We start from the raw sequence: 57,671 nt of genomic DNA on the forward strand, positions 1-57,671 counted from the left end.
AGTTTAAAAGTCCCAACTAATGATAGAAAATACTAAATTATAGAAATAAATAGTTGTCATCGCGAGCCACAAAGTGGCGCATAGGCGTCAACTTAAGAGCGTAATGATTGAGCATGTATAAGCAAATCAAACCTAAACGTCATTGCGAGAAGCCGCTGCAAGCGGCGACGCGGCAATCTAAGATACGCGAAGCGTTACTCTAAAAAACAGCTTCGCTGTTTATCTGGATCGCCACGGCATCTAACGAGCCTTGCTATGACGGCTGTGTTTAATTTGTTTATACCTGTTCAATCATTACGCTCTTAAGTTGACGCCTATGTGTCTACACGGGGCTTTTGTGGATAATTCCCAGTCTTTTTCTCCAATTTTTCAAAATGAAATAGTCCGAATGCAAAACCTATGCAAATTGGAAGCAATATAATCATTATCCCCCAATGATGCCAATATTCAGTTAAGTAAATAATTGAAAAAGAGGGAACTACATACATTAAAGCACGAGATATGGCAAAGGTAAGACTAGCACAACTAAAACGTTTAAAGACAGGAAAATGTTTATAAAAGATTGACAATCCTATGTCAGGACCGGTAGGCACAAATAACACAATAAATAATTGCATTAAGAATACATCAAATAGGCTATTAATGTTATTTAATAAATAAGGGCAAGCTAAAATAAATACACCAAATATCAATAACAAGGTTTTTACAATTTTTAACGGATATATTTTATAACTTAAATATGTTAATACCAAAGTGCTTAAGAAGGAAAATATTGAGATAATAAAATTTTGATGAATGACTTGTTCAGCACTATAGCCAAAAGAAGTTTTTAAAATATTTCCGCAATAAATATAAGCAAAATAAAAACACACGGGACACATACATTCTATTAAGAACAAGGCTATTACTGTTACTTTATTAGCTTTTTCCTTCCATATCGGGTTGTTTTCCAGTTTTTTGAGATCTATGCCGGCAACATTTGAAGCCTGCTGAAGAGTTTTTTTTAGTTGACGTTTGGTATTAGCAAATTCCGGCGTTTCTCTAAGACTCCTTCTAGCTACTGTACCAGCCAGTGCTACACTCGCTCCCATCCAAAATGCTATACGCCAATTAAATCCATAGGAGGTCACTAAAGATGCTATTCCTAAAGCAACAACTCCTCCTAAAGTAGCAAAAATCGCAACTGATGAAACAGCTGGGTACTGGATTGGTGGATTTATAAGTTCAGTTAAATAAAGTTTTGCTCCTATTGTTTCCCCCATAGAGGACATTCCTTGTATTATACGGCATATGGTGAGCAACCAAGGAGCTGTAATACCTATTTGGGCATAGGTAGGTAGATTAGCTATTATAAGACATGATAAAGCCATTATAAAAGTCGTGATGATAACGGTATTCTTACGCCCTATATTATCACCTATCCAACCAAAAATTAATGCACCAACCGGTCGAAAAACAAAGCTAGAACAGAAAGCTGTAGCATAGTAAATTGCTGTATTATGTGGATCATATTTTGGGAAAAATAGCTCATTAAGAAATACTGCCATATGAACATATAACATCAGGTCAAAATACTCTAGGAATGTCCCGACTGAAAGCAATCCGACAGCTTCTTTTTGTTTCCTTGTTAAACCTTTTTGTTCTTTATAGCTCCCTATCATTTATTCACCTTATAATTTTAATAGTACTATAAATATTGATGATTTGGTTAATTAATAGCAAGAAAAAATGATATAGTAACCTGACTTCGATGTAACTTGTTACATCGAAGTCAGTATTATATTATAGAAACAATCAGGCTTGAAGCGGCTGCCCACCTGATTGTTAAAATATAATACTCCATTCAATATGTGATTTTAATAATTAAAATCACATATTGAATGATGAAAAAAGTTAAAATGCACCCGCGTCAGCCGCTTCAAGAGTGCATTTTTCCTTATAACAAAGCCAGTTCTATATAAGAATTATTAATTCTTATATAGAACTGAGGTTATAGTAGGCTAAAATAATTAAACTATTAGTGTAACAATATACTAGTACTTAATACAACCTAAAAGTTCGAGTGGAGATTTCTTTGACATAATTCAACTGAATTCACTATAAGTGCATATTTGAAGTAATTAGTATTTTAAATTATAGATTCTATATTTGCTATCTTACAGCTATTAGCCAAATTATTATCTAGAGTAGCAATGCTTGCTTCAAGGCGTAGGGATAATTCAAGGTAAGAAGCATCATAAGACGTTAGATCATATTTAGTTGCAATCCTTGCTATTATATGTAGAGATTCAGGGCTAGAGCAAAATTTATCAATATTAATAGGAAGAGTATTTAAGAGGTGTAAATACTCTTCATAATTACTTTTAGTAATACGTTGTTTTTTTAAGGATGATATAAGCACATTGTTACATTCTAAAAAAAAGACAGCAGGGACAAATATATTATATTCTTTGTTAGAAATTTGATGGTAAATGTTATCGACCTTAAGCTGCTGCTCATCCGGTAAAATCGATGACATGATGAATGAACAATCTACTACTAAATTCATTTTCTACCAAGATTTTTCATTTTAATAACATCATCTATAGAGCCAAGAGGACTACGTTTTTTAAGTTCAGCAAGCTTTTTAAATAGATCATCAAATCTTTGGGAATAATATTTAGCTACAGATATAACAAAAGCTACCTCTTTCCCTCTGTTTGTTATGCATAATTCTTCACCTGCTTCTACTTCTTTTATTAGCTCCGTTAAGTGAGTTTTTGTTTTAAACATACCAACTATTCTCATGAATCCTCTTTAATAAACCAGTTAACTTAACTAGTTTATCATATTTTAATAAGCAATGCAATACACTAATAACAGCGATGAATCTATTTCATTTTACTTAAATAATCTTAATAATTTGCTTGCAAAAATTTTAAAATCAATTTATTAAGTTCTGAGTTTTTGGGTTCAAGAAGAATAAAAAATAAATATAAGAGAACAACAGATGTTAAAAATAAAACAGGCAAGATTAAGCCTTCTCCCTTTAAATTTTAGCATAGCAGAAGATAAACAGGTAATGAATACTCCGGATGCTGAACAACTAGAAGTTAAGCAGCAAGAGGATTTTTTGGAGAAAAAAACTCAATCTAATAAGATGTTATTATGTATTGATTGGGATGGAACAATAGTAAAAGGCTCTCTACACAATACTCTTTATTTTACTTTTCTCAATCATAAGGATTGTGTAGATCAATTTCTAGCAGATGAAACAAAAAATTGGAAAAACAAAGAGCTATTAGTAGAATTTTTACAAAAAACATTAACTATAGGATGTCATATAGCTATTGTATCTTTTGGCTCATATCCTGATTGGATCAAATACGCTCTTGAACAACTTTTAGGATCGACTCTATCGAAAGAAATTTTTGTAGTGTCGTATCTTCCTAAAAATGGCTATGAAGGTAAACAGGAGCATATAGAAAAAGCCAAGAAGCATTTTGGTGTTTATAAGAATGAGCAAGTTGTTTTAATGGATAATGAGTTAAATTATGTGGCTATCTCAAAGGAAAATGGTATGCATGGAATACATGTTACCGAAGAGGGTAGTGAGTATTTAAATGAAGCTTCTGAGATAGTTACAGCACAAGAACAAAAAGAAAATCAAATACAGACTAACTTTGATCAGTTAACAGAGAGTACATTAGAACTGTTGGGTGAAGAACCTTCCCTAATAAACTTTTATGACATATTATAGGGATTATACTATTTTGCTTTGAAGAAAAGACAATAGCAAAACTTCTAGGACTCCTAGTATAATTTTCATCAAAACTAAGGATTATTTCTCCCATTTTTTTTAAAGCTTTGTTATAATCATTCCAGTTACGAACCTTTTTTATAGATGGTATACTACTCGTAGGATCATTTGAGTATACCGCTAGAGTCTTGGATAATGACGACGCAATTTTTGGTTTTCTATTCTAGAGTATATAAGTATACTTTTGATGAGTTTTTTATCATTCTATTCAATTTCTAGGTTCATAACAACCTATTTTGACTATCCACGTTAGTAATACCTCCTCACGAAAGCAGGAACGTCCATATATGGCATCCTAGGCTATTAAACCGATGTCTTACATCAAACTAAGGTTATATACCTACTTAAACTTGTACATTTGGTTAATTTATGAAGTCGTATACTTTTAAAGAGCATTTTTTAGAGCTAAAGGCTAGGTTCTTACGAGTATTTGCTGCATTCATTATTGGTTTTATTATTTGTTATTGTTTTAGTAGCGATATATATAACATTTTATTAGAGCCACTTGCAGAATTAGATCATGCTGATATAAGGAAAGTGATCTATACTGGTCTTACTGAAGCATTCTTTACTTATATAAAACTTGCAGCTTTTGTTTCTTTTGTCATGATTATGCCAATTATCGCTATAGAATGTTTTTTATTTATAAGACCTGGGTTATACTCAGGTGAGAAGAAATATGCTGCTTTTATTCTTTTTATGTCGCCTGTTTTGTTTTGGTGTGGGAGCATCTTTGTATTTTATTTTGTTATGCCGCGTGCATGGCAATTTTTTCTAAGCTTTGAAGATAATAACGCTATTATTCCACTAATTCTAGAAGCTAGAATTAGTGAATATTTAAACTTAGTAATTCAGTTAATTATTGCGTTTGGTATAGCTTTCCAATTACCAATTATTATGTTAATATTAAATTTATTAAAAATATTAACAGCAAAAGACTTAGTGGACAAAAGAAGATCGTCTATAGTAATTATTTTTATTATTGCTGGTATTTTAACTCCACCGGATGTGCTTAGCCAATTTGCCCTTGCAATACCAATGCTTTTATTATATGAAACTTCAATTATTATGTGTAAATTTGTAGAAAATCGAGGAAGTTAAATGTTAGATATAAAGTGGATTAGGGAGAACAAGCAGGAATTTGATGATCTACTTATCAAAAGGGGGATTTCCCCAATGTCCGATAAAATTACTAAACTAGATGAAAGCAAGCGCCAGCTAACTAATCTTATTCAGCAATTTCAGCATGCAAGAAGGAAAAAATCTAGGGATCTAGGCAACATGCCTAACAAATTTAGTAAAGAATTTGAAGAAATAAAGCGTGATGTGGATCACATAAATGAGAAACTGGAAGAACTGAATTTAAAATTAAATAGTAATCACCAGTTAAACGATATGTTGGAGGTATTGCCAAACCTTCCTGATCCTGATGTACCATATGGCACTGATGGCAGTATGAATAAACTGCTTAAAACAGTAGGAGACATTACAACAAAACCATCTCCTCCATTACCTAAGCAGCATTTTGAACTTGGTGAAAGTTTAGGTATGATGGATTTTGTCCGTACTGCTAAAATGTCTGGTAGTAGGTTTGTGACTCTAAAGGGAGATTTAGCAAAGCTAGAACGTGCATTGATTAATTTTATGATTGATACACATACTCAAGAATTTGATTTTACTGAACTATCTCCTCCATCTTTGGTGCGACCAGCTGCTATGTATAATAGTGGTCAATTGCCAAAATTTGCAGAAGAGTCGTTTGAAACGGTGAATAATTACAGGTTAATTCCAACAGGCGAAGTACCTCTCGTTAATATGGTAGCCGATACCATAATAGCTAGGGAAGAATTGCCTATACGTTATGTTGCTTACACACCCTGTTACAGATCAGAATCTGGAAGTAGTGGTAGAGATACTAGAGGTATGATACGTATGCACCAGTTTGGTAAAGTTGAGTTGGTTACAATAACTACTGCAGAAGAATCTCAGCGTGAACATGAATATATAACTAATGCAGCTGAAACCATTCTAAAAAAACTTGATCTACCATATAGAGTTATGTTGCTTTGTACTGGAGATATGGGATTTACTGCCAAGAAAACCTATGATTTGGAAGTATGGTTGCCTGGTCAAAATCTATACCGTGAGATTTCAAGTTGTTCTAATTGTGGAGATTTTCAGGCTAGAAGGATGAAAGCTAGATATAAAGAATTTGGTAGCAACGAAACCACTTTTGTCCATACTTTGAATGGTTCTGGTTTACCAATTGGTAGGACAATAATCGCAATTCTAGAAAATTATCAAAATGCAGATGGTTCAATAACAGTTCCAGATATTTTGGTGAGTTACATGGGTGGGTTGGAGCGAATTCATACCACTAAAGAGTATAAATAACATGTATTTGATGATAGGTATTATTGGTGTTCAAAATAGCTAACAACTCAAGAAAAGTTGATAAGGATTTATATAATAATTCTGCAGAGGATTTCATTCCAATTGCTTGTCATTATAATGAGAATACTTTGTTAACTAAGAATGGTGAACTACTCCAAACTATCCAAATAAATGGTATCAATGCAGAAAATATTAGCACTAAGTTATTCAATTTACGAGAAGTAGTGCGTAATGCGATTAAGAAAAATGTTCGTAATAAAAATTTTGCATTTTGGATACATACTGTACGACGTAAGACAAACTTAGATGACCCAACTCCTTACAATAAATTGTTACCAGCTAATATTCACAATTTATGGCAAAAAAAGAATTACTGGGATGATAAATTTGTTAACACCTTATATATCTCAATAATTTATGATTCTGCTGAAATTAAAGTTAAAAATCTCAACTCTTTAATAACATCTTTGTTTTTTGATAAAGTTGTCAGTCTCCAAAATAAGTACTTAAGTAGTGTTTTTGAAATACTAAATAGCACTGTTGATACAATACTTTTGGATTTACAAGATTTCGGTGCAGTAAAGTTAGGAATAAGATTTGAAGGGGAAGAATCTTACTCTGATCTGATGTTTTTATATCGTAGAATAATCCATCTCAACGAAGAATATTGCCTAGTACCGATTGCAAATCTATCTAATGTTTTAGCCTCTAATCAATATGCAGTTGGTAACGATAAGATTGAAGTAATAAGTAGGCATGATAAAAAGTTTGCATCCATTATTTCAATAAAGGAATATCAAGAAGTATCATCAGCTGCACTTGATGGATTCCTACAATTACCTGTAGAATTAATAGCAACAGAAATATTTTACTTCGTTGATAAAAAAGAAGTATCTAAAACATTTGAACAACAGGCATATATTTTACAAGTTAGTAAGGATACTAAACTTGCTGAAATTACAGGAATAGATAAGATAATGAACCTTGATGCTTCAATCCCGAACCAATTTTGTAAACAACAAATTTCTATTGCTATTATAGGGTCAGACTTGGAAAAATTGGATCAATCAATTGCCCAAGCATCTAAGGAACTTGCTAAAATTGGCATTGTCCATGTGCGAGAAGATATAAACTTAGAGCAGACATTTTGGGCACAACTCCCAGGGAACTTTTCCTATGTTAGGAGGCTCGCTCCCACAATTATAGAAAATACCGCCGCTTTGGCCTCATTACATAATTTCCCGACCGGAAGCCAAAATAACATATGGGGTAAAGCGGTGACTTTGCTTAGAACAGAAAAAGGAACTCCTTACTTTATGAATTTTCATGCTAAAAGTAATAATAGAGGGAATACTTGTATTTTTGGCACAGCTAATACTGGTAAGACTGTACTAACAAATTTTTTAATTTCTGAAGCCACTAAATACAAGCCAACAATATTATATCTTTCCAATAATAATAATTCAAAGATTTTTGTTGAATCAATTGAAGGGCAGTGGTTTGAAAAGGAGAAGAACCTAATAAATCCATTTCTACTAGATGATACTCTAGAGTCAAGGCATTTCGTTACCGAATTTCTTAAGATAATTTGTAATCATTCTTTTTACCCTCTAACCAAAGCAGAATTAGCTTTTCTAGAAAACTTCGCTGATAAAATTTGGACTTTAGATAATAAAGATCGTAATTTTTCCTCCATTTTAAAAACAATGGACTTTTCTATAGAAGGTGGAGATTTAATTAAACTAAGGTTGACTGATTATACAAAAGGAGGATTATATGATGGTATATTTGATAGTGATAAATTCCCTTTATCTGAAGGTGGCATACTCGGATTTAATTTGTACCCTTTCTCTGAGAAGTCTTTTACAGAACGTTTTTATCCAACAGATAGAAAACTTCTAGAAGATTTTTCAATGAATTTGACTAAGCATAATAGTTTATGTGTAGGATTAATATATGCTTTTAATTATCACTTAACTATTATAGGGAAGAGTCCAAAAATATTAGTAATAGATAATCTAGATTCCTTGTATAGACCGGAAAATTTTGATAACATATCACAAATGATTTCTGATAGATTGCTGAGTAATAATGGAATAATGGTTAGTAATTTTAATTTTAGTTATCTACAGTCGATAAAAACAAAGGTGCTACAGAATTGGTTGGATTTAACAGACACTAAAATAATTTTACCATCAGAAATAAAATTACAGTATTTAGAACAAATTTTAGGATTAAATGAATCAGAAATAAATAAATTATCGAAATTTACAATTGCTTCTAGAATGTTCTTAATAAATCAAAATAATCAATCTATTGCTTTGGAGTTAAGTATAGGAAGTTTAATTGGCATTATCAAGATTCTATCCTGTAGAACCGAGGAATTGAAAATATATCAAGAAATATTACAACAATATCCAGGACATCCTGATAATTGGATTAATCCTTTGTATATAGCATTAAATCATATTTAGTTGTAAGAGGAGTTTGGTGCTAAAAAAATATTATCTAGCATTTTTTTTGTTGATTTACTCTAGCAAGAGTTATGCATCATTTTGGGATGGAGTTGCACAATGTCTCAGTAACCCTTGCAATTGTGGTTATGACACGATAGATGAAATATGGAACGGAATTAGAGTAAGAAAAGGAATAGAGCCAAATCCTATGTGCCCACCATGGAATAAGCGGGATGGACGCGATACAGATAATTGCTTGATTCAATTTAACCCTCCTGAGAATTTTATTGGATTTTATCTTCATCACTGTGCAGAACATACCACAGAAAGTTCCTATTTTGCACCAAAGATTCGTATAAGAACTCAAAGTTGTAATGCATTTGCATGCTGGAATCAATCCACTACTTTGAATTGGGATGGTGAATGTGTAATATGGCCTGGGGCTTATGCCCTACCCTTACTCAGAATTTGTGCTAGGGTTGCTGTTCCTGCAGTTGCACCAACAGCCTTGAATAGTAAAGGAACGCCAGCAGACCCTGGTTATACACCTGGAAAACATTTGAATGATGTTGGCTCTACAGAAGATGATAAACCGATTATTGGAGATGATGGAAAACCGATTGTTGGAGATGACGGAAAACCGTTTAATAGACCAAAGCTATGCGCATATAGTGATCCTGGCTTGGTAAATCTTGTTTCAGCTACCGGAGTTCACTTAGATCCGATGGACTGGAATCCAATAAGACAACCTCTTCATAAAACAGATGAGTTACACCCTTTTGCAAAAATTCTAAAGTTTTTAATAGACATTAAGTCTAGTATGAGTATATCAGTACTATTAGGTAAGTTATTAGACATGATTGCTTCTGACAATACACCAGGTCTTGATGTTATAAAAGAAATAGTTAAATGGATAGGATATATTTTTGAACAACAATGGATGTATGAGGTGGCAAAAAAAATAGTAGAAGCACTTGGTGCACTAAATCGTTCTGTTGATGACTACCAATTTGGTTGCGTTGAATTACCATTTGGTCCTTTTCCACCACCATATTGCCCTAAATTAGAACAATTCATTATTACTCCCACTACAAAGCTTGTATGCAGTAAAAAGAAAAATGGTTTATTTGTTCAATCTTCAGATGCACCATGCGTAGTATCTAAATTAAGAAATAATCTTATTCATAATGTCGTACGTGTTAGTTTAGACAATCTTGTGCCTCTTTGTAAAAATGAAGATCCTCAAAAAACCGATAAATGTGTAAGAATAAACAATCTTGATCCATTTTCTTCAGCTAAAGGAATTCATATTGCTACCGCTCAACGCGATGCAATAAAAAAATGCTCAGCTGGTGATACAAAACTTTGCGTTAACACGAAAATTGACTTTAAATGTAGTATTACTGAGAATGGTTGCGAAGATGGATTTAGGATAGTCTACGCACAAAAAGTAGGTGATATCTCTACACCAAGTAGTTACTATGTTGATGATTTACCTGATTGTGATAGCGAAGGAGCAAATGGTAAGATTACTTGTCAAGAAATATGGGGCATAAATATTGGCGAGTTTATTGATGTTAATCTTGCATTTCCTAGTATACAAGGTCAAGATGGTACAAGTTTACTACCGCTCAAGAAAACCTTTAAGCTCAGAGATAATGTTGATGACAGGTCTTTTGTTGCTTCAATTACTAGAAATACTACCTTAAACCCTCATCTTAGTCGTGATCCAAAATCTATTTGTGTAGCAGAAGGAGATAGCTTGGTTGGTTGTGAAGACAGGGTAACAGATGGTTACCAAATCCTAACCTACCAGTGTGAAGGATTTCCTGGAATTACTTGCCATAATAATAGCTATTATAACCCTCAATTTATTGCGTCAATACGAGTGTCAGACGATAAAGGGAATATTGTTGATTCAACTAGTACTGTTATTACACCGTTATCTGCTAGTAATCCAATACCAATAGCCAATAAGACAGAAGAAATAATAAATTTAGCAGGATTTAATTTTACTTCCTTCATGGCATATATTTCTAATACCCCCCCAACTATATATACTGCTATGCCATTTTCTGGCAAAAAATCTATGAATCCTTTAACTATATATGGTAACTATAAAGACGACAAGACCCCTTATGATGTTAAAGGAATTCCTACTACAGGTGTGGTATATTTAAAGGGTCTTGAATATATAAATGGTAAATATATTCAAGGTGCAACGCATGGTTGTTTACAATTAAAAGATATAGACAAATGTATTCCTGGAGTAAATAATACTAACTGTGTACTAGCAAAACTACTTGAATCAGATACAGTTGATTGCTCAAAATTTAAGACAAAAAGTATGCAATACCTAGGCCTGCAAATCTGTCAGGATACTCATACTGGTTGTAACTCTGCGGAGACTATAGATGATCTTAAGACAAAGGGTATTACGATTTATAAATGTGCTAACTCTGCGTATTGTTATAAAAATAATCGTAAGCCAGATGTTGAAGTATGTAAAGTTTCTTTAGATACCAATAATAGAATTGATCCCTCCCCGTCACTAGGCCCTACAATAAACACTGATGGAAAGTATTACACTGCTACTTTTAATAAGGATGGTGTTCTTATTGATAAGAATGGTGCTTTTGTCGATAAAGATGGGATCCCTGTAGATAAGGATGATGTTATTGTCAATGAAAATGGTATTTTTGTCAATAAGAAGAATGGTACTCTTGTTTATCAGGATGGTACTTCTATTGAAAAGACTGCTGCAATCCGAGATAAAACCCCACAAGAATTAGGTTTTTGTACTTCAGTTCCTGCCCCTAAATGTCAAGCAATTACTACCCCGACTAATGACAGTGGTAACGCAACATGGGCTAGCACAGAAATAGGTGATCCTGACACAAAAATAGGTGATTTGGCACTAGGTACTTGTAAACCTGGTTGGGTAGTAATTGATCCGAATAAACCACTACAACGTTATTGTCTATCAAATATCGATACTAAAACAGTGACCTTTGAAGGCTTACCGGATGGTGTAGGATGTAAAGAGAATACTGGTCTTAATTTCAAATATACAAGCGACTTCAAAGGCGATTTTCCTGTTAAAAATAGTTATGATGATGCCACTAAGGTTGGAACCTTTATATTTGGTGCTCCATACGATTCTGCAGGTCATTCTCCAGCTCATCTAATAGATACATTACATTGTGCAAATTATGAGTTTGATATACCGAATACTAATAAGCTAGACTATTTTACAGTAGGTGGTACTGGTTCGTATTATGATGATTACATAGTGATCAAAGTTAATAATCAACTTGTTCATGCTGGGCCTACTACTTCTGAGTTTAATTCTATGCAATGTAGGGATTTTAATGGTGATAACTGTGTTGTTTACATTTATAAAACTTACCAAGGAAAATTTGTGAAAGCACGCGACATATATAGATCTACTAACCTACCACAGCTTGATTTGATGCCACGTTTACGAAATGGTAAGAATAATCTTAATATTTGTGTTGGGGTTGTTGGGGGAGGAGTTTTGAATTTGACTATTAAATATCAACTGAAATAACCTGAGTTTGATAAAGACATCAGGCTATCACCATTACTATTAGTCAATTTAGGAGGATTGGTTTAGTTGCAACGCAACTAGCTGTGAGTAATTTAATTTGTGCTAGACATGTTGCTACGGCCGTTTCAGTTCGGAGGATATTTGACCCTAGACTTATTGATAAAGTATTGGGTCTTAATGAAAGCATTTGAAGTTCATTTTGTGAAAAACCACCTTCTGGACCAACAACAACTGAAAGATTTGCCGAAATATCTGATGAGTATATAGGCATGATTTTTAATAAAGTATTATTTTCATCTTCATTTTCATTGGCATATATTATAGAACTACCTAGAGTTTGTTCTAGGAAAAGACTAAGTGATACTACTGGCATAAGAATGCAGGCTATTAAACGCTCGGACTGCTCTGTAGATTCGATAATACATTTCATCAATCTTTGAGTATTAACAGTGCGAAATTGAGATCTTTCGGCGATTAGTGGAATAATTTTTGTTACCCCAAGCTGTACAGCCATATCTATGGCATCCAACATTCTATCACTTTTAATAATGGATATTCCTAAAGTAAGTTCAGGTTCAACTGTTGCTTTTCTTAAAATATTAGTAAGTCCAACATGTAAATTATTTTTTGTCATACCAGTAATTTGTGCTATAAACTCACCATCTGTGCCGTTAAAAATTCTAAAATGATCGCCAACCTTTAGTCGTAATACTGTTTTAAGGTAGTGACTATGATCTTCTGCAAGATTTAACGAATAGTTTTCAATTAGTTTGATATTGGTATATATTCTGTGAAGACGAGAAGTTTTCATAATTTTAACTCTAATGGTTAACACCTAGGCATTTTGATTTTTTCATTTACTTCAAAATATTATTTTAATAATTAAAATTATGTTTTGAGTAACAATATATTATTAAGGAAAAAACAACAATGAAAAAAAACTAACTCAAACAGAAGGAGATAATGTAGTATGAAAAGAAAATTCACAGAAATAGAAGATAACTTGTTTAAAACACTTCATAAAAAGGGTAATCCTTTAGTATTGTATAATATTTGGGATGTTGGTTCAGCACAGATTGTAGAGAAGTCCGGGGCGAAAGCATTAGCTACAAGTAGCTGGGCAGTAGCAAAATCTTATGGTTATGAAGATGGTGAGAAATTCCCACTTAAATTAGCCTTACAAAATTTAAAGAATATTATTGAAAAAGTCAAAGTACCTGTGAGTTTTGATTTTGAATCAGGATTTGCATCGAAGTTAAGTGATTTAATAGAGAATGTTGAACACGTAATTAAAACAGGGGCAATTGGTATAAATTTTGAAGATCAAATTATTGGAAAAGAAAAGGCAAGATACTCTATAGAAGAACAATGTAAACGAATTAAAGCAATTAAAGAAGCTATAAAGGAGTTATTGCCTAATATGTTCATTAATGCTAGAACGGATATCTTTCTTCAAAAAGATACATCTGAGCATAATGAACAAGACTTAAAAGAAGCTATAGAACGAAGCAAAGCTTATGCAGAAGTTGGAGCTGATGGGTTTTTTGCACCAGGCTTAGCAAATCATAATTTTATAAAACAATTATGTGAATTTTCACCTATTCCTGTCAATATAATGGTGCAAGATATAACGACAGTAAAAAACCTTGTTGATTTAGGTGTATCTAGAATTAGTTACGGTCCTTTCCCATATATTGCAGTGATGCAAGAATTGGATAAATCTGCAACTAAAGTGTTAACATATATAGATACAAATAAAAAGACGTAATAGGAGAGGACTAGTACATATTATGGATAAAAAAAAAGATACTACCATAAAAGATAAAAAAGAAAAGCCAAAGGAAATAGGTGGTTTCAAGGGTCAAGAACCCACTATCCACGGAGATTGGCAGCATAAAGGTAGGGTAACTGATTTTTAAAAAATTTATGCCAAGTTTTCATCAAATCAAAGTTCTACCATATAATGCACAAGAATTATATTACTTAGTTCTTGATGTAAAGTCATATCCTGAATTTTTGCCATGGTGTAAGGCTGCTAGAATTATCTCAGAGAGCGAGAATCAAATTATAGCTGAATTAGTAATTCAGTTGAAAGGTTTCACAGACAAATATCAATCAAAAATTATATACTCAAATGATTTAACGAAACAAAGCTATTCTATTGAAGTAGAAGCAGTTTCTGGACCATTCAAATATTTAAAAAACTTATGGCAATTTTCCAAAGAAGATACTGGTAGTAAGATAGAGTTCTTTATTGATTTTAAGATGAAATTTGCAATAGTTGACAAGTTAGTTAATATATTTTTTACTGATGCTACTGAAAAAATGGTTGATGCATTTGAAAAAAGGGCAGATACTATGTTAACTAAAATAAACTTAGCAAACTACTCTTGAAATAGGGATCAAAATAGCCTAAAAGGTTATTAAATACTATAGATTTCTGCCTTCGCGGGAATGACATCATGCGAATTCGGGATAAGAATTGACAAATTCTTATCCCGAATTGGGGTACATCGAGAGTGTATTTAGGGTTTACATAGAAAATTTATAAAACCAAGAGTTTAATTTATGTCCTCTTTGCAATATAAACGAGTCCTATTAAAAGTTTCTGGCGAAGCCTTAATGGGCAACAAACAATTTGGTCATGAATACTCTATAATCCTAGGAATTGCTGAAGATATAAAGGAAGCAATTGATCTTGGAATAGAAGTATGTGTGGTCGTTGGCGGTGGCAATATTTATCGTGGCACTGATGTCTTATTTGGCATGGAAAGAGCTGCTGGTGATTATATTGGCATGCTTGGCACGGTAATAAACGCACTTACTCTACAAAATATTATGGAAAGTTTGGGTGTTCATACTAGAGTCCTTTCTGCAATCCCTATGATGAGCGTTTGTGAGCCTTATATACGTCGTAAAGCAAAAAAACATATAGAAAAAGGTAGAGTAGTAATTTTTGCCGGCGGTACTGGTAATCCATTTTGTACTACTGATAGTGCAGCTGTTTTAAGAGCAATTGAAATGAGCTGTGATTTATTACTAAAAGGTACTAAGGTTAATGGTGTATATAATGCAGATCCGACAAAGAACCTTAATGCAGTGAAATATTCTACTATAAGTTATACTAATCTTTTAAAAGATAATTTACAAGTTATGGATATTGCTGCTATTGCTGTGGCTAGAGAAAACAACTTGCCAATTAAGGTATTTTCTATTAAAGAGAAAGGTAATTTTGCAAAAGTACTGCAAGGAAAAGGTGAATATACAAAAATTCAAGAAGGTGAGTAAAGTATGGATAAAGCAACTATACGTAAAGAATTACAATCAAAAATGGATAGTTCGATAAGGGTATTAGATCACGAACTTAAGGGACTCAGGACTAGTCGAGCTTCAGTTAACTTACTTGACCCTGTATTGGTTGAAGCATATGGAGATAAAGTACCATTGTCGCAAGTAGCAAGTCTCTCAACTCCAGATGCACGGACTATTACTGTACAGGTGTGGGATAAATCTATAGTAAAATTTGTAGAAAAAGCTATTATGGATACAAATTTGGGTCTAAACCCATCATCAGATGGACAGCTAATAAGAATCACAATACCGCTACTTACTGAAGAACGCCGCAAAGAGCTTGTTAAGTTTGCTCACAAATATGGAGAGAATACTAAAATTGCCTTGCGTAATATAAGAAGGGATGGTAATGAAGATTTAAAAAAGTTAGAAAAAAACAGTATCATAACTGAAGATGAACAACATAACCTATCAGAAGAAATCCAAAAATTAACTGATGAGTATAGTAATAAAGTAGACTTGCATGTTAAACAAAAAGAACAAGAAATACTGACTATTTAAGTCTAAAAATAGGTGTCATTCCTCAAAGAGATGCCACCTAAATGACTTAGGTATATTTTTTCATAAAATAACCATAAACTATTAGTGCAGACATATTTCATGCTATAATGACTATAATATTTAAGGTATATAATGATTACAAATGAAGAAGTACAAAAAATAGCAAAACTTGCTAGGTTTAATTTTACCCAAAAAGAGATAAGCAGTTTTGCCCATCAATTAACTGAGATGATGAATATGATCAACATTTTAAACGATGTAGACTGTAGTAACGTTGAACCACTTACTTCTGTTTGTGATATGCACCAAAGAATGCGAAAAGACCAAGTATTGTATGGTGACATTTCTGATGAATTATTTGCTAATGTGCCTAATGATAAGGCAGAACTTGCCAAAGAAGTAAAATGTTTTGTTGTCCCAAAAGTAGTAGAGTAAAATATGTCAGAAATTATAAAATTAACCATCACACAAGCCCTTAAAGCCTTAAAAAATAAAGAATTTTCGTGTGTTGAGCTGACTAAAGCACATATTAAAGAAATGGACAAACATAAAGAGTTAAATGCTTATATTACTGAAACTACAGATATTGCTTTAGAGCAAGCTAAAATTGCTGATCAAAATTATCATAATGGAATAGCAAGACCCTTAGAAGGAATTCCTATTGCTGTAAAAGATCTCTTTTGTACAAAAGGAGTACTAACTACTGCCGCCTCAAAAATACTCAGCAACTTTGTACCAACATACGAATCTACTGTAAGTAAAAATGTTCGAGATCATGGCACAATAATGCTTGGTAAGGCTAATATGGATGAGTTTGCCATGGGATCGGCTAATATTACTAGCTATTTTGGTAACGTTATTAGTCCTTGGAAAGCGGTAGATGCACCTACAACTCCGGTAGTCCCTGGTGGATCTTCTGGAGGCTCGTCAGCTGCTGTCAGTAGCTTTTTAGCTATGGCAGCTCTTGGAAGTGATACAGGAGGTTCTGTTCGCCAGCCCGCTAGTTATACTGGGCTTGTTGGCTTCAAACCAACATATGGTCGCTGTTCTAGATATGGTATGATTGCTTTTGCCAGTTCGCTTGACCAAGCTGGAGTACTTACAAGAACTGTTGAAGATACTGCTTTAATGCTACAAGCCATGATTGGTTTTGATGAAAAGGATTCTACTTCTATAAACTCTGAGGTACTGGAGCTAAGATCAGCATGTAATAGTAGTACAAAAAACATGAAAATAGGTGTACCATTTGATATTATGAAACAAGATGGTATACAACCGGATATTATTAAGATGTGGCAGCATACTATTGATATTCTAAAAAACGATGGGGCAGAAATTATTGATATTTCATTACCCTATTCTAAATATGCTCTAGCTGCATATTACGTTATAGCACCTGCTGAAACCTCATCTAATTTATCTAGATATGATGGTATAAGATATGGAATTAGGGTAGGAAATGAGGGAATATCTATTGAGGAAATGTATGAAAAAACAAGGACTGCTGGCTTTGGTGCTGAAGTTAAAAGACGTATTATGATTGGTACTTATTTACTTTCATCTGCTTTTATGGATGCTTATTACTTAAAAGCCCAAAAAATAAGACGCTTGATTTCAGATGATTTCAAGAAAGCTTTTGCACAAGTTGAAGCAATAATTTTGCCATCTGCACCATCCGAAGCTTTTAACTTAGGTGAGAAACAAGATAATCCTGTGACAATGTATTTAAACGATTTATTTACTATTCCAGCTAGTCTTGCCGGTCTTCCTTGTTGCTCTGTACCTGCTGCATTATCTTCTAGGGGGTTGCCTCTTGGCATGCAAGTAATAGGAAAAGCCCTTGATGAATATAATACTCTAAAGGTAGCAGCAGCAATTGAGCGTGGTTCAAGAGATATTAGTTTTGTATATTCTAATAAACGCTAAAGTTATCGGAGTTAATTTACCCCAATTAGGGATAAGAATTAGTTAATTTTTATCCCTAATTGGCTTTAATATAAGGAAAAATGCATTCTTAAAGCGGCTAACGCGAATGCATTTTAAACCTTTCTAAAGCTAAAAACATGATTTTAATCTTTTAAAATCATGTTTTTAGCAAAATATTAATTTAACAATCAGATGCAGAGCCGTCTCAAATCTGATTGTTTCGATAATTTCACCGAATTTGGGATAAGAATTGACAAATTTTTATCCCGAATTCGCGTAATTTGATTATTAGAGCTTAAAATGTCCGGGTTACCGATCTTATCAATAAGTATTTTTTTGCCTTTAGTAAGTGCATTATATATTCTGCTATTTATCAACCAAAGTAGGTCAGTAAATAAGCAAGCCCAAAATAAACAAGTTTATGCGATGTATGTCGCAGTTTTAAGCTCTATCCTAACCCTAATATCTACTATTTATTTATTAGTTCAATTTGATAATACATCAAAACTTTATCAATTTGTAGAATGTTATAGTTGGATTCAATCTATAGGTCTTGAATTCCACATTGGAGTTGACGGAATTTCAATATTTTTTGTTGTTCTGACAAGCTTTTTAACCCTTATCTGTATTATAGCTAGCTTATTTACCGTCAAAAAATATATCAAAGAATTCTTATTTTGTTTTTTATTAATTGAGTCTTTTTGCATTGGGGCTTTCTGCTCAATGAATTTACTATTATTTTACTTATTTTTTGAAGTAATATTGATCCCTATGTATATAATTATAGGAATTTGGGGAGGGGAAAATAAAGTTTATGCTGCCGTAAAATTCTTCCTCTATACTTTTTTGGGGTCGGTATTTTTCTTATTGTCACTCATATATATTTATAGCCAAGTTCATAGTTTTAATATGCTTGATCTAAACGAATTAGTACCTTCATTAACATTACCGGTGCAGAGGGTTTTATGGTGGGCAATCTTTATAGCCTTCGCAGTGAAAGTTCCTATGCTGCCGTTCCATACGTGGCTTCCTGATGCACACGTACAAGCACCAACTGCTGGATCTGTCATTTTGGCTGGTATATTGTTAAAACTTGGAGCATATGGGTTTTTACGTGTATCATTACCAATGTTTCCAAATATATCAAAAGAATTTGCATTTTATGTATTAGTGCTGAGTATTTTTGCTGTAATATATGGTTCACTAGTAGCACTGACTCAAAGAGACATGAAAAAGATGATAGCTTATTCATCGATAGCTCATATGGGCTATGTGACTGGAGGAATTTTTAGCTTAACAGAAGCTGGGATTAAGGGAGCCATATATCAAATGATTAGTCATGGCACTGTGGCATCTGCTTTGTTTTTGATAATTGGTACTTTGTATGATAGATTGCATACTAAGGAGATAGACAAATATTGTGGAGTGGCAAATAAAATGCCAATACTCGCCACCTTTTTCATGATTGCCATGCTTGGCTCTATAGGTTTACCAGGCACTAGCGGTTTTATAGGAGAATTTTTAAGTTTGGTAGGTATTTATCAAGCTAATGTAGTAGCAGCTATTATAAGTAGTGTTGGCATTATTCTTGGAGCTGTTTATATGCTAAAACTTTATAAGGAAGTAATGCTAGGACAAATTACTAATAATCAGGTTATAAGTTTTAAAGATCTATATCTTTATGAGATACTTGCAATTATGCCGCTTTGTGTAGCAATAATTTATTTAGGTTTGTTACCAAATACAATTATGAACATACTGGATTTATCAACTCATAAAATTTTATCACAAATACCTTGTGTTGTAAAATAATTACTTAAATTAACTTAATTATTATTATTTTAATGATTTAACGATTTTTTTAGATATTTATAAATTAATTTTATATTATTACTTGTAAGACTCAAACAACTATGCTAGGGTTTATTAAAATCTTTCTTAACTATAGAATTAATAGGTTATACAAATGTTAAAAGACAATTTAAATTCAGAAATTATTACTAACGAATTAAATGTTGAAACAGAAAAGATTGAAGAAACAGAAAAGATTGAAGAAACAGAAGAAGAAAGAGAAAGCCGCTTGGATCGTGAAGAATCGGCTAGAAAATTAAAGGCAATTATATTTGTCGTTATCCCGCTTTTGGTCGGGTTTCTAACGTTTACTTATTTCTTTCTTAACTCAATAGAGGAGAAAAGTAAGCTTTTGAAACAAGAACAGTCAAATCAACAGCTAGATCGACAGACTGATCAAAATACCCCAACAAAAACCAAGTAAACCCTAAGTTCACATGCTTTGCTTAGTATAGGAGTATTATATCCTAGTTCAACATTCCATGTGGTGTAGGGGCTGCCTCATAGTACCCTACATTTTTCTATAATCGTCATAGCAAGGCTCTTTAGATGCCGTAGCGATCCAGGTAAACAGCGAAGCTGTTTTTTCTAGGCGTATCCTGGATTGCCGCGTTGCCTCTTTCAGCGTCTCCTCGCTAATAGACGATCAGTAGCCATTTTAATAGTGGTTATATAAAAAATGTATGGTACTATGGGGCTGCCTTTGCAATCAAGGTTTTATTACGTGTATACTCGAATGATTTGGAGAATTGGATTTATCTCAATGCGATATAAAAATTAACAATTCTTATATCGAATTGACTATACCCCGCAAGTATTTGCAAAAACCAATTCTTCAAAGCAGAAGAGTATGTTCCCCATGGAAGCTATTTTTTCTATATTTACATTGACAAGTTCTTCATTATTTCTCAACTTAACTTGACTATGCCTGCTGACCTAATAACGGTGATTCAAATGGTATCTCATAGTATGTATGCTCTCCTAATAATGGCTCTGCTGAATTCTCAGTACCAAATATATTAATAAGAGTTATTGTTGGCGAGAGTGTCGTCGTATTTAGATTAGGTGATTTAATATCTTGCTTTGTTATTATATGTATCGCTTTTGGCTGATCAGGTATTGCAGAAAGAGGTTCATCATTGTGATGTGAAAATATTTTACCAAGTGCGGACATAATCATCTCAATGGTTGAGTTTTCTTGCTGACCAATAAAACTGCTAGCACTCTTAATTTTTTTTATCACATATATTGTAACTGCTATTAGTGTAGTTATGGCTATTCCTGTTCCAACTATAGCTAATGGTATAGAAGAGCTTGTTGATTCTTCAGTGTTATTATCTTCAGTATGAGTAGATGGAGTAGTAGTTGTTGTACTTCTACAACCATGAGGAATATCTCTATTAGCAAACAGGCTCTGTATAGTAGAACCTTGAATTTGTTGCATTAACCAATCACCCCAGCCGTCAATACACTCGAACTGTTGAATAGCGTTGTCATCTTTGACTATAGTAACTGCAATATTATTACCCTGATGATTATGAGTTGTAACTGGCATTGATCGACAATGATCTCTAATATAAGAATCTACTATATTCAGACCATTAAGTGTATTGCAATGAAATACTACACATACTGAGTCAGAAGAATCACATTTTATTAGTAATATTTTATCTATATGATAAGGAGTTGTAGTAGATGCTACACTTGTAGGCTGTACAGTTGTAGTAGGCTGTACACTATTAGTAGCATGACAACTCTGCATATTCTTAATTATAGTCCGACCTATCTCTTGTTGTATTGAGACACAACTCTTGTCATCACTTATAGCATCTTCCGTTCTATGTATTAGTTCTAAGAGCCAATCTCCCCAATGGGTACCACAATTATATGTTGTAGCAGAACTCTGCTGGATTGTAGTAAGCGATGCTCCTGCCTTAATATTATAGGATATTTTGTAGTTATCATAATAGACTATAATATCACTATCTGAAGGTATATGTTTTTGTTTATGAGGGAAGCAACCTTGAACTCTCTGATACATTGCGGTATGGTTATTAAGTTCTTCCTCAGCCCATTTCACTGTACCTGAATCGCAAGATGATATTTCATATTTTGAACTGTTAGGGTTGCATATAATAACAAAGGGTGTATCCTGTGCTGCTGCAGGATCTGCACTATCACTTAGCCATTTTTTGAACTTTGATACATCAAAGTATGGTTTTAAGTGTGTAGCTACACATTGTGGTTCTTCTTTATTTTTCCGACATTCCAAAAAGTTTCTTATTGTTCCTGGTGTATATTCTTGATAATACTTTATTATAACGGGTCCTATTGTATATCGTCCAATAGAGTTCTCTAGAACTTGATCGTCATTATAATTTTGCAATGCCTTGTTATTAAAAAGAGAGCGAGCTGAATTAATCAAATGTTTAGAATTGTCATTATTACGTTGAACAAATGCTGCAATTCCTTCAGATAATAACGTCCTTATCCCTTTACCATCAGTGTTATAATATTGAATGGCATGAGCTACTTCATGTACCACAACACTACCATCATACTCTTCTGGTGTTCCTATTATAGCTGTCATTGCACATCGTATAATATTGGGATTTTCTGGATCGTTACCTCCAAGCATATACTGTCCCGCTATGTATCCATGAGGAGCATCCCACTTGGTAAGAGTACATTTGTGTTCCATTTCAGATGGTATTATTCCAATTGTGCTGTCAAATATTGCAATAGATTCACGAATACTGGCCTTAACCTTTAATATCTGATCAGCAGTAAAGCCTTTGAGAGTTAAGCTCATGTTTAAAGGATGCTTTATCTGAAAATATGGAGTGTTATCGTCAGATATTTTTGCATCCATGGTTCTAAATAATTCTGGGACAAAATGTTTCTCTATAGGTACTGTTTTAGATTCTAGTTTTTCTGTAAAATACGGATCAATTTTTTCTTGCTCAAGTAAATCAAAAGGTGTTCTAGTGTTAAATGAGTCTAAAATATCATTATTATCGTAAGTTACGAATGATGTGCCATTTGCATCTATTTCATTAGTATTTCTGAAACCATAAACAGAGTTAATACCACTCACCAAAGGAGAGAGCCAAATAAGAAGATTAGATAAATTCATGTAAAACCTCAAGTTTAATGTGTTAATAATTTAGATTGTGTATATTATTTTCTTTGAAGAATTTGTTTGATAAAACTTCGGGATATTGGTCACGGTTCTTCCGTACCTTTACCTCTTGTTTTAAAAGAGTTATTAAGGAAGGCTATCACTTACTGTTTTAAATAAGGAGTTTGTCTTGTTTTTTATTATGTATGATATATATACTTGTTGATTAGTTAATAGAATATTTAGAATACCTCTATTCTGCTTTTGTGTTGAGAACAATAAATCTACTGTTGTTATTTTAACTTTTATATATTTGTTATGGATATTTATGGTATTTAGGCTCAATGGTGTATTAGCATTCTTTATATTTACATTATCTTTTGTCATTAGATAATTTGTTAGATTTATGTTGTTTGTTTCTACAGATTTTAGCATATATACTCTATTTTTACGATAAACCGTTTAATACGGTTTTTATTGCTGCAGCAACATATACTACATTCTCACTTTATGCAAGCAGTTATTTGAAAATTTTTGTAAACATTCATAATGGCATCGTCAAGTTAAGCTAAAAAATAATTTGGATTGTATAATAGATATTATATATTTATAGAATGGTTTCATAATAATCATGTAATCTATTACTTATATTTATGTACATCAATAAACCTCCAAAGAGACATCGTTTTCCAGTTAGTATTATCAATCATGCAGTATGGTTATATCATAGGTTCAATAACAGTTATCGTGATATTCAGGAACATATGGTCTATCATGGGATTATACTAAGTCATGAAACAGTGAGGTTTTGGTGTTATAAGTTTGTACCTAATTTCCAATATGTAATAAGAAAAAGAGGTTTATGCAACAAACAAATAAGTTAATCTTTAATTACAAAAAAACATCTCATATACCATGCATATTTAATAATCAGTCATTTATTGTAATTCGGTCATTTAAAAGGAGTAATGAGGACTATTTTGTAATAGTTAATATTAATACTCTAGAAATTAAGATAGTCGCTCAGAACTTATGTGCTTACCGTAAGAGTGATCAAGATGGAAGATATTTCTCATTAAAGGAACTTGAATCTTCTGTATACTATAGATCATTGTATTATTTTAATAATATAAAAGATAGTAGAGAGAATCAAGGTCTCAAGAATATTCCAGGAGTCAAAGGATGTTTTTTATCCATAGATATGTGTCCATCAATAAAAATGTTAGAACATAATTTATTTGATGCAATTTTAAAAACTGCTAAAAGAAGTCAAGAAATAAACCTATTAATAGCTGTAAGTGGTTTATGGATAGCAACTCATCTAGAAGACTTTATGTGGTTACAAACTCTTCCAACCCAAAATATAAAAATCACGTGGGTTAATCATAGTTTTAGTCATATTTTCTACCCTGATAAAGATTTTACAGACAATTTTTTATTACTGCCAAATACTGATATAGAAAATGAAATATTACAAACCGAACACTTGCTAATTGAAATGGGCGAATTACCATCTCTATTTTTTAGATTTCCTGGGTTAGTAGCCAGTCAAGAAATATTAGATATATTAACTTCTTATGGGCTAATACAATTAGGTGCAAGTGCGTGGATACATAGGCTTCCTGAACATGAAACAGTTAAAGATGGTGACATAGTACTAATCCATGGAAATGGTAATGAAGATAAAGTAGCCCTAGATAAATTGATTAAATTAGTTCAATCAGATCAGTTTTTATGGAAAAATTTACAAAAAGAACTATGTTTGAGTAATACCATTTCCCAAAACTAAATTGCTACTCGGAGTACGAGTATCGAATACCGGAACGTACAACTAGTACGTGAGGAGCGGAGATTATGAAGTACAACGACATGATGATTAGTTTTCGGAAATGGTATAATAGACTTCTTTCGAAACTCGCTTATGCTGAGGGATTTGAAGGAGACGCGGAACCTCGACCCGCAGCGTACTCTAATGTACGTGAGGAGCAGAGTACCGGTATCACGTACAAATCACCAGCAGAAGTAGAGTTTCGAAAGAAGTCTAATATACTGCTATGATTTCAAGAGATAAAGTAGCTTACTAGAATACTCCCGTTTGATATATCCGAAAAAATTACTACTAGTCTTGAATGGCTCCCCGGGCCGGACTCGAACCAGCGACCGAACGGTTAACAGCCGTTTGCTCTACCACTGAGCTACCGAGGAACATTTGCCTTTATATAGACTAGGTTTCTTATAACAAATCTTTTGACTATGGTCTAGTATTTTCTTATTTTATCTATAAAAAATAAATAGATATCTTACAGAATTCGTTTATGCTGAGGAATTTAAAGGCGACTTGAAACCTCAACCCGCAGCATACTCAAATGTACGTGAGGAGCAGAGTACCGGTATCACGTACAAATTACCAACAGAAGTAGAATTATGCAAGAGGTCTATTTAAAAACATTACTATGCTGGTGTACCTGAGCATTCATTACTAATCCAAACCCAATAAGCATTGATACCATCATTGTACCACCGTAAGATATAAAAGGCAAAGGCACACCTACCACTGGCAATAATCCCATCACCATAGCTATATTTATAAATACATGACTAAATAGAATTGATGTTATGCCTATTACCATCAGTTTACTAAATATAGCTCTACAATTCACAGCAATCATTAATGAAATTATTATAATTGCAGAATAGAGAATTAACAGAAACAAACTACCAACAAAACCAAATTCTTCAGCAAAAGTAGCAAAGATAAAATCTGTCTGATGCTCTGGTAAAAAATCTAGATGGCTTTGGCTACCTTTAGCTAGCCCCTTGCCCCACAATCCACCAGAACCAATAGCGATTTTTGATTGAATAATGTTATATCCAGCTCCAAGAGGATCTTTCTCAGGATCAAAAAAAACCATGATTCGTTTTCTTTGATAATCATGCATCACTTGCCACATAACTGGTATGCAAGTAAGGACTATAATACCAATTATCACAAAATTTCTTACTCTAAAACCAGCAGCAAAAAAAATAATACTAGCAATAATGATATTAATCACTCCAGTACCTAGATCCGGTTCTTTTATTATCAGTATAACTGGTACTATCACACCTATTATAGGCAATAATATCTTGTAAAATCTAGCAAAATCCTCAATCTTTAGTTGATGAAAATACCTAGCTAACATTAACACTACTGCTAATTTTGTTGGTTCAGAAGGCTGCACACGGATAACTCCTAAATCTATCCAACGCTTTGCTCCCATAGAAATAGAACCAAAAAGCTCAACACTAACTAATAAGATAATAATAGCAATATAAAATATATATGAAAACTTAAATATATATTTTATATCAATAGTTGCAATAATAATCACAACTGGTAAAAACAGGAAAAAATGCATCATCTGCTTATACGCCCAAGGGTGAATATTACTGTCTGAAGCGGAATATAGTATAACAAAACCAATGCTACAAATCACACTAATAAGAATAATTAAAGTAATTGGTAATTTTTTTAGTTTTTCAAAATAATTTCTTTGAATTGACATTCTAGATAGATATCCATAAAAATTAGCTGTAAAATGACATTACCAAAGTTTGGTAATCCTAGCAAAATTGATTACGATTAAAAAACATGAAATTATTATTACATAACACACTTACTCACAAGAAAGAAGTTTTCGTACCGCTAGATAGTAATTTAGTAAAAATGTATGTTTGCGGTCCAACTGTCTACGATCATCCCCATATTGGTAACGCTAGGTCCGTAGTAGTATACGATATTTTATACCGCTCACTAAGCAAAATATTTGGTCAAAATCATATAAAATATGTGCGTAATATTACCGATGTTGATGATAAGATAATAAATAGAGCCAAAGAACTCAAAATAACGATTTCTGACTTAACAGTTAGAATTACCGAAGAATTTCATGCTAATATGCAATATCTAGGTTGCAAAACGCCAAATATTGAGCCAAAAGCCACCATGCATATTGATGACATGATTGTGATTATTCAAAAATTACTTAACCTAAACCATGCTTACATCGCAGATAATCACGTTTATTTCGATATTTCTACCGCCCCAAATTATACAAAATTATCAAATCGTAATCTTGATGAAATGCTAGAGGGAGTGCGTATTGAAAATAATCCATCAAAAAAGCAACCACATGATTTTGTATTATGGAAACCAGCCAGTAAAGATGAAGAAATATTGGCAAATTTCGATAGCCCTTGGGGAAGAGGTAGACCAGGCTGGCATATAGAATGTTCAGCGATGAGCTATAAATATCTCGGAGAAAATTTTGACATTCATGGTGGAGGGGCAGACTTAATTTTTCCTCATCATACTAATGAGATAGCACAAAGTACATGTGCTTTCCCGAACTCTCACTTTGCTAAATATTGGGTGCATAATGGATTTCTGACCTGTAATGGTGAGAAAATGAGTAAATCGCTCAATAATTTTATTACTGTAAAAGACTTGATAGATAAAAAAATCCCTGGTAACGTAGTTAGATTACTGTTACTGAGTAGCCACTACCGTAAACCATTAGATTACAACAATAAAGCTCTAGAAGATGCTACAAAAACAATGAATTATTGGTATAGAGCGATAGAAAATTTGGACATTAACAAACTTGACGTTCAGAACATTCCAAAAGAATTTTTATCTCACTTATTCGATGATATGAATACACCTCTAGCCATTAAAATAATAAACGATTATGCTAAACTGGTCTTTGCGAGTAACAAAGAAGATGATAAATACTTATATGCCTCTTACTTACTTTCATGCAGCAATTTTATAGGTCTAATGACCCAATCAGCGAGTAGGTGGTTTTACTGTGAAATAAACGATGAACCGATTCTCCAGCATATTGAGCAACGTAGGCAGGCCAAATTACAAAAAAATTGGTTATTAGCCGACCAAATTCGTCAAAATTTATCAAAAGATGGCATAATTCTAGAAGATAAACTAGATGGATCAACTAGTTGGAGAAAAGTTTGATTAAGTGATCTTTTCTGTGTTGAGGCTGCTTGATATTTCTTCCATATTGACAATAAAAAGTTACATAACCCTTGCAAATATGTTGATTGAATATATAATAAGCTTTGCTTAAAATATATAGTTAACCCGATTAGCATTACTCAGTCATTGCGAGGAGGCGTAAACCGCACAACTGTTGAAAGTTAAAAATCGTCACTGCAATAACCTTTGTAAGCCCTAAACCGTCTATTAGCGAGGAGTCGCTGTAAGCGAGACGACGTGGCAATCTTGTGAAGAAGAGCTTACTTCATGAGATCGCCACGGTGTCTATCGACGCCTCGCGATGACGATTTTTAACTTTCAACAGTTGTGACTAAAGTGACTCCTCACAATGACGCTAGTTTGCTATGGCTAAATGCTAGTATGGTTAATTATAATAAGCAAAATTCACACGTAAGAGCCTAGTTGTTAGTCCAATTTCTTTGGTATCAACTCTTACGGAGGAGTACCTATAATTAGGTACATAACTAACATTTTAAGGAGATTTAATAATGTCTAAACTACAAGCTGTTAATGTCAGAGATTTACTTGATGCGGGGGTGCATTTTGGTCATAAAACCTCACGTTGGAATCCAAAAATGGCATCTTACATTTATGGCGTCAGAGATGATATCCACGTAATTGACTTACAACAAACTACTGCCTTAATGCAGAGAGCTTTGGGTATAATTTATGAAACTGTCAAGAAAAATGGTAAAATATTATTTGTCAGTACTAAAGTTCAAGCCAGTGATATAGTAGCTGAATATGCAGAGAAATGTGGGCAATATTACGTTAACCACAGATGGCTTGGTGGTATGTTAACCAACTGGGGAACAATTTCTGGCTCAATAAAAAAGCTGGATAATCTTGAGAAAGTTTTGGGGAATGAAGAGGAATATTCCGGTTATACTAAGAAAGAAATACTGGAAATGACCCGTAAAAAGGATAAATTACTTAAATCCTTAGGGGGTATTAGACATATTGGAACAAGACCCAATTTGCTTGTGGTAATTGATACTAATAAGGAGCATTTAGCAATCCAAGAAGCAGTAAAGTTAGGTATTCCAATAATTGCTATTGTTGACACTAACTCCAATCCAGACAATATAGACTACCCTATTCCCGGTAATGATGATGCAATAAGATCTATAAGACTTTATTGCACCTTGTTTGCTGATGCCGTACTTGCCGGTATAGAAGAGGCTTTAGCTGCATCTGGTGTTGATTTAGGAAGCATAGCTACTCATGAAGAAAAAGGTACAAATATAAAAGGTGTTACTAAGTTAAAATCAACCAAGAAATTTTCTAAAACTCTAGATATAAATAATCAAGAAGCACTAGAGTCAGAGTTTGAGACAGCTTTAGAGCTTGCAGAAGTTGCTACAACAACAAAATAACTAGTATACTGCTCGTAAATGAAGAGTTAATAGACGATAGAATCAAAATCATGATAGTAGCAGGAGTCAAATGGTCAAGGTGCATAACTGTTGAAAGTTAAAAAACTGTCATTGTGCATAGGCGTCATTGCGAGGAGACCGCAGGTCGACGAAGCAATCTATATGACAAACTTCATGGATTGCCACGCTCACGTACGTTCGCTCGCAATGACGATTTAAGCCTTACAGCTACTTCTCGCTAATAGACGATTTTTTAACTTTCAACAGTTATGGGGTTGATGCTACCCCTGATTCCCCTTTGATGTCACCCCTGCGAAAGCAGGGGTCTAGAAAAGACTAAATAGTTTTTCCAATAAAAATAACTATGAACCTTAAATAAAGGAGAGTAAAATGATAAATGCTGGACTTGTAAAACAATTAAGAGAAAAAACTGCTGCAGGAATGATGGACTGCAAGAAGGCCTTGCTTGAAACAAAGGGAGATTTTGAAGCAGCTATTGACTGGTTAAGAAAAAAAGGATTATCAGCTGCAGCAAAAAAAGCAGATAGAATTGCTGCTGAAGGACTAACAGCAATAAGCATTAAAGATAATGTTGGGGCTATTATAGAAGTAAATTCGGAAACAGATTTTGTTGCAAGAAACGATAAGTTTCAGCAATTGGTTAGGAATATTGCTGAACTAGCTTTGACACAAGATAATTTACCATCACTAAAATTAGCAAAAACATCAACAGGTAGATCAGTTGAAGAAGAAATATTAGACAATATTGCTACAATTGGTGAAAATTTAAATCTACGTCGTATGGATGTTTTACGGGTATCAGAAGGTGTGGTTGCATCTTATGTACATAATACTGTTGCTGATGGTCTAGGTAAGATTTCTGTCATTGTTGGCTTACAATCAACTACCAAAGATAAAGCTAAGCTCCTAGAATTTGGACAGAAAATTGCTACCCATATAGCGGCAAGTAATCCTTATAGCCTTGATGCATCAAGTTTGGATCAAACATTAATTGAACGTGAAAAAAATATATTTTTTGAACAATCAAAAGCTTCCGGTAAACCGGACAATATCATTGAAAAAATGGTTGAAGGTAGAATACGTAAGTTCCTAGCAGAAGTTGTTCTGCTTGAACAAAACTTTTTATTTGATGATAAATTAACAGTTTCTGAAGTTATGGATAACACTGCAAAAGAATTAGGAACTTCGATTAAAATTACACAGTTTATAAGATATGAACTAGGTGCAGGCATAAAGCAAGAAGATAAAAATTTTGCGGACGAAGTTGCAGCTGTCATGCAAAGCTAGGAAAAACTGATTATATTTGAGAAAATAATGATTTGGTCAGCAAAAGACTTAAGTAGTGCGTTGAATATTGAAGTACATCCTGATATTCAGGGGAGGCAGATTCAATTTAACTCTAATTCCGTTGCAAACGGCGATTTATTCATTGCTCTGCAAGGTAATAATGATGGACATAATTATGCCTTACACGCTCTAGAACAAGGAGCAAATGCAGTAATTATTAGTAAGGAAATAAAAGGATTACCTGATAATAAAGTAATTATGGTCTCTGATACCTTAACTGCTCTACACCACATGGCTGAGTATAAACGTAAAAAATCTAAAGCAAGGTCTATTGGTGTTACCGGTAGTATTGGTAAAACGGGTACTAAGGAAGCAATCAAAACTATATTAAGTTATTTTGGACCTACTTTTGCTAGCAGAGGAAATTTTAACAACCACCTTGGCGTGCCTATAAATCTTGCTTCGATGCCTGATGATATAGAATATGCTGTTTTTGAAATGGGTATGAATCATTCAGGAGAAATAAGAGAGCTGACAAAAATGGTACGACCTAACATATCAGTAATCACCACAATAGCGGAAGCCCATCTTGAATTTTTTGAATCTATGCTTAGTTTGGTTGATGCCAAATGTGAAATTTTTGAAGGAATGCCAAAAAATGGCATAGCTGTTGTAAATTCAGACCATCAATATTATGACCGAATTTTACAAAATCTTAAACAATTATCGATTAATAATATATATAGTTTTGGTAAGTCCGAAGGCACAGATTCTAGATTAATATCATATGAGCATATTGGACAAGAAGTACGTCTACATTATTCTATCTGTAACACTAAAATAGATATTAAAATTCCTTTTGTACCGGAACATTATGCTAGAAATTATACTGCCGCTCTTCAGGTAGCAGCAATGCTGAACTTAGATATTAATGCTGCAGCAACACAATTAAGCAAAATATCATTAACTGAAGGACGTGGTAAACTAGTCAACGCTAAATATAATGGTCAGAACTATCAAATTATCTGTGATTATTATAATGCTAATCCAGCATCAGTAAAAGCTGCTTTATTATATCTAAAACAGCTTAGTGGACAGAAAAAAGTTGCTATACTAGGTGATATGCTAGAATTGGGAGAAAATTCGATAAAATTCCATAAAGACTTAATACCAGCAATTCTTGATTCTAGTACTAAGAGGGTTTTTTTAGTAGGTAATCTTACCAAACATATATACGATTCTTTGCCAAATGACATAGAAAAAATGCATTTTGATAATGTTGATTTGTTGATAGAAAACTTAAATGAATTACTTAAAGGCGATGAATTACTCTTACTAAAAGGATCTAACAGTATCAAACTTAGTAAAATTACACAATCTTTTGAATTGCTACAATGATATACAACCTTCTTGCCCCCTATATACATAAATTACATATAGCAAATTTATTCCACTATGTTACTTTTCGTATTGGACTTGCCATATTATTTAGTTTGACCCTTTCTTTTTTAATAGGGCCTAGATTAATTAGATTTTTACAAAATTTACAAAAATATGGTCAACCAATTCGTGACGACGGACCAGAAACGCACAAAGCAAAAGTAGGAACACCAACTATGGGGGGGATAATGATTATCCTCACCGTTTGTTTTTCCACTCTATTATTCTCTGACCTTACTAATAAATATATATGGATAGTGTTATTTGTCTTTGTTAGTTTTGGTGTACTTGGTTTTATGGATGATTATGCTAAAGTAACAAAACACCACTATAGAGGCGTTAGCGGAAAGAAGAAATTATTATTTCAGTTCACTATTTGTCTAATTGCCTGTTTACTATTAAGAGATTCCAATAGTCAGGGAAACAATCTGCTCACTATTCCATTTTTTAAAAATTTATTGATTGATTTAGGTTTGTTTTATATACCATTTAGCATGTTTGTTATAGTTGGTGCATCAAATGCGGTGAATCTAACAGATGGTCTTGATGGTCTTGCCATAGTACCTATTGCTATTACTGCAGGTTCTTTTACCTTAATTATTTACTTGGTTGGTAATAGTTTCTATGCAAATTATCTACAAATTATGTATATACCAAATATTTCTGAATTAACTATCTTCTGTGCTTCAATTGTTGGTGCTAGCCTAGGATTCTTATGGTTTAATGCACAGCCAGCAGAAATTTTTATGGGAGATACTGGAAGCCTAAGTCTTGGTGGCGTTCTTGGTGTTATTAGCGTTATAACCAAACATGAAATTGTACTAGCAATTATCGGCGGATTATTTGTTATTGAAACTTTATCAGTAATTATTCAAGTATATTATTTTAAAGCTACTAATGGTAAAAGAATTTTCAAAATGGCTCCGCTGCACCATCATTTTGAGAAACATGGCTGGCCAGAATCAAAAGTTGTGATACGCTTTTGGATTATAGCCATAATATTTGCTCTAATTGGTTTATCTTCACTAAAACTGCGATAGAAAAGCTATAGTCAATTCAGGAGGATTGGGTAGCAGGAGCGATCGAAGACGGCACTACCTACTTCTCATCAATTGACTATATATATTATACCATTTCCGAAAACTAATCATCACGTCGTCGTACTTCATGATCTCCGCTCTTCACGTACTAGTTGTACGCTCCGGTGCTTGACACTCGTACTCCGAGTAGCAATTTAGTTTTGGGAAATGGTATTATTATTGCTGATTATGACATATAGCAATTATTAATTGTAATTTTAAATTATTTCACAGTCTATGATTAAATTATTGTTGATTATTTAATTATTTGCTATATAGTTGATCTAAGATAAAAAAATAGCTTTATGAAAACTACCTTACCTAGCCGATCATTAGTTATTAAAGAAAAACTAGACAATAGACTTCTTTCGAAACTCGCTTATGCTGAGGGATTTGAAGGAGACGCGGAACCTCGACCCGCAGCGTACTCTAATGTACGTGAGGATTCGAGTACCGCATCGACGTACAAATCACCAGCAGAAGTAGAGTTTCGAAAGAAGTCTAATATTGTTAAAGAAATTCTAGACGTAGGCAAATCAAAAATAGCGATGATTATTTTATTTGGTTCTTATGCTAGAGGTGATTGGGTATAAGACATATATCAGCAAGAGCATATTACCTACAGCTATCAAAGTGATTTTGATCTTTTATTGATTTTAAAGAAAGGCAAATATGCAGGTCATCAAGCTAGAGAATTACAATATACGATAGAAAAAAGGCTCGATAAAAAATTCCCAATTACTATAGATACCATGATAAAAAGGCAGTCAGTTACCCTGATATTTGAGCCTATTAAGCAGGTAAATAGCCAATTGGAAAAAGGTCAGTATTTCTTTTGTGATATCAAGAAAGAAGGAGTTCTTTTATATGATAGCACCAAACAAACTGCTGCACATTTGTAAAAACATAAACAAACTTTGGTAGTGAGCCATCAACAACAAGGTATAGTGTTTGCGATTATTGTGTGTTAAAGTTACAGTTAGCCTAGTTGGTTAAAGAGCAATTATCTTTTTAAAAAAATTAAATATTTTTTATCTGTATTTTATATAAATAAAAAATATTATTGATTAACAACAAATACACGTTTTTGTTGAATAAGCTTATGGCAAACTTCCAGTAATTTACGCATACAAGCTACTGTCGCAACTTTTTTAGGTTTAAAATTATTAATAAGTCTGTCATATAAAGCTTTTAAATATTGAAAGCCATTTTTACCTGTTAGTACTGCCATATATAGTGCATCTCGTGGTATTTTCCTGCCACCTCTAATAAATCTTCGACCTTGTTTACTACCACTATCCCGAGCATATGGAGCTATCCCAACCATCTCATTGTCCAATAATTAGATATTTGTTTAAATATCGTTGCCACTCAACAGTTTCACCTGCAGTAAATGATGTTGGTTCAGAAATTACCGTAAGATATAATTCGAAATTAAAAAAACTTATTGTTGATTTTAGCTAAGTGATAATTTAAAATTAAAAATGAAGTAACTGCAAAGTTACTTTGGGGTGTCGAAACCTCCATTTAAGAGCGGTAAGCATCAACCGATAAAATGATGCTCTTCGATTTGCCATGGTCGGGGAGATGCTAGCTATGTTCAAGGCTTGGGGTGTAAACTTCAAGCCTAAAGGCTATCGTAACTGTCTCTTAAAGGTTTTTCGAACTCCCCGATCGCCAAGATATATATAACCTATAAAACTTTTTTTTATCATTTTATCTTTGGCGATCAAAACTCTTAATTATTAAAACATTAGAGAAGGGGTCGCATATGCACAACCAACAAGCCATTATCTTATTATATTCATCACATGCCCGTTTTGAACTAATAAGGCAATCTTTGATCAATTTTTGTAAGGAAAATAATTTTACAATAATAAAAATTATTGACGCACCCAATAAATACGATGACAGTATACTTCGCGAATTAATTTATACAGTAAGCAAACAAAACAATTATAATAGTCCTATCAATCTAATCATCGATGACAGTATATTTGGTAATATTTGTTATTTCGTAACTTGGGTGGTAATTACTACTTTATTAGAAGCTAAGCTGATTAATAGGCTTTATATTCAAGAAAATATATTGCATACTGCCAATATTGAAAAAGATAAATTTGATAATTTTTTAGCAACTAACATAATAACTGAGCATTATTTATTAAAATTCTGTTTCTCATATTTTAACATTATAATGCATGCTGCTAAAGCAACAATAGATTTCGATGATGAAGTAATTACATAAAGGCAGCAATGCATAATATATAGAGGCTTTTTTAAGTATTTTTGAGACTTTGTACTTGTGTACATAAAAGTTTATAAATCATTTAGATCAACTGCTATTGCTTCTTTCTTTTCTTTTAGTCTTTCTTCAGCAAGTTTAAGTAAATCTCTATCATCTAATATTTCAACTATTTGTTCGTATAGCTCAGCTGGAACTAAATAAGCAGTTGGTTTATTATGATTCAATAAAGCAATAGGCTCACCGCTAGATTTAGCTAGCAATGCCGTAGGACTTTTTTTTAATTCTGATATACTGGCAGTAAGGTTAGTATAAATATGGTGCATTGTTATAGTATGATTGATACCTAATTATATACTCATTATAGTACTTAATTTAGGTTTTAACAATATTTTAATTTACCAATTTCCTAATTTGAATTGGTATACTCTTCTGCTCCTACGAATTGTTTTTTGAAAATATCATGGATTCGCATGCTCACATACTATATGTACGCCTAGCATGCTCACCATTTATTTCCAAATCCAATTCTTCAAATCATTTGAGTATATTATATCGAACTCATACAATAAAAAAAACCATGATAAATATAACATGATCAGTTATATATAGTGGTAGGATGGGTAAACTGTATCTCGAATTGAAGCTTTGAATTTTAAAGACTTCGTACCTCAGCAAAGACCCATCCTGTTTGGAGAAAGACTACGAACGGATGTCATAAGGTTTAAACCTTGCGTATGAGTATGTAGCATATCCTATTATTAATATAAATCATGAGGCTTTATATGGCAACAACTTATATTGGTGTGGACGTTAGTAAAAAAACTTTAAGTATCTATATGCTAGCTACCAACAAGGCTTTTGAAGTTACCAATGATCAACATGGCTTTACCACTATGCTTAGCACTATTAATAAATACTATCCTGTCTTATCTGAGTTAATTGTTGTCTTTGAACCTACTGGTGGATATGAATATAATTTAAGAGAATTTTTAAAAATAAATAAATTGCCTTTTGCTACAGTACACCCTAATAAAGTGCGTAGTTATGCTAAAGCTAAAGGATGGCTTGCTAAAACTGATAATATCGATAGTAAATTGTTGCATGAAAGTATTTTTGCAGGTAGAGGTAATCTTCGAAGAGTTCTTTATAATATGGCTGCAGTAGCTGCCTTACGATGTAATAAGTGCTTACGCAATTTTTATGACCACTTAATTGCTAAACATAAACCAGCAAAAGTTGCTCTTGTTGCTGTTATGCGTAAATTACTAGCTTTTATGCACTCTATTGTAAAAAATAATTCTTCCTGGAATGAAAATTTATGTTAAGTTACTATTTTTTTATTGACTTCCATTACGAATGCTCAGGTTTATTTACCTAGGGCAGTTTAAAAAACCTAACTTTAAGTTGAGAATAATTTAAATAACCTATGTCTATAATTGTTAAAATTTTCTCTAGTTTCAGTAATTTTGTTTGAAAATAGAGCTATTATAGCAAGAGTTATTGTCCTCAATAATGACATTATTAACGGAGCTTCTCCAGTACTAATAGTTGACTTATCTTCTTCAAAAACCTTATCTTTTATCCAGTTTAAATTATTTTCGCATGACCAATGACTTCTGTTAAATTTTAACAATTCTTCTGGACTAAACTTTTTCTCTAAGCTAGTAATCATTAATACATTCTCTGTTTCACAGCTATTAGCCTTGTTCTTCTTTTCTCTTTTTAGATGAGTTACAAGCTGATATAGATACTTGGCTTACAAATTATAATGACGAAAGGTCTCATTCAGGTAAACATTGTTTTGGTAAAACACCAATGCAAACTTTTAGAAATTCACTTTATATTGCTAAAGATAAAAATATTAGTAATATAGAGAGAATATCAGACAACTTGGCTATTACTTATCAAGCTGCCTGATTATTACTTATTGTCAGATTAAGTCGTAACTAGTACAGAATTTCCCAGTCGAACCAAATCCACCAGAACCTCTAGAGGTTTCATCTAACGAATCAACCTCATCCCATAAGATCTGCTCATACCTAGCAATAACCATTTGAGCAATTTTCATACCACGCTCAATTACAAAATCTTCTTTAGGATGATGATTAATTAAAATTACCTTTATCTCACCACGATAATCAGCATCAATTGTACCAGGTGAATTCAGCACGGTAACACCATGTTTTAGTGCTAAACCTGATCTTGGTCTGATTTGAGCTTCTAAATGACTAGGTAATGCTATACAAATTCCAGTGGGGACTAACTTTACTTCTTGTGATTTTATAGTTATTGGTTCAATATTTGCTGCTATTAGATCCATACCGGCACTATGCTCAGTAGCATAACTGGGTAAAATATCTACAGAATGTTCTAATTTTTTAATTTTAATGTTCATAAATATAATATTTTTTGGTATGATATTGATCAGCTTGATTACTTAGACTCCAACTTTACTTAACCCTCTTACCATTGGCATCATAAATTTCGATCTTTTCAAGCTTCTCTGCCTCTTTATACGGATAAGTAACCCTAGCTGTAATATAACCTCGGTTATTAGATATAGCCCCTTCAACTGGAGTACCTGCCACTTCCCATACTCCAAGAGTTACAACATCAAGTACTCCATGCCCAGCAGCTCTTAAATAATTCAAACCAGATTTTCTTGCCATAGCCCTATATGTTTCCATATATTTTCCATTTTCTTCTTGATGACGATCAACGATTTCCATACCATGAGATAGAAAACAACCTTTCGTTTGGCATTTAGTTATATCTGATACTGAAATACCTTCATTAGAAGCAGCTTTATAGACAGAGCAACTAGATAAAATTAGCATTATAATAAAAAGAAAAATATTAACTATATACTTACTAAACATTCATTACCCTAAAAAATCAATAAACAGAACACCAACTCATCTTACAGTTATAGCACTGAACTATTTATATTTCTACAATTATTCTATATTGCATGGTTAATACCAGTTACTTCTTCACTCATATATTTATTATTTTATTTTAACTTTTCTATTTCTTTAATACATCAACGGTTAGTGATTATACAACCTTGCTGATTGTCAGATAGTTTATTACAAATCGCTTTAGCTTGGCTTATACTTTGGTAATTACCTACTAATATTAAATAGAAGAAATTTCCTTTATCAGATTGCACCTTCTTGATAGTTATTACTGTATTATTAAGAATTTTTGCATATTTTTTTTTGATTCTTTCTCCTTCTTGGTTAGCTTCTGATTCAGATTTTACCGAGGCTAGTTGAATTTTATAACCACCTTGATTCGACTTATTTAACTGTGTTTCATCAATTTTGCGATGTGATTCAGTAACTTTTATGACATTTAAACCAGCTTTATTATTAGATTGTTGAACTATTGGAACAGATTTTTGCTCTATTAAATTCTCTTTTTGCACCAAGTCATTTTTTATTATATTAGGCAAAATTGTTTCCGTTTCTTCTTCATCTTTACTTAGTTTGTGTTTTTCATACTTAGCTTGATCAGTTTCTACTATACTAAATAAAATCGTGTCTATCGAGTCAAGTTCTTCATCACTTTCTGCTAGTTTTTGTTTAGCGATATTTAATGGCTTTTCCGGTTCAGGTTGTAATATTACAGGTTTATTGGTCTTTTTTTGTTGTAAACTCTCATAAATTATATTATTCGCATTTGGTATCACTATCCCCCCACTATCTTGTGGTTTAATTTTTGTAGGTGATGGATCAGGGTAAATTGTTACTACTTGGCCACTATTTCGGCTGTAATTAGTATAAACTAAATAGGTAATACCACTAATTATTGAGAAAATAATTAGTAAGAGTAAAGTGCGGTTAGTCATCAACTTATAAATTACAATACTTCATTACATTTTATTCATAGGCGTTACCCCTATAACATCAAAACCAACTTTTATAATCTTTTGAATAGACTTTGCTAAAGCAAGCCGAGCAGTGGTTAACTCTATATTATCTTCAATTAGAAACCGATAATCATTATTTTCTTTGCCAAAATTCCATAAAGCATGGAATTTTGAAGCTAAATTAATCAGATAAAAAGCTACTCTGTGGGGTTCAAAATATTTTGCCGAAATCTCTAAAACTTTTGACCATGAAGCAAGAAGTTTAATTATTTCTATTTCCTCTTCGCTGGAAAGTAACGACAAGTCATACTCATTCTCTAAGAATTTACCATATGCTTTTGGCATGGATTCTTTAGCTTTTTCCAGTATAGATATTGTCCTAACATGAGCATATTGTACGTAAAATACAGGATTATCTTTTGATTGTTCTTTTACTTTTACTAGGTCGAAGTCAAGAGCAATATCATTTTTACGGGTTAGCATTATAAATCTTATTATATCTTTACCTACCTCATTTGTTACATCTCGCACACTAGTAAAATTACCGCTACGTTTTGACATTTTTATAGCGATACCGTTTTCAACAAAATTTACTAACTGGCAAATCTTAACATCAACTTTAACTTTTTCTCCACCAAGGGCTTTAACTATTGCCTCAATTCTTTTTACGTAACCACAATGATCTGCACCTAGAATATAAACTAGATGATCAAAACCACGATCTATTTTATCCTTAGCATAAGCTAAATCAGAGGCAAAATATGACCAACTACCGTCAGATTTTTCTATTGGTCTATCTTGATTATCACCAAAAGCCGTAGATTTAAACAATTTCTGAGTTCTTGAATCCCAAGATTCATCTATTTTACCTTTAGGGGGGGGCAACTGCCCCTCATATATTAGTCCCATTTTAGTAAGCATTTGTACAACTTCATCAATATTACCACTATCATGCAGTGACTTTTCCGAGAAGAATACCTCGTGTTCAATATCTAGCTCCTTTAAATCCTGCTTAATTATAGCTAACATTTCTTCTATTGCAAAATCCTTAACGAGTTCATGACGTTGCCTATCGGCCATTGTTAATAATTTATTACCAAATTTTTCCACCAACTTTTGTCCAATATCTGCCAAATATTCTCCAGGATAAAGCCCTTCTGGTATTACGATCTCTTCTTTTGTTAATGCTTGTTTATAGCGTAAAATAACTGAATTAGCTAAGTCATCCACTTGAGAGCCGGCATCATTAAGGTAATATTCTTTGGTAACAATATAGCCAGTACTATCTAGAACTTTGGCTAAAGCATCACCATAAACAGCACCTCTAGCATGACCAATATGCATAGGACCAGTTGGATTTGCAGATACATATTCAATATTAACCTTTTGATTATTACCAAAATTAATCTTAAAAAAATTCTCCTTATCCAACAATATGTCATTGATAGAGTTATGCCACATATCTGCTTTGATAGTAAAGTTAATAAATCCTGGACCAGCAACTTCTATAGATGCAATATATGGAAGAGGCGTTAATATTTCCTTAAATCTAATAGCTAGTTCCTTAGGTTTAATATTTTGTTTTGCAGCGATAATCATAGCTATATTACTTGAAAGATCACCATTGAGATTATCTTTAGGAATTTCTATAGCCGCCAATTTTAACACATCTTCATTATCGCATATTTGTCTAGCTGCACTAATGATATCGTCACGTAATTTATTAAATATATTCATAAATCAAATATTGTTAGAATTAAAGGAATAAAGAGCCTGATATTCTTGAATAGCAAAGCGGTCAGTCATACCAGCTATATAATCTGCTACTATATCAGCCTTAGATTTTATATCCCCTGGTATAATTAATTCTTTCCAACTAAATGGTAATAAATCAACATTATCCATATATACTCTAAATAACTCTTGTACAATTTTCTGACATTTTAAAGTTATAGAGGTCAGTTTATTATACCTATATACTTTATCATACAAGAATTGTTTAATTTCCATTATACGCTCTTTTGCTTTGTCAGTAAAATTAACAAGCTGATAATCAAGATGGCGTATATCATCGGTTGTGATTATTTTCTGTTTTTGTAAATTATTATTTGTTTGTAGCAGTAAATCAGCAATTAAATCGCTGATCAACTTACGCACTACTTCATAAATGAGTCGAGATGTTGTTATATTTTCAAATTGGGACTTAATTTCAAAAGCATATTGATCAATAAATTTAATTTCCGTTAGATGATTAAAGTCAATAATCTTGGCACCAATACTATCTTCTAAATCATGGGAAATATAACTAATATCATCAGCTAACGAAGCAATTTGGGCTTCAGCTGAAGAATAATGAGTTAAATCAAGGTTATGTTGTAAATCATACTCTACTATATATTTAGGTATATTATTTATTAAAGGACCATTATGTTTCACAATTCCTTCTAGCACTTCCCATGTCAAATTTAATCCATCATAAGCCGCATATCTTTTCTCTACTTTAGTAAGAATCTTTAATGAATGAGCATTATGGGAAAATCCACCATAATCTTCCATACATTTATTTAGTGCTATCTCCCCTGCATGACCGAAAGGAGTATGCCCAAGATCATGAGCAAGACCTATAGTCTCTGCTAAATCACTTGATAAATTAAGGGTTCTAGCAATAGAACGTGCAACCGTAGAAACTTCAATCGAATGAGTAAGGCGATTCCGATAATGATCCCCCTCGTGATTAATAAAAACCTGAGTTTTATATTGTAAACGTCTGAAAGCCTTTGAATGAATTATGCGATCCCTATCTCGTTCAAATTCATTTCTATAAGATGTAGGATATTCATTAAACAATCTCCCCCTAGTCTTGGCTGGATCTACTGCATATGAAGCAAGCATATATTAACTCCTATTTAATTTGAATTCGATGTAACAAGTTACATCGAATGATGAAAAAAGTTAAAATGCACTCGCGTCAACCGCTTCAAGAGTGCATTTTTCCTTATAACAAAGCCAGTATAGAATTACCTAGCAAGCTTTTCAAGGTTTTTAAATGAAACTCTTGCAAAATTAGGTTTTTAGGATTATTCTAATGGTCTTTATAATATAAGATTATGTCAATAAAAGTTACTGATAATGCTTTTAAAAGAGTAGATGAGCTAATAAAACTAGAAAGTAATCCAAGTTTGGTTCTTAGAGTAGTTGTTGATGGTGGAGGCTGTTCTGGATTTGTTTATAAATACGCTCTCGTTCCAAGCAATGATATAACAAAAGATGACTGTACTATAGAAAAAGATAATATTAAAGTAGTTATCGATGAAATATCTCAGCAGCTTATGGTTGATTGTATAATAGATTTTATCGAAGAATTAGGTAGTTCCTATTTTGAAATTAGAAACCCCCTTGCAAAAAATAAGTGTGGGTGTGGTAATTCATTCTCTGTATAACTGTATATACTCAATTAACCTGAAGAGTTGGCAAAATGATTAAAAGTTATAGTCTGAAATTGGTCAGTTATAAGAGTAAGCAAATTACCTTGGATTTATCAATATTAGCAAAAAATCTATCTATAGCTTCTGAGAATTGAGCAAAATTATGGTAAAATTTATTATTTGTTACAATTCTATGCATAAATTTCCATAATCGTTCAATCGGATTAAGATTAGGGCTATAGGGAGGTAAAAATACTAATTCTATAGAAGGAATAGTATGTCCGAGTTCTTTATATTTCTCCCGTGGAGTTCTACCATAACTGTCGAAAGTTAGTAAATATAGCTTCCCTATACATCATTAGACTTCTTTCGAAACTCGCTTATGCTGAGGGATTTGAAGGAGACGCGGAACGCAGAACCGCAGCGTACTCTAATGTACGTGAGGATTCGAGTACCGCATCGACGTACAAATCACCAGCAGAAGTAGAGTTTCGAAAGAAGTCTATTGCGAGGAGTTGCGAAAAAGCGGCGACGCGGCAATCCAAGATACGCAAAGCGTTACTCTAAAAAAACAGCCTAGCTGTTTACCTAGATCGCTACGGCATCTAAAGAGCCTTGCTATAACGATTATAGAAAAATTTAGGGTACTATGGTCACGATGTTAAAAGAATTTTCCATAAAATTCCATGATCTTTTCTTTAACCTGAATTGGATCAGTCATCATATTAACCCCTCCTCTAAATTCAGCTGAGTTTGCTAAACCACTACTATACCAACCTATATGTTTTCTAGCTAGCTGAACAGCTGTATCATTTCCATAATACTCTAACATAGCATCATAATGACTCAGTATTATTTCTAGCTGCTCTGCTATTGAAGGTGGCGGGAGTTCTTCTCCGGTTTTAAGATAATGTGCTATTTGAGAAATAAACCATGGTCTACCATATACTCCCCGACCAACCATTATGCCATCAGCACCTGATTTTTGTAAGCATTCCTTGGCTTTAGACAAAGAAGTAATATCTCCATTAGCGATAACTGGAATCCTCACCACATCTTTAACTTGCCTTATAAACTCCCAATCTGCTTGACCTGAATAAAACTGGCATCTTGTTCTGCCATGAATGGTGATCATTTGCACTCCAACATCATAGGCTATTTTTGCTAAATTTGGAGCATTCTTAGTTTGCTCATCCCAACCAGTTCGCATTTTTAAAGTTACTGGGATTTTGACAGATTTTACCGTAGTTTCTAAAATTTTTGCAGCTAATTTCTCATCTCTCATTAAAGCTGAGCCAGAATATCCTCCTACTACTTTCTTAGCTGGACAACCAAAGTTTAAATCAATAATCTTTGCCCCCATATCCTCATTCATTTTAGCTGATTCTGCTATTATATCAGGTTCGCACCCAGCAATCTGTACACATGAACCAGTAGCATCGTCCCCAATAATCGCACATCTTTGCAAAGATTGTCTTGTTTCAATAATCATCGCTCTACTTGCCACCATTTCAGAAACGACAAGTCCTGCACCAAATTTTTTCACTAACTTTCTAAATGGTAGATCAGTAACACCAGACATTGGAGCTAATATCACCGGATGAGGTAGCTGAATATTGCCTATTTTTATCATAAATATATTTTCATTACTTTAAGTAGCTTTTAATTATAGAATAATTATTATAAATTATCATAAGATACCACAAACTAATGCTATCACTAAGAAAAATTTTTAGTATTATCTGCAGGATATTGTTATATAATATTATTGAGCATTATTGTTGAGTATTTTCAGCCAAGAAATTATGTCATGAAAATCAATGTAGAGATTATTCGAGCTTGTCAAGATTGGAAAAATCAAAAATTTATTAATAAACTATTAGTGAAGAAGGTTGTTGGTGCTATACTGAGTAAATATAAGAATTTTAAGAGAGTTGCAGAGTTTGAGTTAGCAATATTACTGACTAATAATAATGAAATGTTGAATTTGAATAGCCAATTTCGTGGCAAAGCAAAAGCTACAAATGTACTATCATTTCCTGATATAGAATTAGACTTTCGGCATTTACTTGAATTTACTCCTAATGTACATTGTATGTATTTGGGGGACATAGCTTTTGGCTATGAAATAATTCAAAACGAAGCTATAAGTCAAAATAAAGCCTTTGGAGACCATTTTGTCCATCTTTTGGTACATAGTATTTTACATTTACTTGGATTCAATCACCAAGATGACGAGGAAGCAGATATTATGGAAAATTTAGAAATAGAAATATTAAAGGGTTTTGCTATTGCCTCTCCATATTAGGTTCTGTCCACTTCTTCGAAAAAAGAAAACCTTACATCTATTCATTCTAAAAGGGCTATGCTGAAAAATCCTTCAAAAATTATTACTCTTAAATCTTTTTTCTCTCGGCTGTTTTCTAAAGAGAAGCTAGAGGATAATTTTTATGATGCAATTAAAAAGCTAAAATCTAACAGTAAAAAAATGACGTTAGAAGAAAAAAAGATTTTTATGAATCTTCTGAAATTTGGTCATAAAACTGTAGAAGATGTAATGATCCCTAGATCTGATATTAAGGCAGTAAAATTAACTGCCAGTATAGATGAGTTAAGCCAAATGCTTAATAGCAGAATACCTAATACTAGAACATTAGTTTATGATGAAACTTTGGATAATATAGTTGGCTTTATTCATATAAAAGATTTGTTCAAGATACTTGTTACTAAGCAACTTATTACAAATCAAGAATTGCAGCTAAAAAAAATAATTCGTAAACCTATCATCTCTGCTCATTCAATGAAATTGATAGATTTACTAGCAAAAATGCGAAGAGATCGTGTACAGATATCGATAGTTGTGGATGAGTATGGTGGAACTGACGGTATTGTAACCATGGAAGATATTATGGAGGAGATAGTTGGCAGAATAAATGATGAGCATGATAAGAAATCAGATAATGATAGTTTCAGAATTATCAATAATAATACTATTTTATCAAATGCTCGAGTGAAAGTTGAGGATCTTGAATCAGCTCTAGGTGTGAAACTAAAACTCCAAAATGATGAATTCGATACAATTGGTGGTCTAGTCTTAGCAAAAGTAGGTAATGTCCCTTTGGTTGGTACTAAAATTGATATTGAGCAGCAGGTTGAACTTGAAGTGATTGATGCAAGCCCAAGATCACTTAAGCAAGTTAAGCTGCGGTTAAAAAATGGTACAATATTACATGATAATACCTTATGATTATTACAACTAATTTGGCCATGAGCTATGGTGCAAAAATATTATTTACCGACGTAAATGTTCATATCAAAAATGGTAATAGATATGGGCTTGTTGGGGCAAATGGTGCTGGTAAATCCACGTTCTTTAAGATTTTGCTTCAAGAGGAAGAGGCTAGTATCGGAGAATTTACCTGTATCAAAAATGCACGTATAGGATGTTTAAAGCAGGATCAATTTCTTTATGAAAATACCTCAATTATTAATACCGTTATTGCCGGTAGAAGTGAATTATGGCAAGCACTGCAAGAAAAAGAAAAATTATTAGCAATTGATCAATGTGATGAGGAAATAGGTTATCGATTAGGTGAGTTGGAACAAATTATAGCTGACAATGATGGATATATATCAGAAATTTTTGCAGTTGAGTTACTGCTTGGTTTAGGAATACAAGAAAAATATCATCTTCAGCCTTTATCCGTTCTATCCGGCGGCTATAAACTTAGGGTACTCTTAGCCCAAAGTTTATTCAATAATCCTGATATATTGTTACTTGATGAGCCAACAAACCATCTTGATATAGTCTCAATTTATTGGCTAGAAAATTATCTAAAACAGAAATTCAAAGGTGCTTTGGTATTTATTTCACACGATCTTGTTTTTCTTAATAATATTTCTACACATATTCTTGATATAGATTATGGTACTATCAAGATTTATACTGGTAATTATGATATTTTTGTTCGTGATAAACAGTTGGTTACCGAACAAAAGCTTAAAGAATTTTCTCATTTAGAGAAAAAAATTGCTACTATGCAGAGTTTCGTTGACCGGTTTAGAGCGTTGGCTACTAGGGCTAGGCAAGCTGCATCACGAGAAAAACAAATAGAAAAAATGGAATTACCTGACATCCAAGAAAGTTCGCGTGTTAGTCCATATTTTAATTTTAAGCAAAAAAGACCATCTGGAAAATTAGTGTTAAAAGTTCAGGGTATTTCTAAAAGCTACGAGGATAAAAAAATATTAAATAATGTGAATTTTACTGTCTCACGTGGAGAAAAAATTATTATTATTGGTCCAAATGGTATTGGTAAATCCACTTTGCTTAAGATTCTTATTAATAAAATTTCTGCTGATTTAGGAAGTTATGAATGGGGTTATGAAACGCAAGTTTCTTATTTTGCTCAGGATCATCATGAATTACTAAATGAAAGTATGAGTGTTATTGATTGGTTATCCGACCAAATACCTACTGAAAGTGATAATGTGCTACGTAATGTACTAGGTCAATTATTATTCCGTAAAGATGAAGTAAGTAAGAATATTCTAAATTTAAGTGGAGGGGAAGGAGCACGTTTATTACTAGCAAAAATTATATTGGAAGAAAGTAATATATTGATATTAGATGAGCCAACTAACCACTTAGATATTGAATCTAAGGATATGTTAAAAAAAGCTCTAATTAACTATCAAGGAACTCTAATATTAGTAACTCATGATCGAGATTTTGCTAGCAATATAGCCACAAGGGTTATTGCTCTATCCCACCGAACTATCACTGATTTTAAAGGTAAATATCAGGAATATTTGCATAAATATGGTAATGATTATTTGGATAGTAGTTGGGTGTTGGCAAATAAGAGAGTGAAATAGTATAGTAAACTCAGGTTACTTTAGCAATTGCCTTTAATATAAGGAAAAATGCATTCTTAAAGCGGCTAACGCGAATGCATTTTAAACCTTTCTAAAGCTAAAAACATGATTTTAAAAGATTAAAATCATGTTTTTAGCAAAATATTAATTTAACAATCAGATGCAGAGCCGTCTCAAATCTGATTGTTTCCATAATTTCACCGAATTTGGGATAAGAATTGATAAATTCTTATCCCAAATTCGCGTAATTGGAGATAATTATGATAGAAAATACTGAACTATTGAAAGAGTTTGTGGTTAAATGTTTAGAAGAAAAAAAAGCAGAAGATATAATAGTAATAGATATAAGACAAAAAACTACATTAGCTGAATATATTATTTTTGCAAGCGGGCGTTCAACTAAAAATGTTGGAGCAATTGCTGAATATTTAGCTTTAGAGTTAAAACATCAAGCTAATATCGATACTAATATTGAAGGACTTGGAACATCTGAATGGGTATTAATAGATGCTGGAAATATATTAGTTAATATTTTCTATCCAGAAACTAGAGAATATTTTAAGTTGGAAGAGATGTGGAGCAAAAAATAAATTAAAAATATTAGATTTTTTACTGAAAACTACTTAGTGTATTTAAAAAATAATGTATTAATACTTCTAGGGAAAAGGTGTAAATGGAAGAGCATATTCTTATCAATATTATAATTTTAATAGGAACAGCTGTATTTGTTGTAGCAATACTGAAACGCCTTAATCTAAGCCCAGTTTTGGGTTATTTAATTGCAGGAGCGGTAATTGGAGACCATGGATTTAAGATTGTAACATATGATCAAACAAAATTACTAGGAGAATTAGGAGTAGTTTTTTTACTTTTTGCTATAGGTTTAGAATTATCTTTTGAAAGATTAAAGGTAATGAGGCGGTATGTATTTGGTCTTGGCTCACTACAAGTGTTAACTACAGCTATAGTAATTGCTGCCGCTGTTGTACTAATCAGCGGTAATAGTAGTGCTGCAATTATTATTGGAGGTGGTCTTGCTTTATCCTCAACTGCCCTTGTTATGCAAGTTATTGAGGAAAGCCGTAGCCAATCAACTCAACTAGGTCGTATATCCCTAGCTATCTTGTTATTACAAGATTTAGCAGTTGTGCCATTGCTAGTTATGGTACCACTGTTTGCTAGCAATAGTAAAGATTCGTTAGCGATAGCTCTAGGAACAGCTTTACTTAAGGCTATCATAGCACTACTTGCAATATTTGTTGCAGGTAGAGTGTTACTAAGACCTTTATTTGGGTTAATTTCATCGGACAATGGCGATATAAACGAGCTACCAATTTCCATGACTCTATTGGTAGTTCTATCTGCAGCTTGGGCCACGCAATATTTTGGTTTATCACTTGCTTTAGGAGCTTTTGTTGCAGGTGTTTTGGTTGCAGAAACAGAATTTCGGTTGCAAGCTGAAGAAAGTATATACCCTTTCAAAAGCTTATTGCTAGGACTATTTTTTATGAGCGTTGGAATGAATATTGACGCTCAAGAAATATACGCTCAAATATCAACTATACTAACTTGTTCTATTGCCTTGATTGTAGTAAAAGCACTAATTATTGCCGCCTCTTGCATTTTATTTGGTTTTAATAAAGGAGTAGCATTGCATGCAGGTTTATTATTATCACAAGGTGGAGAATTTGCTTTTATCTTATTCGGTCTTGGTAAAGAAACTCAGGTTATTAGAGAGAGTACGGCTAATATTCTGTTATTAGTGGTGACATGTACTATGGCACTAACTCCATTACTGGCAATTTTAGGAAGAAAACTTGCTGAAAGACTTGATAAACAACTTGGCAAGACTCCAATACAAATTATAGAACTTGGAGCAAGAGATTTAACAAATCATATAATAATTGCCGGTTTTGGTAGCGTTGGTAGAATGGTAGCATTAGTACTGGAAGCTGAAGGAATCAATTATATAGCACTAGATGTTAATGACGAGATTGTAAAAGCAGAAACAGCTAATGGCTTTCCAGTTTTTAAAGGAGATGTATCACAGATTGATACGCTAAAAGCTGTGGGAGCAGAAAGGATTTTAACTCTAGTACTTACAATGAATAATAGTGTTACTATCAAAAAATCTCTTCGAACAATTTCAAGTCATTTTCCAGATCTTGAAGTTATTGTAAGATTAAAGAATCTAGAAAAGGCTAGAGAATTTTATGATGCTGGAGCAACAACAATCATACCAGAAAATTATGAGACGGGGTTACAGCTTGGTGGAACAATTTTAAAATTTATTGGCCTTAGTGAATATGAAATAAATCGTATCAAAGGGCAATTTAGATCAGGTAATTATGTAATAGCTAAACGAGATGATGCTTTGCGTGAATTAGAAGAGAATGATTAAAAATAACCATGGCAATCAAGTTACTAAAGCAACAGTCATATATTTTGATTATAATCTTGACCATTACACCTTTACTAACGACAGCTGATAATCAGAAATTGCCGATACCTAGATTTGCCTCAATAAAGGCTAATGAGGTAAATGCTAGAGTTGGTCCTTCGATAAAAACACCTATAGAATGGGTATTTGTTAAAAAAGGTGAACCAATAGAAATTATTGCAGAATATGAACAATGGAGGCAAATTCGTGATATAAAAGGAGAAGGAGGCTGGGTACATTCAAGTGTATTGTCCGGTAAAAGATCGGTGATTGTGGTAAGTGCCAAGTTAGTAGCTCTGACTCGAGCAGCTAATGATCAACATAAAATTGTTGCAAGAGTAAGTAATTATGTCCGTTGCCTACTTAATAAATGCAAACAAGATTATTGTCAGGTGTGCTGCAAGAATTATACTGGATGGCTACCTAAAACAGTATTGTGGGGAGTATATAAGGATGAATAATATATACTCTTGCCTCTACTGCAAATCCTTGCTCTGTGTCTAGGTTCTTATATCTTAATTAGATTTTAGTGTGACTAGGTTAGGACTCTAGTCACATTACAATTTTTTTCAAAAGGGGTCAAAAGCATATTGCAATCTACACTTTAAAATTATTCAGGCAAGATTCTCCCAAAGATTATTAAATTGACATCTATACAAATGTATGATAAGGATTGGTTTATAACAATTCTTATGTCACTTTTGGTTCTAAAATCATCCACTAGGCTGAGCCATTCTTCGATTTTAGTGCATTTTGTGAACATATCAAACGGTGGACGTAGCATAAAGTCTAGCTTTCCGTCTTTGTACTAGTACAAATAAATTTATACAAAAATGTCAACCCCATCTTCCTTTCTTTGGTCAGTTATAAAGCCATATAAGTATTTATATTTTATCATGATGATTGCGCCATGTGCACATGGTGTATATCCAATTATATATAATTATGCTATAAAGCTATTAATTGATTTGTTTACTCAAAATCAAAATATTACTTTTGAACAAAGTTGGAAACCAATAACGATATTTATAAGCTCCCAAATTATCCTTGATGGTGCATGGCGAATGCATAATTTTGCTCAATTAAAATGTATGCCATATATTTTACAAAATATATTAAATAAAGTTTGCACACATTGCTTTAAATTATCATATACTTTTTTTCAACATAACCTTTCCGGTTCAATTGTTGCGAAAGTAAAAGGAATTGGTGATAACTATTTTAAAATGCATCAAGCACTTGAATTGCAGCTAAGTAAACCATTGTTTATTACGTTATTTTCTGGTATTGCATTAGGTCTGACCAATATAAAAATACTTTTTTTTGTTCTAGCATTTAGCTTTATATATGCACCAATGGCATTTAAATTTTTTACCAAGCTTGCCAAAATGGAGCAGGAAAAGCAAGACTCATGGTATTATTTATTTGGAACTGTAGCAGATTGTATTACTAACATTTTTACAGTTTTTGCTTTTGCTACTCAGCAGCGTGAGTTACACAAAATACAACACTATTATGATAATATACATAACCCATTAATTATCAAATATTATAGATACGATTTAATTATATCTATAATATTGTGTTTATTTTATTGGGTATTTTTAATCTCACTATTTTGTTATGTCATTTATATGAAAAATAATAATGAGATTTCAATTGGTGATATTGCTTTTGTTATGTCACTTACTTTTTTATTTACTGAAAATAGTTGGCAAACTACAATGGAAATAAAAGATTTCCTAGAGGATGTTGCTGCTTTTCGCTCTGCTTTTACAATTATGCAAATCCCACAAAATACAATTGATACTCCTTCTGTAACTAACTTAACGATTACCAAAGGTGATATTGTATTTCAGAATTTATCTTTTGGTTATAACAACACTAATTGTGTATTTAAGGATTTAAATCTTAATATCAAAGCTGGTCAAAAAATTGGAATTGTTGGACATTCTGGTGGTGGGAAATCAACATTAATATCTTTATTACTCAAAAATTTTCAAATAACAACCGGGGATATTATTATTGATAATCAAAGTATCTATAATGTATCTTGTGAGAGTCTACGTAGTCAAATATCTCTAATTCCACAAGATATTATGCTCTTTCATCGTTCTATTGGAGAAAATATTGGGTATGCTAAAGAAAATACAACACAAGCTGAGATAGAAAGTGCAGCACTGGCAGCCAATCTTCATGAGTTTATTGAAACCCTACCTGAGAAATATAATACCCTTGTGGGCGAAAGAGGAATTAAACTAAGTGGAGGTCAACGTCAACGTATAGCAATTGCCAGGGCTATTCTTAAAAATGCCCCGATTTTAATTCTGGATGAAGCGACTTCTTCACTTGACAGTCAAACCGAACTAGAAATTCAAAAATCTATAAACACACTACTTGAAAAAAATAATGCAACTGTAATTGCCATAGCTCATCGTCTGTCAACAATAAGACATTTAGATAGAATTGTTGTGATAGAAAACGGCCAAATTGTTGAAGATGGAAATTTTGTAGAACTACTTGCAATGCCAAATGGTAGATTCAAAGAACTTTGGGAGCATCAAGTAAACGGTATGGTAATTTAGGTTTTTACTTCAGATGTGACAAATGATTTGGAAAATTGGAAATGATACTTACAAGGTCAAAAATGATGTCATTCCCCACGGGGAATGCTATCTAGGCTTTTTACTAATTAGGAATAGGAGTTTATGGATAAAAATTTAAAACAAACTAGTTTTTTATTTGGTAGTAATGCTGTTTTTATAGAAGAGCTATATCAGCTATATTTATCAGATCATAAAGCAGTTGATGAAAGCTGGCAAAACTATTTCCAAAATATTGAGAATAATAATAGTTACCAAGTTAATAAAACTATTGCTCATGTTATTACTTCACCTCAAGAAAAGCCTTTACCGTATGTTACGGAATTTTCTGCTACAGCTAACAAGCTCAGAGCAAAAGCAATGATTGCCCGCTACCGTAATTATGGACATTATTTAGTTAAGCTAGATCCCTTGAATCTTGAAGTTCTTAAGACTAAAAATGAGTTGAGACTTAATATAGAAGATTTTGGTTTTACCACAGATCATTTGAATAATATTATAGAAATTGATGATGAATTTTTTGGAATAAAAGCATGTTCACTTAAGGAATTGGTTAATTTGCTTGATCAAACTTATACTAAAGATATTGCCGTAGAATTTGCTCATGTGACCAATGAAGATGAGAAAACTTGGTTTTTTGAGCAGATAGAAAGTAATGTTCAAGCTTTTAATATATTGGAACAAGATAAGAAGGATATACTAAAAGATTTAGTAGAAATTGAAGGATTTGAACAATATCTACATACCAAATTTCCTGGAGCAAAACGCTTTTCAGTAGAAGGTGGAGAGGCAGCCGTAGTGGCTATAGATAAAGCTATAGATATGTCTACTGTCCATGGACTAGAAGATGTAGTAATAGGTATGGCTCACCGAGGAAGACTTAGCACATTGGCCAAGGTAATGACTAAACCTTATAAAGCTATTTTGTCTGGATTTATAACAGGTAGTATCTTGCCGACTGATTTAGGTATTTCAGGTGATGTGAAGTATCATATTGGCTATTCATCAGATCAGATAAGAGAGGGGTTTAAGGTGCATCTTTCTATGGCAGATAATCCATCACATTTAGAAGCGGTGAATCCGGTAGTAGCTGGTAAAGTACGAGCAAAACAGGATAGCATCCAAGATACTAATCGTAAGAAAGTAATGGGTATTTTGGTTCATGGCGATAGTGCTTTTTGTGGTCAAGGTGTAGTAGCTGAGAGTTTATTTATGTCGGATCTAAAGCCTTATAATGTTGGCGGGATTATTCACTTTGTCATTAATAATCAGCTTGGATTTACAGCGAATAGTTATGACACTAGGCCAGGTAGATATTCTACTGAGTTTGCTAAGATAATTAATAGTCCAATTCTACATGTAAATGGTGATGATATTGAAGCAGTGATCAAGGCTACCAATATTGCAGTGAATTACCGATATAAATTTGCTAGAGACATAGTCGTTGAGATCATTTGTTATCGTAAATATGGTCATAATGAAGGTGATGAACCTATGTATACTCAAGCTGTTATGTATAATGTAATAAAAAATAAGCAATCCCCGGCAACTATTTTTGCAAATAAACTAGTAGCAGGTGGAATAATTGACCAAAATTATTTTCCTACATTAAAAGAACAATTTAAACTGAAATTAGATCAAGAATATGAACAAGCCAAAAATTATCAGCCACAAGCTCAGTTTTTGGAAGGTTTATGGTCTAGTTATACTAGGTCAAATGCTCAAATGCTCTCTACTGGTGTTAACAAAGACACCTTAAAAGAACTTGGTATAAAGCTTTGTCAGATACCAAAAGATTTTCCTTTAAATCCCAAACTTGTAAAATTATTTGAATTAAGAGAAAATACTTTAAAGCAAGATAAACCTATTGACTGGGCAACTGCAGAACAGTTAGCCTTTGCCAGTTTATTAAATTCAGGTACTAGAATACGTTTTACTGGTCAAGATTGTGGGCGTGGCACTTTCTCTCACCGTCATGCAGTGTTACATAGTCAGGTGGATGATAGAACTTATACACCATTAAATAATTTATCGCAAAACCAAGGAAATTTTGGGCAAGCAAATTTTGAAATTGCTGACAGTAATTTATCTGAATATGCAGTTTTAGGTTTTGAGTATGGTTATTCATTAGTTAATCCAAAAGATTTAGTAATTTGGGAAGCTCAATTTGGCGATTTTGCTAACGGAGCTCAAATAATTTTCGACCAATTCATTTCCAGTAGTGAAAGCAAATGGCTCAGGATGAGCGGTATAGTAGTGCTACTACCACATGGATCTGAAGGACAAGGTCCAGAGCATAGCTCTGCAAGACTCGAGAGGTTCTTGCAGCTTGCTGCTGAAAATAATATGCAAGTTACATATCCTACGACGCCAGCTTCATTTTTTCATTTATTACGTCGTCAAATATACAGTAATATTCGTAAACCACTAATAGTAATGTCACCAAAATCTTTATTAAGACATAAAATGGTTGTATCACCTCTCTCCCAGCTTGATGAGAATACGAGCTTTATACCTGTGCTAGACGAAATTAATGATGCTATAAATGCCAAGGAAGTAAAACGAATTATATTATGTAGTGGTAAAGTCTACTATGATTTATTAGAAAAAAGAGAAGAAAAGAATATTTTAGATATAGTGATTATTAGACTTGAACAGTTATATCCGTTTGAAACGGATATTATCGTTAAAATATTAGGTAAATATAATAAAGCTAAAGAGTTTATTTGGTGTCAAGAAGAACCTAAAAATATGGGGGCGTGGAATTTTGTTAAAGATCACTTAAATGAGAGCCTAAAAAATGCATCAATTAATAATCAATTTATATATGTTGGTAGGAATGAGTCTGCTTCACCAGCAGTTGGCTCACCGATCATACATAATGAGCAACAGAAAAAATTGCTTGAAGAAGCCTTGATAATTAAGGGATAGAGTTAAGTTGGAAATGTCAGCATAATTATTTAACTTACCTTACGCATAACCACCATGGTAATTTAAAAATTGCAGAATAAGTACAAGAGTCATTGCGAGACCACGTAGTGGTCGTGGCAATCCACATTTATTAGATTGCTTCGTCGCTACTAAAGTAGCTCCTCGCAATGACGCCGGGCTGTTTTCTCCCTTATGATTTTTAAATGCCACGCGTAAGGTGAATTATTTAATTATTCAAATCTAATGCACCTAAAGCCAAGATTAAGCCAACGTAATTATTATTTTTAAACCTAGTAAGACAATTTTGTGGGTCTGAGATTTCTAATGTTACTACCTGCCAAATCAGCATTATATAAGCACAGAGAATAGCTATATAGTTAGGTCGATGGGTTGCTATAATGTTAGCAAATATGAATAATAATATGAAGATGGTATAGTAAACATATAAATGTAATTTATAATTTCTCTTTTCTAAAAAAAGTGGCATTGACTTGATCTTAATCTTCTTATCGTCCTTTATATCCATAAAACCATAAATAGTGTCATAACCAATAATCCAAAAACAGCAGGCAATATACATAATACCCGATTCTATTGATATTTTATCAATTACAGCACTACTGCCAATCAATACTCCATTAAATGTTAGTCCTAGAAATACTTGCGGAAAGTTTATCATTCTTTTCATTAGCGGATATAAAACAATCATGATAAAGCTAAGAAACCCTAGGCAAATCGCTGTTTTATTTAATGATAATAAAATTGTCAAGGAACAGACTGATAATATAGTTAGCAAAATCATCGCTTCATTTACATTTAATGATCCATTAGCTAGTGGTCTATCCTTTGTTCTTAAAACATGCTTATCAAAATCTTTATCAAAAATATCGTTAAGAACGCAACCAGCTCCCCTAGTAATGATACTTCCGATAAAAAACAATGATAATAATTTTACTAAATTATAAATTGCAATATTGGTAAGAAGTACCCCAAAGCATGTTGAGAAAAATAGTAACAGATAGCCAGTAGGACTTTGCAGTCTCATTAATTTAAGGCTCAGAAAAAATTTATTTGGCATTGCTATAGTTATGATATATTTTGAATTAATTTAACTAGGTCTGTGAACATTTCCATTTAATGGTCTTATCGATCGTTATTTTCGTTCTCGAATTCGTAACGGAATTTAGTACTGCTTTCGGTTCTTGCTTAGCGAAAATGCCTATAAATCTACTCAACATAGAAATATTCAAAAAATCTAATATAAAATACTTAGTGGGGTCAAATATTATGATATATTCTAACCATTAATTCGATAAATGCACTAGACCTTTTGCATAATTCTACTTCTGCTGGTAATTTGTGCGTCGGGACTAGACTCGAATCCTCACGTACGTTTGAGTACGCTGCGGTTTGAGATTCCGGTCCTCCTACAAATTCCCTAGCAGAAGTGAATTCTGTAAGAGGTCTACTTTTGAAGTGGCTGACACGAATATATTTTAACAATCAACCCCAAATTCGGGATAAGAATTAGTTAATTATTATCCCGAATTCGCGTAACTAGGATAGTCTTATTATGATAGAATTTCTAAAAAATTATAGCTTTATTGAAAGCGAAAGAAAATGGCAAAAATTTTGGCAGGAACAAAAAATTTATCTTTGGGATAAAAATGATACGAGAGAAAATAGTTTTGTAGTAGATACGCCACCACCAACAGTCTCAGGACATTTGCATATAGGACATGTTTACAGTTATACTCAAGCTGATTTTATTGTCCGTTTCCAACGGATGCTGGGTAAAAATATTTTTTATCCAATCGGTTTTGATGATAATGGTTTACCTACCGAACGTTTAGTTGAAAAACAAAAACAACTCAGAGCAGCCAGTATGGCAAGAGATGAATTTATTGAGATATGTAAGGAAGTTGTTATTTCTGAGGAAGAGAAATTCCGCTCATTATTTAATCAAATGGCTTTATCTGTTGATTGGACTTTGGAATACCAAACAATTAATCCATTATCACAAAAAATATCACAAATGTCATT

General features: G+C 32.8%; 53 protein-coding genes, 1 tRNA gene and 4 pseudogenes (1 of these 58 cut by a window edge). 38 read left to right on the forward strand and 20 right to left on the reverse strand.

Annotated elements, in window-relative coordinates; all coding sequences use genetic code 11:
• Positions 1–314: 314 nt before the first annotated feature.
• The 3 genes from AAGD53_RS06715 to AAGD53_RS06725 form a co-directional block, all read right to left on the reverse strand.
• Positions 315–1,661 carry an MFS transporter gene (locus AAGD53_RS06715; RefSeq protein ID WP_341762662.1) on the reverse strand — a complete coding sequence of 449 codons (1,347 nt, stop codon included), beginning with the start codon at positions 1,659–1,661 and terminating at the stop codon, positions 315–317.
• 467 nt (positions 1,662–2,128) lie between these two features.
• Positions 2,129–2,548: a type II toxin-antitoxin system VapC family toxin gene (locus AAGD53_RS06720; RefSeq protein ID WP_341762663.1), complete on the reverse strand. Its 420-nt coding sequence runs from the start codon at positions 2,546–2,548 to the stop codon at positions 2,129–2,131.
• Positions 2,545–2,772 (reverse strand): type II toxin-antitoxin system Phd/YefM family antitoxin, encoded by a 228-nt coding sequence (locus tag AAGD53_RS06725; RefSeq protein WP_341762664.1) that lies wholly within the window; start codon positions 2,770–2,772, stop codon positions 2,545–2,547. Before AAGD53_RS06725 ends, AAGD53_RS06720 begins: the two co-directional genes overlap by 4 nt.
• 217 nt (positions 2,773–2,989) lie before the next feature.
• Between AAGD53_RS06725 and AAGD53_RS06730 the strand changes: the two genes are divergently transcribed.
• The 5 genes and pseudogenes from AAGD53_RS06730 (at position 2,990) to AAGD53_RS06750 (ending at position 12,220) form a co-directional block, all read left to right on the forward strand.
• Positions 2,990–3,739 carry a hypothetical protein gene (locus AAGD53_RS06730; RefSeq protein ID WP_341762665.1) on the forward strand — a complete coding sequence of 250 codons (750 nt, stop codon included), beginning with the start codon at positions 2,990–2,992 and terminating at the stop codon, positions 3,737–3,739.
• A gap of 429 nt (positions 3,740–4,168) precedes the next feature.
• Positions 4,169–4,923, forward strand: a pseudogene (gene tatC / locus AAGD53_RS06735) (twin-arginine translocase subunit TatC).
• Positions 4,901–6,193 carry a serine--tRNA ligase gene (gene serS, locus AAGD53_RS06740; protein WP_341761635.1) on the forward strand — a complete coding sequence of 431 codons (1,293 nt, stop codon included), beginning with the start codon at positions 4,901–4,903 and terminating at the stop codon, positions 6,191–6,193. The pseudogene tatC and the gene serS overlap by 23 nt, the downstream one beginning before the upstream one ends.
• A gap of 35 nt (positions 6,194–6,228) precedes the next feature.
• Positions 6,229–8,667: a VirB4 family type IV secretion/conjugal transfer ATPase gene (locus tag AAGD53_RS06745; RefSeq protein WP_341763443.1), complete on the forward strand. Its 2,439-nt coding sequence runs from the start codon at positions 6,229–6,231 to the stop codon at positions 8,665–8,667.
• Between the two features lie 16 nt (positions 8,668–8,683).
• On the forward strand, positions 8,684–12,220 hold the full coding sequence (locus tag AAGD53_RS06750; RefSeq protein ID WP_341762666.1) for a hypothetical protein: 3,537 nt from the start codon (positions 8,684–8,686) through the stop codon (positions 12,218–12,220).
• Between the two features lie 43 nt (positions 12,221–12,263).
• Here the strand turns inward: AAGD53_RS06750 and AAGD53_RS06755 are convergent, their stop codons facing one another.
• Positions 12,264–13,031, reverse strand: coding sequence for a 16S rRNA (uracil(1498)-N(3))-methyltransferase (locus AAGD53_RS06755; protein WP_341762667.1), 768 nt, complete (start codon positions 13,029–13,031; stop codon positions 12,264–12,266).
• 159 nt (positions 13,032–13,190) lie between these two features.
• Here AAGD53_RS06755 and AAGD53_RS06760 point away from each other — a divergent pair, with 159 nt between their 5' ends.
• From AAGD53_RS06760 to AAGD53_RS06800, 9 genes and pseudogenes are all read left to right on the forward strand, one after another.
• On the forward strand, positions 13,191–13,988 hold the full coding sequence (locus AAGD53_RS06760; protein ID WP_341762668.1) for an isocitrate lyase/phosphoenolpyruvate mutase family protein: 798 nt from the start codon (positions 13,191–13,193) through the stop codon (positions 13,986–13,988).
• 64 nt (positions 13,989–14,052) lie between these two features.
• A pseudogene (locus AAGD53_RS06765) lies at positions 14,053–14,139 on the forward strand (DUF1674 domain-containing protein); the annotation flags it as partial.
• A 7-nt stretch (positions 14,140–14,146) separates the two neighbouring features.
• On the forward strand, positions 14,147–14,614 hold the full coding sequence (locus AAGD53_RS06770; protein ID WP_341762669.1) for a type II toxin-antitoxin system RatA family toxin: 468 nt from the start codon (positions 14,147–14,149) through the stop codon (positions 14,612–14,614).
• Positions 14,615–14,788: 174 nt separating this feature from the next.
• Positions 14,789–15,508, forward strand: coding sequence for a UMP kinase (gene pyrH / locus AAGD53_RS06775; RefSeq protein ID WP_341751544.1), 720 nt, complete (start codon positions 14,789–14,791; stop codon positions 15,506–15,508).
• Between the two features lie 3 nt (positions 15,509–15,511).
• Positions 15,512–16,072, forward strand: coding sequence for a ribosome recycling factor (frr, locus tag AAGD53_RS06780; protein WP_341762670.1), 561 nt, complete (start codon positions 15,512–15,514; stop codon positions 16,070–16,072).
• 132 nt (positions 16,073–16,204) lie between these two features.
• The gene (gene gatC, locus AAGD53_RS06785) at positions 16,205–16,507 is read left to right on the forward strand and encodes an Asp-tRNA(Asn)/Glu-tRNA(Gln) amidotransferase subunit GatC (RefSeq protein ID WP_341751542.1); all 303 of its coding nucleotides are present in this window, start codon (positions 16,205–16,207) and stop codon (positions 16,505–16,507) included.
• Between the two features lie 3 nt (positions 16,508–16,510).
• Positions 16,511–17,998 carry an Asp-tRNA(Asn)/Glu-tRNA(Gln) amidotransferase subunit GatA gene (gene gatA, locus AAGD53_RS06790; RefSeq protein WP_341762671.1) on the forward strand — a complete coding sequence of 496 codons (1,488 nt, stop codon included), beginning with the start codon at positions 16,511–16,513 and terminating at the stop codon, positions 17,996–17,998.
• Between the two features lie 300 nt (positions 17,999–18,298).
• Positions 18,299–19,810 carry an NADH-quinone oxidoreductase subunit M gene (locus AAGD53_RS06795; protein ID WP_341762672.1) on the forward strand — a complete coding sequence of 504 codons (1,512 nt, stop codon included), beginning with the start codon at positions 18,299–18,301 and terminating at the stop codon, positions 19,808–19,810.
• Between the two features lie 154 nt (positions 19,811–19,964).
• Positions 19,965–20,273, forward strand: a complete 309-nt coding sequence (locus tag AAGD53_RS06800) for a hypothetical protein (RefSeq protein ID WP_341762673.1) — start codon at positions 19,965–19,967, stop codon at positions 20,271–20,273.
• A gap of 498 nt (positions 20,274–20,771) precedes the next feature.
• Here AAGD53_RS06800 and AAGD53_RS06805 read toward each other — a convergent pair whose 3' ends face one another.
• Both AAGD53_RS06805 and AAGD53_RS06810 read right to left on the reverse strand, forming a co-directional pair.
• Positions 20,772–22,985 carry a hypothetical protein gene (locus AAGD53_RS06805; protein WP_341762674.1) on the reverse strand — a complete coding sequence of 738 codons (2,214 nt, stop codon included), beginning with the start codon at positions 22,983–22,985 and terminating at the stop codon, positions 20,772–20,774.
• 132 nt (positions 22,986–23,117) lie between these two features.
• Complete coding sequence (locus AAGD53_RS06810; RefSeq protein WP_341761864.1) at positions 23,118–23,405, reverse strand: hypothetical protein; 288 nt, start codon at positions 23,403–23,405, stop codon at positions 23,118–23,120.
• 218 nt (positions 23,406–23,623) lie between these two features.
• Here AAGD53_RS06810 and AAGD53_RS06815 point away from each other — a divergent pair, with 218 nt between their 5' ends.
• The 3 genes from AAGD53_RS06815 (at position 23,624) to AAGD53_RS06825 (ending at position 25,028) form a co-directional block, all read left to right on the forward strand.
• A complete protein-coding gene (locus AAGD53_RS06815) occupies positions 23,624–23,854 on the forward strand; it encodes a hypothetical protein (protein ID WP_410521070.1) in 231 nt (76 codons plus the stop codon).
• Entirely contained in the window at positions 23,833–24,759 is a 927-nt protein-coding gene (locus AAGD53_RS06820; protein WP_341761865.1) for a hypothetical protein, read from the forward strand. Before AAGD53_RS06815 ends, AAGD53_RS06820 begins: the two co-directional genes overlap by 22 nt.
• 65 nt (positions 24,760–24,824) lie before the next feature.
• Complete coding sequence (locus AAGD53_RS06825) at positions 24,825–25,028, forward strand: palindromic element RPE1 domain-containing protein (RefSeq protein WP_341762675.1); 204 nt, start codon at positions 24,825–24,827, stop codon at positions 25,026–25,028.
• Positions 25,029–25,100: 72 nt separating this feature from the next.
• Here AAGD53_RS06825 and AAGD53_RS06830 read toward each other — a convergent pair.
• Together AAGD53_RS06830 and rodA are read right to left on the reverse strand one after the other, a co-directional pair.
• Positions 25,101–25,175: transfer RNA gene (locus tag AAGD53_RS06830), tRNA-Asn, on the reverse strand.
• A 230-nt stretch (positions 25,176–25,405) separates the two neighbouring features.
• Positions 25,406–26,509: a rod shape-determining protein RodA gene (gene rodA, locus AAGD53_RS06840; RefSeq protein WP_341763444.1), complete on the reverse strand. Its 1,104-nt coding sequence runs from the start codon at positions 26,507–26,509 to the stop codon at positions 25,406–25,408.
• A gap of 92 nt (positions 26,510–26,601) precedes the next feature.
• Here rodA and cysS point away from each other — a divergent pair, with 92 nt between their 5' ends.
• The 7 genes from cysS to AAGD53_RS06875 all read left to right on the forward strand — a co-directional run bounded on the left by cysS (position 26,602) and on the right by AAGD53_RS06875 (position 34,131).
• A complete protein-coding gene (gene cysS, locus AAGD53_RS06845) occupies positions 26,602–27,984 on the forward strand; it encodes a cysteine--tRNA ligase (RefSeq protein WP_341762677.1) in 1,383 nt (460 codons plus the stop codon).
• A 530-nt stretch (positions 27,985–28,514) separates the two neighbouring features.
• Positions 28,515–29,402: a 30S ribosomal protein S2 gene (gene rpsB / locus AAGD53_RS06850; protein ID WP_341762678.1), complete on the forward strand. Its 888-nt coding sequence runs from the start codon at positions 28,515–28,517 to the stop codon at positions 29,400–29,402.
• Between the two features lie 390 nt (positions 29,403–29,792).
• The gene (gene tsf, locus AAGD53_RS06855) at positions 29,793–30,710 is read left to right on the forward strand and encodes a translation elongation factor Ts (protein ID WP_341762679.1); all 918 of its coding nucleotides are present in this window, start codon (positions 29,793–29,795) and stop codon (positions 30,708–30,710) included.
• A gap of 27 nt (positions 30,711–30,737) precedes the next feature.
• Complete coding sequence (locus AAGD53_RS06860; protein WP_341762680.1) at positions 30,738–32,108, forward strand: UDP-N-acetylmuramoyl-tripeptide--D-alanyl-D-alanine ligase; 1,371 nt, start codon at positions 30,738–30,740, stop codon at positions 32,106–32,108.
• The gene (mraY, locus tag AAGD53_RS06865; protein WP_341761607.1) at positions 32,105–33,190 is read left to right on the forward strand and encodes a phospho-N-acetylmuramoyl-pentapeptide-transferase; all 1,086 of its coding nucleotides are present in this window, start codon (positions 32,105–32,107) and stop codon (positions 33,188–33,190) included. Before AAGD53_RS06860 ends, mraY begins: the two co-directional genes overlap by 4 nt.
• Before the next feature lie 344 nt (positions 33,191–33,534).
• Positions 33,535–33,822, forward strand: a complete 288-nt coding sequence (locus AAGD53_RS06870) for a palindromic element RPE1 domain-containing protein (RefSeq protein WP_341762681.1) — start codon at positions 33,535–33,537, stop codon at positions 33,820–33,822.
• A 57-nt stretch (positions 33,823–33,879) separates the two neighbouring features.
• Complete coding sequence (locus tag AAGD53_RS06875; RefSeq protein ID WP_341762682.1) at positions 33,880–34,131, forward strand: hypothetical protein; 252 nt, start codon at positions 33,880–33,882, stop codon at positions 34,129–34,131.
• Positions 34,132–34,289: 158 nt separating this feature from the next.
• Here the strand turns inward: AAGD53_RS06875 and AAGD53_RS06880 are convergent, their stop codons facing one another.
• Positions 34,290–34,556, reverse strand: a complete 267-nt coding sequence (locus tag AAGD53_RS06880) for a transposase (RefSeq protein WP_341762683.1) — start codon at positions 34,554–34,556, stop codon at positions 34,290–34,292.
• A 444-nt stretch (positions 34,557–35,000) separates the two neighbouring features.
• Here AAGD53_RS06880 and AAGD53_RS06885 point away from each other — a divergent pair, with 444 nt between their 5' ends.
• A complete protein-coding gene (locus AAGD53_RS06885; protein WP_341762684.1) occupies positions 35,001–35,477 on the forward strand; it encodes a hypothetical protein in 477 nt (158 codons plus the stop codon).
• Positions 35,478–35,548: 71 nt separating this feature from the next.
• Here AAGD53_RS06885 and AAGD53_RS06890 read toward each other — a convergent pair whose 3' ends face one another.
• On the reverse strand, positions 35,549–35,800 hold the full coding sequence (locus tag AAGD53_RS06890) for a type II toxin-antitoxin system Phd/YefM family antitoxin (protein WP_341762685.1): 252 nt from the start codon (positions 35,798–35,800) through the stop codon (positions 35,549–35,551).
• Between the two features lie 459 nt (positions 35,801–36,259).
• Here AAGD53_RS06890 and AAGD53_RS06895 point away from each other — a divergent pair, with 459 nt between their 5' ends.
• Entirely contained in the window at positions 36,260–36,802 is a 543-nt protein-coding gene (locus tag AAGD53_RS06895) for an IS110 family transposase (protein WP_341762686.1), read from the forward strand.
• A 74-nt stretch (positions 36,803–36,876) separates the two neighbouring features.
• On the opposite strand, the gene AAGD53_RS06900 is transcribed toward AAGD53_RS06895, so the two are convergent.
• A complete protein-coding gene (locus AAGD53_RS06900) occupies positions 36,877–37,149 on the reverse strand; it encodes a hypothetical protein (RefSeq protein WP_341762687.1) in 273 nt (90 codons plus the stop codon).
• Positions 37,150–37,199: 50 nt separating this feature from the next.
• On the opposite strand from AAGD53_RS06900, the pseudogene AAGD53_RS06905 reads away from it, so the two are divergent.
• Positions 37,200–37,394: pseudogene (locus AAGD53_RS06905) on the forward strand (IS481 family transposase); the annotation flags it as partial.
• 13 nt (positions 37,395–37,407) lie between these two features.
• Here AAGD53_RS06905 and dut read toward each other — a convergent pair.
• The 5 genes from dut to AAGD53_RS06930 form a co-directional block, all read right to left on the reverse strand.
• On the reverse strand, positions 37,408–37,872 hold the full coding sequence (dut, locus tag AAGD53_RS06910; protein ID WP_341761876.1) for a dUTP diphosphatase: 465 nt from the start codon (positions 37,870–37,872) through the stop codon (positions 37,408–37,410).
• Between the two features lie 55 nt (positions 37,873–37,927).
• The gene (locus AAGD53_RS06915) at positions 37,928–38,356 is read right to left on the reverse strand and encodes a hypothetical protein (protein ID WP_341762688.1); all 429 of its coding nucleotides are present in this window, start codon (positions 38,354–38,356) and stop codon (positions 37,928–37,930) included.
• Positions 38,357–38,520: 164 nt separating this feature from the next.
• Entirely contained in the window at positions 38,521–39,330 is an 810-nt protein-coding gene (locus AAGD53_RS06920) for an SPOR domain-containing protein (RefSeq protein WP_341762689.1), read from the reverse strand.
• Between the two features lie 24 nt (positions 39,331–39,354).
• Positions 39,355–41,088 (reverse strand): arginine--tRNA ligase, encoded by a 1,734-nt coding sequence (gene argS / locus AAGD53_RS06925; RefSeq protein WP_341762690.1) that lies wholly within the window; start codon positions 41,086–41,088, stop codon positions 39,355–39,357.
• 3 nt (positions 41,089–41,091) lie between these two features.
• Positions 41,092–42,243, reverse strand: a complete 1,152-nt coding sequence (locus tag AAGD53_RS06930; protein ID WP_341761873.1) for a deoxyguanosinetriphosphate triphosphohydrolase — start codon at positions 42,241–42,243, stop codon at positions 41,092–41,094.
• A gap of 215 nt (positions 42,244–42,458) precedes the next feature.
• On the opposite strand from AAGD53_RS06930, the gene AAGD53_RS06935 reads away from it, so the two are divergent.
• Positions 42,459–42,791, forward strand: coding sequence for a HesB/IscA family protein (locus tag AAGD53_RS06935; protein ID WP_341761872.1), 333 nt, complete (start codon positions 42,459–42,461; stop codon positions 42,789–42,791).
• 177 nt (positions 42,792–42,968) lie between these two features.
• Here AAGD53_RS06935 and AAGD53_RS06940 read toward each other — a convergent pair.
• Positions 42,969–43,044 (reverse strand): annotated as a pseudogene (locus AAGD53_RS06940) (transposase); the annotation flags it as partial.
• A gap of 35 nt (positions 43,045–43,079) precedes the next feature.
• Here AAGD53_RS06940 and AAGD53_RS06945 point away from each other — a divergent pair.
• Positions 43,080–43,343 carry a palindromic element RPE1 domain-containing protein gene (locus AAGD53_RS06945; RefSeq protein WP_341762691.1) on the forward strand — a complete coding sequence of 88 codons (264 nt, stop codon included), beginning with the start codon at positions 43,080–43,082 and terminating at the stop codon, positions 43,341–43,343.
• 94 nt (positions 43,344–43,437) lie between these two features.
• Here the strand turns inward: AAGD53_RS06945 and dusB are convergent, their stop codons facing one another.
• On the reverse strand, positions 43,438–44,409 hold the full coding sequence (gene dusB / locus AAGD53_RS06950) for a tRNA dihydrouridine synthase DusB (protein WP_341761871.1): 972 nt from the start codon (positions 44,407–44,409) through the stop codon (positions 43,438–43,440).
• Between the two features lie 177 nt (positions 44,410–44,586).
• On the opposite strand from dusB, the gene ybeY reads away from it, so the two are divergent.
• The 8 genes from ybeY (at position 44,587) to AAGD53_RS06990 (ending at position 55,628) form a co-directional block, all read left to right on the forward strand.
• The gene (ybeY, locus tag AAGD53_RS06955) at positions 44,587–45,084 is read left to right on the forward strand and encodes an rRNA maturation RNase YbeY (RefSeq protein WP_341762692.1); all 498 of its coding nucleotides are present in this window, start codon (positions 44,587–44,589) and stop codon (positions 45,082–45,084) included.
• Positions 45,085–45,087: 3 nt separating this feature from the next.
• Positions 45,088–46,023 carry a hemolysin family protein gene (locus AAGD53_RS06960; RefSeq protein ID WP_375331542.1) on the forward strand — a complete coding sequence of 312 codons (936 nt, stop codon included), beginning with the start codon at positions 45,088–45,090 and terminating at the stop codon, positions 46,021–46,023.
• Positions 46,020–47,654 carry an ABC-F family ATP-binding cassette domain-containing protein gene (locus AAGD53_RS06965; protein ID WP_341762693.1) on the forward strand — a complete coding sequence of 545 codons (1,635 nt, stop codon included), beginning with the start codon at positions 46,020–46,022 and terminating at the stop codon, positions 47,652–47,654. Before AAGD53_RS06960 ends, AAGD53_RS06965 begins: the two co-directional genes overlap by 4 nt.
• Positions 47,655–47,914: 260 nt before the next feature.
• The gene (rsfS, locus tag AAGD53_RS06970; RefSeq protein ID WP_341761869.1) at positions 47,915–48,244 is read left to right on the forward strand and encodes a ribosome silencing factor; all 330 of its coding nucleotides are present in this window, start codon (positions 47,915–47,917) and stop codon (positions 48,242–48,244) included.
• Positions 48,245–48,327: 83 nt separating this feature from the next.
• Entirely contained in the window at positions 48,328–50,055 is a 1,728-nt protein-coding gene (locus AAGD53_RS06975; protein WP_341762694.1) for a cation:proton antiporter, read from the forward strand.
• Between the two features lie 8 nt (positions 50,056–50,063).
• Complete coding sequence (locus tag AAGD53_RS06980; RefSeq protein WP_341762695.1) at positions 50,064–50,555, forward strand: SH3 domain-containing protein; 492 nt, start codon at positions 50,064–50,066, stop codon at positions 50,553–50,555.
• 438 nt (positions 50,556–50,993) lie between these two features.
• Positions 50,994–52,679 (forward strand): ABC transporter ATP-binding protein, encoded by a 1,686-nt coding sequence (locus AAGD53_RS06985; RefSeq protein WP_341762696.1) that lies wholly within the window; start codon positions 50,994–50,996, stop codon positions 52,677–52,679.
• Positions 52,680–52,802: 123 nt separating this feature from the next.
• Positions 52,803–55,628, forward strand: coding sequence for a 2-oxoglutarate dehydrogenase E1 component (locus tag AAGD53_RS06990; protein ID WP_341762697.1), 2,826 nt, complete (start codon positions 52,803–52,805; stop codon positions 55,626–55,628).
• Positions 55,629–55,854: 226 nt separating this feature from the next.
• Here AAGD53_RS06990 and ubiA read toward each other — a convergent pair whose 3' ends face one another.
• Entirely contained in the window at positions 55,855–56,712 is an 858-nt protein-coding gene (gene ubiA / locus AAGD53_RS06995) for a 4-hydroxybenzoate octaprenyltransferase (protein WP_341763445.1), read from the reverse strand.
• Positions 56,713–56,906: 194 nt separating this feature from the next.
• Complete coding sequence (locus tag AAGD53_RS07000; protein WP_341762698.1) at positions 56,907–57,131, reverse strand: palindromic element RPE1 domain-containing protein; 225 nt, start codon at positions 57,129–57,131, stop codon at positions 56,907–56,909.
• A gap of 70 nt (positions 57,132–57,201) precedes the next feature.
• On the opposite strand from AAGD53_RS07000, the gene AAGD53_RS07005 reads away from it, so the two are divergent.
• Positions 57,202–57,671: the 5' end (the start) of a valine--tRNA ligase gene (locus tag AAGD53_RS07005; protein WP_341762699.1), read on the forward strand. Its footprint extends 2,020 nt past the window's final position; 470 of the gene's 2,490 nt are visible here — the first part of the coding sequence; the start codon lies at positions 57,202–57,204; its stop codon lies off the right edge, out of view.

The organism is Candidatus Tisiphia endosymbiont of Melanophora roralis (assembly GCF_964026575.1).
Classification (GTDB): domain Bacteria; phylum Pseudomonadota; class Alphaproteobacteria; order Rickettsiales; family Rickettsiaceae; genus Tisiphia.

Excerpts from the sequence above, each read along its gene's own strand:
- AAGD53_RS06715 (WP_341762662.1), bottom strand. The coding sequence starts at position 1,661 with ATGATAGGGAGCTATAAAGAACAAAAAGGTTTAACAAGGAAACAAAAA.
- AAGD53_RS06720 (WP_341762663.1), bottom strand. The coding sequence starts at position 2,548 with ATGAATTTAGTAGTAGATTGTTCATTCATCATGTCATCGATTTTACCG.
- AAGD53_RS06725 (WP_341762664.1), bottom strand. The coding sequence starts at position 2,772 with ATGTTTAAAACAAAAACTCACTTAACGGAGCTAATAAAAGAAGTAGAA.
- AAGD53_RS06730 (WP_341762665.1), top strand. The coding sequence starts at position 2,990 with ATGTTAAAAATAAAACAGGCAAGATTAAGCCTTCTCCCTTTAAATTTT.
- serS (WP_341761635.1), top strand. The coding sequence starts at position 4,901 with ATGTTAGATATAAAGTGGATTAGGGAGAACAAGCAGGAATTTGATGAT.
- AAGD53_RS06755 (WP_341762667.1), bottom strand. The coding sequence starts at position 13,031 with ATGAAAACTTCTCGTCTTCACAGAATATATACCAATATCAAACTAATT.
- AAGD53_RS06760 (WP_341762668.1), top strand. The coding sequence starts at position 13,191 with ATGAAAAGAAAATTCACAGAAATAGAAGATAACTTGTTTAAAACACTT.
- AAGD53_RS06770 (WP_341762669.1), top strand. The coding sequence starts at position 14,147 with ATGCCAAGTTTTCATCAAATCAAAGTTCTACCATATAATGCACAAGAA.
- pyrH (WP_341751544.1), top strand. The coding sequence starts at position 14,789 with ATGTCCTCTTTGCAATATAAACGAGTCCTATTAAAAGTTTCTGGCGAA.
- frr (WP_341762670.1), top strand. The coding sequence starts at position 15,512 with ATGGATAAAGCAACTATACGTAAAGAATTACAATCAAAAATGGATAGT.
- gatC (WP_341751542.1), top strand. The coding sequence starts at position 16,205 with ATGATTACAAATGAAGAAGTACAAAAAATAGCAAAACTTGCTAGGTTT.
- gatA (WP_341762671.1), top strand. The coding sequence starts at position 16,511 with ATGTCAGAAATTATAAAATTAACCATCACACAAGCCCTTAAAGCCTTA.
- AAGD53_RS06795 (WP_341762672.1), top strand. The coding sequence starts at position 18,299 with ATGTCCGGGTTACCGATCTTATCAATAAGTATTTTTTTGCCTTTAGTA.
- AAGD53_RS06800 (WP_341762673.1), top strand. The coding sequence starts at position 19,965 with ATGTTAAAAGACAATTTAAATTCAGAAATTATTACTAACGAATTAAAT.
- AAGD53_RS06805 (WP_341762674.1), bottom strand. The coding sequence starts at position 22,985 with ATGAATTTATCTAATCTTCTTATTTGGCTCTCTCCTTTGGTGAGTGGT.
- AAGD53_RS06810 (WP_341761864.1), bottom strand. The coding sequence starts at position 23,405 with ATGCTAAAATCTGTAGAAACAAACAACATAAATCTAACAAATTATCTA.
- AAGD53_RS06815 (WP_410521070.1), top strand. The coding sequence starts at position 23,624 with ATGTACATCAATAAACCTCCAAAGAGACATCGTTTTCCAGTTAGTATT.
- AAGD53_RS06820 (WP_341761865.1), top strand. The coding sequence starts at position 23,833 with ATGCAACAAACAAATAAGTTAATCTTTAATTACAAAAAAACATCTCAT.
- AAGD53_RS06825 (WP_341762675.1), top strand. The coding sequence starts at position 24,825 with ATGAAGTACAACGACATGATGATTAGTTTTCGGAAATGGTATAATAGA.
- cysS (WP_341762677.1), top strand. The coding sequence starts at position 26,602 with ATGAAATTATTATTACATAACACACTTACTCACAAGAAAGAAGTTTTC.
- rpsB (WP_341762678.1), top strand. The coding sequence starts at position 28,515 with ATGTCTAAACTACAAGCTGTTAATGTCAGAGATTTACTTGATGCGGGG.
- tsf (WP_341762679.1), top strand. The coding sequence starts at position 29,793 with ATGATAAATGCTGGACTTGTAAAACAATTAAGAGAAAAAACTGCTGCA.
- AAGD53_RS06860 (WP_341762680.1), top strand. The coding sequence starts at position 30,738 with ATGATTTGGTCAGCAAAAGACTTAAGTAGTGCGTTGAATATTGAAGTA.
- mraY (WP_341761607.1), top strand. The coding sequence starts at position 32,105 with ATGATATACAACCTTCTTGCCCCCTATATACATAAATTACATATAGCA.
- AAGD53_RS06870 (WP_341762681.1), top strand. The coding sequence starts at position 33,535 with ATGAAAACTACCTTACCTAGCCGATCATTAGTTATTAAAGAAAAACTA.
- AAGD53_RS06880 (WP_341762683.1), bottom strand. The coding sequence starts at position 34,556 with ATGGTTGGGATAGCTCCATATGCTCGGGATAGTGGTAGTAAACAAGGT.
- AAGD53_RS06885 (WP_341762684.1), top strand. The coding sequence starts at position 35,001 with ATGCACAACCAACAAGCCATTATCTTATTATATTCATCACATGCCCGT.
- AAGD53_RS06890 (WP_341762685.1), bottom strand. The coding sequence starts at position 35,800 with ATGCACCATATTTATACTAACCTTACTGCCAGTATATCAGAATTAAAA.
- AAGD53_RS06895 (WP_341762686.1), top strand. The coding sequence starts at position 36,260 with ATGGCAACAACTTATATTGGTGTGGACGTTAGTAAAAAAACTTTAAGT.
- AAGD53_RS06900 (WP_341762687.1), bottom strand. The coding sequence starts at position 37,149 with ATGATTACTAGCTTAGAGAAAAAGTTTAGTCCAGAAGAATTGTTAAAA.
- dut (WP_341761876.1), bottom strand. The coding sequence starts at position 37,872 with ATGAACATTAAAATTAAAAAATTAGAACATTCTGTAGATATTTTACCC.
- AAGD53_RS06915 (WP_341762688.1), bottom strand. The coding sequence starts at position 38,356 with ATGTTTAGTAAGTATATAGTTAATATTTTTCTTTTTATTATAATGCTA.
- AAGD53_RS06920 (WP_341762689.1), bottom strand. The coding sequence starts at position 39,330 with ATGACTAACCGCACTTTACTCTTACTAATTATTTTCTCAATAATTAGT.
- argS (WP_341762690.1), bottom strand. The coding sequence starts at position 41,088 with ATGAATATATTTAATAAATTACGTGACGATATCATTAGTGCAGCTAGA.
- AAGD53_RS06930 (WP_341761873.1), bottom strand. The coding sequence starts at position 42,243 with ATGCTTGCTTCATATGCAGTAGATCCAGCCAAGACTAGGGGGAGATTG.
- AAGD53_RS06935 (WP_341761872.1), top strand. The coding sequence starts at position 42,459 with ATGTCAATAAAAGTTACTGATAATGCTTTTAAAAGAGTAGATGAGCTA.
- dusB (WP_341761871.1), bottom strand. The coding sequence starts at position 44,409 with ATGATAAAAATAGGCAATATTCAGCTACCTCATCCGGTGATATTAGCT.
- ybeY (WP_341762692.1), top strand. The coding sequence starts at position 44,587 with ATGAAAATCAATGTAGAGATTATTCGAGCTTGTCAAGATTGGAAAAAT.
- AAGD53_RS06965 (WP_341762693.1), top strand. The coding sequence starts at position 46,020 with ATGATTATTACAACTAATTTGGCCATGAGCTATGGTGCAAAAATATTA.
- rsfS (WP_341761869.1), top strand. The coding sequence starts at position 47,915 with ATGATAGAAAATACTGAACTATTGAAAGAGTTTGTGGTTAAATGTTTA.
- AAGD53_RS06975 (WP_341762694.1), top strand. The coding sequence starts at position 48,328 with ATGGAAGAGCATATTCTTATCAATATTATAATTTTAATAGGAACAGCT.
- AAGD53_RS06980 (WP_341762695.1), top strand. The coding sequence starts at position 50,064 with ATGGCAATCAAGTTACTAAAGCAACAGTCATATATTTTGATTATAATC.
- AAGD53_RS06985 (WP_341762696.1), top strand. The coding sequence starts at position 50,994 with ATGATTGCGCCATGTGCACATGGTGTATATCCAATTATATATAATTAT.
- AAGD53_RS06990 (WP_341762697.1), top strand. The coding sequence starts at position 52,803 with ATGGATAAAAATTTAAAACAAACTAGTTTTTTATTTGGTAGTAATGCT.